General features: G+C 40.8%; 63 protein-coding genes and 1 pseudogene (1 of these 64 running past the window's edge). 59 read left to right on the top strand and 5 right to left on the bottom strand.

Annotated elements, in window-relative coordinates; translation table 11 throughout:
* The 13 genes and pseudogenes from KUA57_RS09760 to dnaJ form a co-directional block, all read left to right on the top strand.
* Positions 1-22, top strand: a pseudogene (locus KUA57_RS09760) (YSIRK-type signal peptide-containing protein); its annotated part reaches 120 nt to the left of the window's first position; the annotation flags it as partial.
* A gap of 212 nt (positions 23-234) precedes the next feature.
* Complete coding sequence (locus tag KUA57_RS07510) at positions 235-5232, top strand: endo-beta-N-acetylglucosaminidase (RefSeq protein WP_431830574.1); 4998 nt, start codon at positions 235-237, stop codon at positions 5230-5232.
* Positions 5233-5321: 89 nt separating this feature from the next.
* Entirely contained in the window at positions 5322-6518 is a 1197-nt protein-coding gene (locus KUA57_RS07505) for a phosphoglycerate kinase (RefSeq protein ID WP_001096743.1), read from the top strand.
* Between the two features lie 323 nt (positions 6519-6841).
* Positions 6842-7369, top strand: coding sequence for an FUSC family protein (locus KUA57_RS07500; RefSeq protein ID WP_218493988.1), 528 nt, complete (start codon positions 6842-6844; stop codon positions 7367-7369).
* A 76-nt stretch (positions 7370-7445) separates the two neighbouring features.
* Positions 7446-7802 (top strand): transcriptional repressor GlnR, encoded by a 357-nt coding sequence (gene glnR, locus KUA57_RS07495; RefSeq protein ID WP_000659548.1) that lies wholly within the window; start codon positions 7446-7448, stop codon positions 7800-7802.
* A gap of 36 nt (positions 7803-7838) precedes the next feature.
* Entirely contained in the window at positions 7839-9185 is a 1347-nt protein-coding gene (gene glnA, locus KUA57_RS07490) for a type I glutamate--ammonia ligase (RefSeq protein ID WP_049501990.1), read from the top strand.
* 122 nt (positions 9186-9307) lie between these two features.
* Positions 9308-9628 (top strand): PadR family transcriptional regulator, encoded by a 321-nt coding sequence (locus KUA57_RS07485; RefSeq protein WP_000423971.1) that lies wholly within the window; start codon positions 9308-9310, stop codon positions 9626-9628.
* Positions 9628-10203 carry a DUF2812 domain-containing protein gene (locus KUA57_RS09725; RefSeq protein ID WP_004238824.1) on the top strand — a complete coding sequence of 192 codons (576 nt, stop codon included), beginning with the start codon at positions 9628-9630 and terminating at the stop codon, positions 10201-10203. The genes KUA57_RS07485 and KUA57_RS09725 overlap by 1 nt, the downstream gene beginning before the upstream one ends.
* Before the next feature lie 34 nt (positions 10204-10237).
* Complete coding sequence (locus KUA57_RS07475; RefSeq protein WP_218493998.1) at positions 10238-10750, top strand: DUF2812 domain-containing protein; 513 nt, start codon at positions 10238-10240, stop codon at positions 10748-10750.
* Between the two features lie 160 nt (positions 10751-10910).
* Positions 10911-11945 (top strand): heat-inducible transcriptional repressor HrcA, encoded by a 1035-nt coding sequence (gene hrcA, locus KUA57_RS07470; protein ID WP_000255759.1) that lies wholly within the window; start codon positions 10911-10913, stop codon positions 11943-11945.
* Positions 11946-11971: 26 nt separating this feature from the next.
* Positions 11972-12496: a nucleotide exchange factor GrpE gene (gene grpE / locus KUA57_RS07465; RefSeq protein ID WP_218493987.1), complete on the top strand. Its 525-nt coding sequence runs from the start codon at positions 11972-11974 to the stop codon at positions 12494-12496.
* A 251-nt stretch (positions 12497-12747) separates the two neighbouring features.
* Entirely contained in the window at positions 12748-14571 is a 1824-nt protein-coding gene (gene dnaK, locus KUA57_RS07460; protein ID WP_000034667.1) for a molecular chaperone DnaK, read from the top strand.
* A 566-nt stretch (positions 14572-15137) separates the two neighbouring features.
* On the top strand, positions 15138-16274 hold the full coding sequence (gene dnaJ, locus KUA57_RS07455) for a molecular chaperone DnaJ (protein ID WP_218493986.1): 1137 nt from the start codon (positions 15138-15140) through the stop codon (positions 16272-16274).
* A gap of 252 nt (positions 16275-16526) precedes the next feature.
* Here dnaJ and KUA57_RS07450 read toward each other — a convergent pair whose 3' ends face one another.
* Positions 16527-16814: a hypothetical protein gene (locus KUA57_RS07450; RefSeq protein ID WP_218493985.1), complete on the bottom strand. Its 288-nt coding sequence runs from the start codon at positions 16812-16814 to the stop codon at positions 16527-16529.
* 9 nt (positions 16815-16823) lie between these two features.
* Positions 16824-17234, bottom strand: a complete 411-nt coding sequence (locus KUA57_RS07445) for an HIT family protein (RefSeq protein ID WP_001278320.1) — start codon at positions 17232-17234, stop codon at positions 16824-16826.
* A gap of 67 nt (positions 17235-17301) precedes the next feature.
* On the opposite strand from KUA57_RS07445, the gene KUA57_RS07440 reads away from it, so the two are divergent.
* The gene (locus tag KUA57_RS07440) at positions 17302-18033 is read left to right on the top strand and encodes an ABC transporter ATP-binding protein (protein WP_153220347.1); all 732 of its coding nucleotides are present in this window, start codon (positions 17302-17304) and stop codon (positions 18031-18033) included.
* Positions 18030-19079, top strand: coding sequence for an ABC transporter permease (locus tag KUA57_RS07435; protein ID WP_218493984.1), 1050 nt, complete (start codon positions 18030-18032; stop codon positions 19077-19079). Before KUA57_RS07440 ends, KUA57_RS07435 begins: the two co-directional genes overlap by 4 nt.
* A gap of 61 nt (positions 19080-19140) precedes the next feature.
* Here the strand turns inward: KUA57_RS07435 and KUA57_RS07430 are convergent, their stop codons facing one another.
* Entirely contained in the window at positions 19141-19470 is a 330-nt protein-coding gene (locus tag KUA57_RS07430; protein ID WP_218493983.1) for a helicase BlpT, read from the bottom strand.
* Positions 19471-19765: 295 nt separating this feature from the next.
* Between KUA57_RS07430 and KUA57_RS07425 the strand changes: the two genes are divergently transcribed.
* The 43 genes from KUA57_RS07425 to KUA57_RS07220 all read left to right on the top strand — a co-directional run bounded on the left by KUA57_RS07425 (position 19766) and on the right by KUA57_RS07220 (position 54703).
* Entirely contained in the window at positions 19766-20503 is a 738-nt protein-coding gene (locus KUA57_RS07425) for a response regulator transcription factor (RefSeq protein WP_218493982.1), read from the top strand.
* Positions 20504-20516: 13 nt separating this feature from the next.
* Entirely contained in the window at positions 20517-21857 is a 1341-nt protein-coding gene (locus tag KUA57_RS07420) for a sensor histidine kinase (RefSeq protein WP_218493981.1), read from the top strand.
* Positions 21858-22543: 686 nt separating this feature from the next.
* Positions 22544-22900, top strand: coding sequence for a hypothetical protein (locus KUA57_RS07415; protein WP_218493980.1), 357 nt, complete (start codon positions 22544-22546; stop codon positions 22898-22900).
* A gap of 277 nt (positions 22901-23177) precedes the next feature.
* A complete protein-coding gene (locus KUA57_RS09625) occupies positions 23178-23297 on the top strand; it encodes a PncF family bacteriocin immunity protein (RefSeq protein WP_060627126.1) in 120 nt (39 codons plus the stop codon).
* 281 nt (positions 23298-23578) lie between these two features.
* Entirely contained in the window at positions 23579-23743 is a 165-nt protein-coding gene (locus KUA57_RS07410; RefSeq protein ID WP_079114892.1) for a hypothetical protein, read from the top strand.
* Entirely contained in the window at positions 23740-24144 is a 405-nt protein-coding gene (locus tag KUA57_RS07405) for a hypothetical protein (protein ID WP_000846945.1), read from the top strand. The genes KUA57_RS07410 and KUA57_RS07405 overlap by 4 nt, the downstream gene beginning before the upstream one ends.
* A gap of 82 nt (positions 24145-24226) precedes the next feature.
* Entirely contained in the window at positions 24227-24610 is a 384-nt protein-coding gene (locus tag KUA57_RS07400; protein WP_218493979.1) for an immunity protein, read from the top strand.
* A 36-nt stretch (positions 24611-24646) separates the two neighbouring features.
* Positions 24647-24895 (top strand): immunity protein BlpZ, encoded by a 249-nt coding sequence (gene blpZ, locus KUA57_RS07395; protein ID WP_218493978.1) that lies wholly within the window; start codon positions 24647-24649, stop codon positions 24893-24895.
* Positions 24896-24924: 29 nt separating this feature from the next.
* The gene (locus tag KUA57_RS07390) at positions 24925-25539 is read left to right on the top strand and encodes a CPBP family intramembrane glutamic endopeptidase (RefSeq protein ID WP_218493977.1); all 615 of its coding nucleotides are present in this window, start codon (positions 24925-24927) and stop codon (positions 25537-25539) included.
* Positions 25540-25674: 135 nt separating this feature from the next.
* Complete coding sequence (locus KUA57_RS07385; RefSeq protein ID WP_218493976.1) at positions 25675-26286, top strand: CPBP family intramembrane glutamic endopeptidase; 612 nt, start codon at positions 25675-25677, stop codon at positions 26284-26286.
* A gap of 162 nt (positions 26287-26448) precedes the next feature.
* Positions 26449-27243 carry a cell cycle regulator CcrZ gene (gene ccrZ, locus KUA57_RS07380; RefSeq protein WP_125443379.1) on the top strand — a complete coding sequence of 265 codons (795 nt, stop codon included), beginning with the start codon at positions 26449-26451 and terminating at the stop codon, positions 27241-27243.
* Positions 27240-27875 carry a tRNA (guanosine(46)-N7)-methyltransferase TrmB gene (gene trmB, locus KUA57_RS07375; protein ID WP_218493975.1) on the top strand — a complete coding sequence of 212 codons (636 nt, stop codon included), beginning with the start codon at positions 27240-27242 and terminating at the stop codon, positions 27873-27875. The genes ccrZ and trmB overlap by 4 nt, the downstream gene beginning before the upstream one ends.
* Positions 27876-28001: 126 nt before the next feature.
* A complete protein-coding gene (gene rimP, locus KUA57_RS07370) occupies positions 28002-28481 on the top strand; it encodes a ribosome maturation factor RimP (RefSeq protein WP_000338691.1) in 480 nt (159 codons plus the stop codon).
* Between the two features lie 43 nt (positions 28482-28524).
* Positions 28525-29661 carry a transcription termination factor NusA gene (nusA, locus tag KUA57_RS07365; RefSeq protein ID WP_218493974.1) on the top strand — a complete coding sequence of 379 codons (1137 nt, stop codon included), beginning with the start codon at positions 28525-28527 and terminating at the stop codon, positions 29659-29661.
* A gap of 21 nt (positions 29662-29682) precedes the next feature.
* On the top strand, positions 29683-29976 hold the full coding sequence (rnpM, locus tag KUA57_RS07360) for an RNase P modulator RnpM (protein WP_125411458.1): 294 nt from the start codon (positions 29683-29685) through the stop codon (positions 29974-29976).
* Complete coding sequence (locus tag KUA57_RS07355) at positions 29969-30268, top strand: YlxQ-related RNA-binding protein (RefSeq protein WP_001041390.1); 300 nt, start codon at positions 29969-29971, stop codon at positions 30266-30268. Before rnpM ends, KUA57_RS07355 begins: the two co-directional genes overlap by 8 nt.
* A 16-nt stretch (positions 30269-30284) precedes the next feature.
* Entirely contained in the window at positions 30285-33083 is a 2799-nt protein-coding gene (gene infB, locus KUA57_RS07350) for a translation initiation factor IF-2 (RefSeq protein ID WP_218493973.1), read from the top strand.
* Between the two features lie 165 nt (positions 33084-33248).
* Complete coding sequence (gene rbfA, locus KUA57_RS07345; RefSeq protein WP_020903129.1) at positions 33249-33599, top strand: 30S ribosome-binding factor RbfA; 351 nt, start codon at positions 33249-33251, stop codon at positions 33597-33599.
* 171 nt (positions 33600-33770) lie between these two features.
* Entirely contained in the window at positions 33771-34274 is a 504-nt protein-coding gene (locus KUA57_RS07340; protein WP_001067003.1) for a hypothetical protein, read from the top strand.
* Between the two features lie 20 nt (positions 34275-34294).
* Positions 34295-34852, top strand: a complete 558-nt coding sequence (locus KUA57_RS07335; protein ID WP_218493972.1) for a C1 domain-containing protein — start codon at positions 34295-34297, stop codon at positions 34850-34852.
* 12 nt (positions 34853-34864) lie between these two features.
* Positions 34865-35974 (top strand): SPFH domain-containing protein, encoded by a 1110-nt coding sequence (locus tag KUA57_RS07330; protein ID WP_218493971.1) that lies wholly within the window; start codon positions 34865-34867, stop codon positions 35972-35974.
* A 260-nt stretch (positions 35975-36234) separates the two neighbouring features.
* Entirely contained in the window at positions 36235-37014 is a 780-nt protein-coding gene (locus KUA57_RS07325) for a hypothetical protein (protein WP_218493970.1), read from the top strand.
* Position 37015: 1 nt separating this feature from the next.
* Complete coding sequence (locus KUA57_RS07320; protein WP_218493969.1) at positions 37016-37198, top strand: hypothetical protein; 183 nt, start codon at positions 37016-37018, stop codon at positions 37196-37198.
* 265 nt (positions 37199-37463) lie between these two features.
* Positions 37464-37697 (top strand): DUF1858 domain-containing protein, encoded by a 234-nt coding sequence (locus tag KUA57_RS07315; protein WP_000368739.1) that lies wholly within the window; start codon positions 37464-37466, stop codon positions 37695-37697.
* Positions 37697-39031 (top strand): DUF438 domain-containing protein, encoded by a 1335-nt coding sequence (locus KUA57_RS07310; protein ID WP_218493968.1) that lies wholly within the window; start codon positions 37697-37699, stop codon positions 39029-39031. Before KUA57_RS07315 ends, KUA57_RS07310 begins: the two co-directional genes overlap by 1 nt.
* A gap of 9 nt (positions 39032-39040) precedes the next feature.
* Entirely contained in the window at positions 39041-39295 is a 255-nt protein-coding gene (locus tag KUA57_RS07305; RefSeq protein WP_000119706.1) for a DUF1912 family protein, read from the top strand.
* A 95-nt stretch (positions 39296-39390) separates the two neighbouring features.
* Positions 39391-39786 (top strand): helix-hairpin-helix domain-containing protein, encoded by a 396-nt coding sequence (locus tag KUA57_RS07300; protein ID WP_000038635.1) that lies wholly within the window; start codon positions 39391-39393, stop codon positions 39784-39786.
* 282 nt (positions 39787-40068) lie between these two features.
* Positions 40069-40647, top strand: a complete 579-nt coding sequence (locus KUA57_RS07295; RefSeq protein ID WP_218493967.1) for a flavin reductase family protein — start codon at positions 40069-40071, stop codon at positions 40645-40647.
* Entirely contained in the window at positions 40634-41194 is a 561-nt protein-coding gene (locus KUA57_RS07290) for a GNAT family N-acetyltransferase (RefSeq protein ID WP_218493966.1), read from the top strand. Before KUA57_RS07295 ends, KUA57_RS07290 begins: the two co-directional genes overlap by 14 nt.
* On the top strand, positions 41194-41772 hold the full coding sequence (locus KUA57_RS07285; RefSeq protein WP_218493965.1) for an AAA family ATPase: 579 nt from the start codon (positions 41194-41196) through the stop codon (positions 41770-41772). The genes KUA57_RS07290 and KUA57_RS07285 overlap by 1 nt, the downstream gene beginning before the upstream one ends.
* Positions 41765-44416 carry a valine--tRNA ligase gene (locus KUA57_RS07280; protein ID WP_218493964.1) on the top strand — a complete coding sequence of 884 codons (2652 nt, stop codon included), beginning with the start codon at positions 41765-41767 and terminating at the stop codon, positions 44414-44416. Before KUA57_RS07285 ends, KUA57_RS07280 begins: the two co-directional genes overlap by 8 nt.
* 70 nt (positions 44417-44486) lie before the next feature.
* A complete protein-coding gene (locus KUA57_RS07275) occupies positions 44487-45242 on the top strand; it encodes a protein NO VEIN domain-containing protein (protein WP_020903137.1) in 756 nt (251 codons plus the stop codon).
* Between the two features lie 117 nt (positions 45243-45359).
* On the top strand, positions 45360-45947 hold the full coding sequence (gene rpoE / locus KUA57_RS07270; RefSeq protein ID WP_000418409.1) for a DNA-directed RNA polymerase subunit delta: 588 nt from the start codon (positions 45360-45362) through the stop codon (positions 45945-45947).
* 236 nt (positions 45948-46183) lie between these two features.
* Positions 46184-47791, top strand: a complete 1608-nt coding sequence (gene pyrG, locus KUA57_RS07265) for a CTP synthase (RefSeq protein ID WP_057487515.1) — start codon at positions 46184-46186, stop codon at positions 47789-47791.
* 119 nt (positions 47792-47910) lie between these two features.
* Entirely contained in the window at positions 47911-48984 is a 1074-nt protein-coding gene (locus KUA57_RS07260; RefSeq protein ID WP_218493963.1) for an N-acetylmuramoyl-L-alanine amidase family protein, read from the top strand.
* 204 nt (positions 48985-49188) lie between these two features.
* Entirely contained in the window at positions 49189-49488 is a 300-nt protein-coding gene (locus KUA57_RS07255) for a DUF4651 domain-containing protein (RefSeq protein WP_001013977.1), read from the top strand.
* Positions 49485-49802 carry a thioredoxin family protein gene (locus KUA57_RS07250; RefSeq protein ID WP_000615777.1) on the top strand — a complete coding sequence of 106 codons (318 nt, stop codon included), beginning with the start codon at positions 49485-49487 and terminating at the stop codon, positions 49800-49802. The genes KUA57_RS07255 and KUA57_RS07250 overlap by 4 nt, the downstream gene beginning before the upstream one ends.
* Positions 49803-49817: 15 nt before the next feature.
* A complete protein-coding gene (gene ytpR / locus KUA57_RS07245; RefSeq protein WP_125447843.1) occupies positions 49818-50444 on the top strand; it encodes a YtpR family tRNA-binding protein in 627 nt (208 codons plus the stop codon).
* Positions 50445-50485: 41 nt separating this feature from the next.
* On the top strand, positions 50486-51247 hold the full coding sequence (locus KUA57_RS07240; RefSeq protein ID WP_125416425.1) for an SDR family NAD(P)-dependent oxidoreductase: 762 nt from the start codon (positions 50486-50488) through the stop codon (positions 51245-51247).
* Positions 51248-51324: 77 nt separating this feature from the next.
* A complete protein-coding gene (locus tag KUA57_RS07235) occupies positions 51325-51720 on the top strand; it encodes a single-stranded DNA-binding protein (protein ID WP_000282442.1) in 396 nt (131 codons plus the stop codon).
* A 155-nt stretch (positions 51721-51875) separates the two neighbouring features.
* Positions 51876-52160, top strand: coding sequence for a co-chaperone GroES (gene groES, locus KUA57_RS07230; protein ID WP_125430737.1), 285 nt, complete (start codon positions 51876-51878; stop codon positions 52158-52160).
* Between the two features lie 15 nt (positions 52161-52175).
* On the top strand, positions 52176-53798 hold the full coding sequence (gene groL, locus KUA57_RS07225) for a chaperonin GroEL (RefSeq protein WP_218493962.1): 1623 nt from the start codon (positions 52176-52178) through the stop codon (positions 53796-53798).
* A 137-nt stretch (positions 53799-53935) separates the two neighbouring features.
* On the top strand, positions 53936-54703 hold the full coding sequence (locus tag KUA57_RS07220) for an epoxyqueuosine reductase QueH (RefSeq protein WP_076984767.1): 768 nt from the start codon (positions 53936-53938) through the stop codon (positions 54701-54703).
* A 70-nt stretch (positions 54704-54773) separates the two neighbouring features.
* On the opposite strand, the gene ntdP is transcribed toward KUA57_RS07220, so the two are convergent.
* A complete protein-coding gene (gene ntdP / locus KUA57_RS07215) occupies positions 54774-55307 on the bottom strand; it encodes a nucleoside tri-diphosphate phosphatase (RefSeq protein WP_000775316.1) in 534 nt (177 codons plus the stop codon).
* Between the two features lie 88 nt (positions 55308-55395).
* A complete protein-coding gene (gene recX / locus KUA57_RS07210) occupies positions 55396-56172 on the bottom strand; it encodes a recombination regulator RecX (protein ID WP_218493961.1) in 777 nt (258 codons plus the stop codon).
* A gap of 37 nt (positions 56173-56209) precedes the next feature.
* Here recX and rlmD point away from each other — a divergent pair, with 37 nt between their 5' ends.
* Positions 56210-57565, top strand: a complete 1356-nt coding sequence (gene rlmD, locus KUA57_RS07205; RefSeq protein WP_120719195.1) for a 23S rRNA (uracil(1939)-C(5))-methyltransferase RlmD — start codon at positions 56210-56212, stop codon at positions 57563-57565.
* The last annotated feature ends 106 nt before the right edge of the window (positions 57566-57671 follow it).

The following is a 57671-nucleotide window of genomic DNA, read 5'->3' as shown; positions in this document are numbered from 1 at the left end:
GCAGTTCCTGAAAATAGCGGAGCCAATACAGAGCTTGTTTCAGGAGAGAGTGAGCATCCAACTAATGAAGCTGACAAGCAGCATGAAGGAGAACATGCTAGAGAAAATAAGCCAGAAAAGGCAGAAGGAGTAGCGACAGCATCTGAAACTGCTTCGCCAGCAAGCAATGAAGCTGCAACTACTGAAACTGCAGAGGCAGTAAGCGCAGCTAAACCAGAGGAAAAAGCAAGTGAGGTGGCTGCGGAAACACCATCTGCAGAAGCAAAACCTAAGTCTGACAAGGAAACAGAAGCAAAGCCTGAAGGAACTAGCCAAGGGGATGAGTCTAAGCCAGCAGCAGAAGCTAATAAGACTGAAAAAGAAGTCCAGCCAGATGTCCCTAAAAATACAGAAAAAACATTAAAACCAAAGGAAATCAAATTTAATTCTTGGGAGGATTTGTTGAAATGGGAACCGGGTGCGCGTGAGGATGATCCCATCAATCGTTCCTCAGTTGAACTAGCTAAGCGCCATAGAGGTCAGTTGGTGAATGAAAAAGCAAGTAGAAGAGCCAAGGTTCAGGCGCTAGCAAATACCAACTCAAAGGCTAAAGATCACGCTTCTGTTGGTGGAGAAGAATTCAAAGCCTACGCCTTTGACTACTGGCAATACTTGGATTCAATGGTCTTCTGGGAAGGTCTAGTCCCAACTCCAGATGTCATTGATGCAGGGCATCGTAACGGAGTTCCCGTTTATGGAACACTTTTCTTCAACTGGTCCAACAGTATTGCTGACCAAGAGAAATTTGTTGCTGCTTTGAAACAAGATGAGGATGGAACCTTCCCTATTGCACGAAAACTTGTCGACCTTGCTAAGTACTATGGCTTTGATGGGTATTTTATCAACCAAGAAACAACAGGTGACTTAGTAACGCCACTTGGTGAAAAAATGCGTCAATTCATGCTCTATACAAAAGAATATGCGGCAAAAGTCAACCATCCAATCAAGTATGCTTGGTACGATGCCATGACCTATAAATATGGTCGTTACCACGAAGATGGTCTAGGTGATTACAACTACCAGTTCATGCAAAAAGAAGGTGACAAGGTCCCTGCGGATCAATTCTTTGCCAATTTCAACTGGAATAAGGAAAAGAATGACCACTCTGTAGAAATGGCAAAATGGCTGGAACGTAGCCAATATGATGTCTTTGCAGGATTGGAATTGCAACAAGGTGGTTCTTATAAGACAAAAGTTAAATGGGATGCCCTCTTAGATGAAAAAGGCAAGTTACGTTTGTCACTTGGACTCTTTGCACCAGATACAATTACCAGTCTAGGAAAAACAGGTGAAGATTACCATAAAAACGAAGATATCTTCTTCACAGGTTACCAAGGAGATCCGACAGCTCAAAAACCAGCGGACAAAGAGTGGTATGGGATTGCTAATTTAGTTGCAGACCGCACACCAGCAGTAGGCCGGACCTTCACTACCTCCTTTAATACAGGCCATGGTAGAAAGTGGTTTGTAGACGGAAAGGTTTCTAAGGATTCTGAGTGGAACTACCGTTCTGTTTCAGGTGTCTTGCCAACATGGCGCTGGTGGCAGACTTCAACAGGGGAAAAACTTCGTGCAGAATATGATTTTACAGATGCCTACAATGGCGGAAATTCCCTTAAATTCTCAGGTAATGTAGCTGGTAAGACGGACCAGGATGTGAATTTGTATTCTACTAAGTTAGAAGTAACTGAGAAAACCAAACTTCGTGTTGCCCACAAGGGAGGAAAAGGCTCGAAAGTTTATATGGCCTTCTCTACAACTCCAGACTACAAATTCGATGATGCAGATGCATGGAAAGAGCTAACCCTTTCTGACAACTGGACAAATGAAGAATTTGATCTCAGCTCACTAGCAGGTAAAACCATCTATGCAGTCAAACTCTTCTTCGAGCATGAAGGAGCTGTAAAAGATTATCAGTTTAACCTAGGTCAATTAACAATTTCAGACAATCACCAAGCACCACAAGCGCCTACAGGACTTTCTGTGGTGAAACAATCTCTTAAAAATGCCCAAGAAGCTGAAGCAGTGGTCCAGTTTGCGGGTAATCAAGATGCGGATTTCTATGAAGTCTACGAAAAAGATGGGGATAACTGGCGTTTGTTGACAGGTTCATCTGCTTCAACCATCTACTTGCCAAAAGTTAGCCGCTCTGCTAATGCGACTGGTACGACGCAAGAATTGAAAGTTGTTGCAGTTGGTAAAAATGGCCTTCGTTCAGAAGCTGCGACGACATCCTTTAACTGGGGCATGACTGTTCAGGATACGACTCTCCCAAGACCTTTGGCTGAAAATATTGTTCCAGGGGCAACGGTTATCGGTAGCACTTTCCCGAATACCGAAGGTGGAGAAGGTATTGAAGGTATGTTGAACGGTACCATTACCAGTCTTTCAGACAAGTGGTCTTCAGGACAATTGAGCGGTAGTGTCGATATTCGTTTGACTCAGCCACGTACAGTTGTCAGATGGGTGATGGATCATGCGGGAGCTGGTGGAGAATCTGTAAACGACGGTTTGATGAACACCAAAGACTTTGACCTTTATTATAAAGATGCGGATGGTCAATGGAAGTTGGCTAAGGAAGTCCGTGGTAATAAAGCGCACGTTACGGATATCACTCTTGACAAACCAATTACTGCCCAAGACTGGCGTTTGCATGTCATTACATCTGATAACGGAACACCTTGGAAGGCCATTCGTATCTACAACTGGAAGATGTACGAAACCTTGGACACAGAAAGTCAAAATATTCCAATGGCTAAGGTAGCTGCTCGTTCACTTGGAAACCACCAAGTTCAACTGGGCTTCTCTGATGTTCCGGCAGGCGCAACCATCACCGTTTACGACAAGGCTGATTCACAAACACCAATTGCAACCTTGAAGACTGAAACTGGAGGTGACTTGGCAACAGCTCCATTGGGCTTTGACAAGCAACCAACTCTTCTCTACTATCGTACCCAACTACCTGGCAAAGAAATCAGTAACACCTTGGCAGTAGCGATTCCGCAGGATGAAAGAAAAATTGCTGCGGTTAGCCTGGAAAAAGAACCTAAAAAGACGGTTTACAAAGAGGGAGAAAAACTTGACCTTAGAGGCGGAACACTCCGTATTCAATACGAAGGGGGAAAAGCCGACGAGCTGATTAACCTTACTCACTCAGGTGTGACGGTATCTGGATACGACGCTCATCAAAAAGGGGAACAAAATCTAACACTGCAATACCTTGGTTTACCAGTGTCAGGTGATCTTAAGGTCCAAGTGACAGGACAGGATGAAGGAAAACCAAAAGAAGTAGCGAGCTTGTATATTACTAAGAAACCCAAAACAGACTATCTAGTAGGAGATCAACTGGATCTCTCTGAAGGTCGCTTTGGTGTTCTCTATGATGACGAGACAGAAGAGACTCACAGCTTTACTGATGAAGGTATTGAAATCACGGGCTATGATGCTCAGAAGACTGGACGCCAGACCTTGACCCTGCATTACAAGGGGCACACAGCTGAGTTTGATGTCTTGGTTTCTCCAAAGGCTGCAGTTAATGATGAATACCTTAAACAAGAAATCACTGCTGCCCAAGGCCGTCAGTCAACCCTTGCCTATACCTTCTCAAGTGAGGACAAACAAGCTGTACTAGTAGAGAAACTCAATACAGCTAAAGCTGTAGCAGAAAACCATGATGCCAGTCAAGAAGAAGTCAACCGGGCTTTGAATGAGTTGAAACAAGCAGGGACAGACTTGGATGGAAATCAACGTTATCAAACTGCTAGAGAAGAATTGGAAGGCTTGCTTGAATCTGTCCGTAAAAAAGATCCTAAAACCGAGTTGATTGAACAAGCAGAAACTTTGTTGGCTTCAGAGATGCCAACTCCACAAGCTTTTGCGGACATGAAAGAAAAGCTGAATAAGAAACTAGCTCCTGCAGAAGAAAGTCATCATGTTGGTAGCATGAATCCAAGTGAAGTAGCCCCAACAGTTGAGGTCCTCCCTGAACTAGTTGTTGAAACTGAAACAACAGCCTATGAACGTCAAGAGCGACCAAATGCGAACCTTCTTAAAGGTCAACGTCAACTTGTCCAAAAAGGAGAAGAAGGGCAGATTCGTCGTCTAGTAGAAGTAGATGCTCAAGGCAATCGTATCCTTCGTACAACAGAAGTTCTCAAGAAAGCTGTTCCAGAGATTACCGAAGTAGGTACAAAAGTTCTTTCAAGTAATCAACCAGCAGAAGGAGTAAAAGACTTAGTTTTAGAAATTCCGAAACTAGAAATTGAAGAGGATACAGTGGTCTTCGAACGTCAAGAGCGACCAAATGTGAACCTTCTTAAAGGTCAACGTCAACTTGTCCAAAAAGGAGAAGAAGGGCAAATTCGTCGTCTAGTAGAAGTAGATGCCCAAGGTAAACGCACCCTTCGTTCAACTGAAATTCTCAAGGAAGCTGTTCCAGAGATTACCGAAGTAGGTACAAAAGTTCTATCAAGCAATCAACCAGCAGAAGGAGTAAAAGACCTAGTTTTAGAAATTCCGAAACTAGAAATTGAAGAGGATACAGTGGCCTTCAAACACCAAGAACGTCCAAATCCAAATCTCCCAGTCGGTCAACGTCAACTTGTCCAAGCAGGAGTTGAGGGACAAATTCGTCGCTTGGTTGAAGTAGATAGTCAAGGCAATCGTACTCTTCGTTCAACAGAAGTTCTCAAGAAAGCTGTTCCAGAGATTACCGAAGTAGGTACAAAAGTTCTATCAAGCAATCAACCAGCAGAAGGAGTAAAAGACCTGGTTCTAGAAACTCCGAAACTAGAAGTTGAAAAAATTGCAGTATCCTTTGAACGTCAAGAACGTCCAAACTCAGAGCTTCTCAAAGGTCAACGTCGTATTGTTCAAGCTGGAGAAGAAGGACAAATTCGTCGCTTGATTGAAGTAGATAGCCAAGGCAATCGTACCCTTCGTACAACAGAAGTTCTCAAGGAAGCTCTTCCAGAAATTGTTGAAATTGGAACAAAAGTAAAAACAGAACCAGCAGTAGCGCCTACACAAGCAAAACCATCCCAAAATACAGCAGTTAAATCAGAAGAAGCAAGTAAGCAATTGCCAAATACAGGAACTGCTGATGCCAATGAAGCCCTAATAGCAGGATTGGCAAGCCTTGGTCTTGCTAGTTTAGCCTTGACATTGAAACAGAAAAAAGAAGATGAAGATTAAATATCGAAAAATCTTGTGAAATCTTTCCTTATATTTCCAAAGTGTGATATAATAGTTTCGAATAAAATAAATAAAGGGGTTTTTGTAACATGGCAAAACTTACTGTTAAAGACGTTGACTTGAAAGGTAAAAAAGTCCTCGTTCGTGTTGACTTCAACGTACCATTGAAAGATGGCGTAATCACTAACGACAACCGTATCACAGCAGCTCTTCCAACTATTAAGTACATCATCGAGCAAGGTGGACGTGCAATTCTTTTCTCTCACCTTGGACGTGTGAAAGAAGAAGCTGATAAAGCTGGTAAATCACTTGCTCCTGTAGCAGCAGACTTGGCAGCTAAATTGGGCCAAGACGTTGTTTTCCCAGGTGTAACTCGTGGTGCTGAATTGGAAGCAGCTATCAACGCTCTTGAAGATGGACAAGTTCTCTTGGTTGAAAACACTCGTTACGAAGATGTTGATGGCAAGAAAGAATCTAAAAACGATCCTGAACTTGGTAAATATTGGGCATCACTTGGAGATGGTATCTTCGTAAACGATGCATTCGGTACAGCTCACCGTGCACACGCATCTAACGTTGGTATCTCAGCAAACGTTGAAAAAGCAGTTGCTGGTTTCCTTCTTGAAAACGAAATTGCCTACATCCAAGAAGCAGTTGAAACTCCAGAACGTCCATTCGTAGCCATTCTTGGTGGTTCAAAAGTTTCAGACAAGATCGGTGTTATCGAAAACTTGCTTGAAAAAGCTGATAAAGTCCTTATCGGTGGTGGTATGACTTACACATTCTACAAAGCACAAGGTATCGAAATCGGTAACTCACTTGTAGAAGAAGACAAATTGGATGTTGCGAAAGCTCTTCTTGAAAAAGCAAACGGTAAATTGATCTTGCCAGTTGACTCAAAAGAAGCTAACGCATTTGCTGGTTACACTGAAGTGCGTGACACTGAAGGTGAAGCAGTTTCTGAAGGCTTCCTTGGCCTTGATATCGGTCCAAAATCTATCGCTAAATTTGACGAAGCTTTGACTGGTGCGAAAACAGTTGTATGGAACGGACCTATGGGTGTATTTGAAAACCCAGACTTCCAAGCTGGAACAATCGGTGTGATGGACGCTATCGTGAAACAACCAGGCGTTAAATCAATCATCGGTGGTGGTGATTCAGCTGCCGCAGCAATCAACCTTGGTCGCGCAGACAAATTCTCATGGATTAGTACGGGCGGAGGCGCTTCAATGGAGCTTCTCGAAGGTAAAGTATTGCCAGGCTTGGCTGCACTTACAGAAAAATGATTTCAGCCCGTTAGTCTCTACAAAATCCTGATTTTGTAGAAAAAGGAACAAAACTGAAACGTTAACAAAAAGGTGGCTATGTCACCTTTTTGTGCTAGTGGAGGTATTTGTGACGCGGTGGTGGGGCATCAATGGAACTTCTTGAAGGAAAAGTTCTTCCGGGACTTGCAGCTTTGACAGAAAAATAAGATTTCATAAATGAATCAAAGAAGAGAGGAGTGAAAGTTCCTCTTTTCTTTTGCTTAAAATAAAAACGCTTCCTCTCAACTATTCATCATAAAATCAGCCAATTTATGATAAAATGGAAATAGAAAGTTGAGATTATGAGTTATTTTAAAAAATATAAATTCGATAAATCCCAGTTCAAACTTGGTATGCGAACCTTTAAAACAGGTATTGCTGTTTTTCTAGTTCTCTTGATTTTTGGCTTTTTTGGTTGGAAAGGTCTTCAAATCGGTGCTTTGACAGCCGTTTTTAGCTTGAGGGAGAGTTTTGATAAGAGTGTTCATTTTGGGACTTCGCGTATTCTAGGAAATAGTATCGGTGGCCTCTATGCCTTGGTTTTCTTCCTAATAAATAGTTTTTTCCACGAAGCCTTTTGGGTAACCTTAGTTGTTGTTCCAATCTGCACCATGTTAACCATTATGACAAATGTAGCCATGAATAACAAAGCAGGGGTTATTGGTGGTGTAGCAGCTATGTTAATCATTACCTTATCAATTCCGAGTGGGGAAACGATTTTGTACGTGTTTGCGCGTGTATCAGAAACTTTCATGGGAGTTTTTGTCGCAATTCTCGTAAATTACGATATTGATCGTATTCGGCTCATTTTAGAGAAAAAAGAAAAATAATGTTACATTTTATAACATTATCAATTGACGTTTGTCTTTTTTTAGACTATAATAGACAGAAAGAAGGAAATTGTAAATGAAGGAAAAAGAATTTCGCCGAAATATGGCTGTTTTTCCTATCGGCAGTGTTATGAAGTTGACCGACCTATCGGCGCGTCAGATTCGTTATTATGAAGATCAAGAGTTGATTAAGCCTGATCGAAACGAAGGGAACCGTCGCATGTATTCCTTGAATGACATGGATCGTCTGCTTGAAATCAAAGATTATATCTCTGAAGGTTATAATATCGCTGCCATCAAGAAAAAATATGCTGAACGTGAAGCGAAATCCAAGAAAGCGGTGAGTCAGACTGAGGTGCGTCGTGCACTTCATAATGAACTCCTCCAACAGGGTCGCTTTGCTTCAGTACGGTCACCTTTTGGTCGCGGTTAGGCAACCGCAAGTAGTTATACATTAAGGAGAAAACTCATGCCAATCACAGCTGCAGATATTCGTCGTGAAGTCAAGGAAAAAAATGTTACCTTTATTCGTCTCATGTTCTCAGATATTTTGGGAACCATGAAAAACGTCGAAATTCCTGCTACAGATGAACAGTTAGATAAAGTCTTGTCAAATAAGGCTATGTTTGATGGATCTTCTATTGAAGGTTTTGTACGTATCAATGAGTCAGATATGTACTTGTACCCTGACTTGGATACATGGACAGTCTTCCCTTGGGGAGATGAAAATGGAAGTGTTGCAGGTTTGATCTGTGATGTCTATACAACAGAAGGTGAGCCATTTGCAGGTGATCCTCGTGGCAATTTGAAACGTGCTCTTCGTCACATGGAAGAAGTGGGATTCAAGTCCTTCAACCTTGGACCAGAACCAGAATTCTTCCTATTTAAACTTGATGAAAATGGAGACCCAACACTTGAAGTAAATGACAAGGGTGGCTACTTTGATTTGGCGCCTACTGACCTTGCGGACAATACACGTCGTGAGATTGTCAATGTCTTGACCAAAATGGGATTTGAAGTAGAAGCAAGTCACCATGAGGTTGCGGTTGGACAACATGAGATTGACTTTAAGTACGATGAAGTTCTCCGTGCTTGTGATAAGATTCAAATCTTTAAACTCGTTGTTAAAACCATTGCTCGCAAACATGGTCTTTACGCAACCTTTATGGCCAAACCAAAATTTGGTATTGCCGGATCAGGTATGCACTGTAATATGTCCTTGTTTGATGCAGAAGGAAACAATGCCTTCTTTGATCCAAATGATCCAAAAGGAATGCAGTTGTCAGAAACGGCCTACCATTTCCTTGGTGGTTTGATTAAGCATGCCTACAACTATACTGCCATCATGAACCCAACGGTTAACTCATACAAACGTTTGGTTCCAGGTTATGAAGCGCCTGTTTATATTGCTTGGGCTGGTCGTAACCGTTCGCCACTTGTGCGCGTGCCTGCTTCACGTGGTATGGGAACTCGTCTTGAGTTGCGTTCAGTGGATCCAATGGCGAACCCTTACATCGCTATGGCTGTGCTGTTGGAAGTTGGTTTGCATGGTATTGAGAATAAAATCGAAGCACCAGCTCCTATCGAAGAAAATATCTACATCATGACAGCAGAAGAGCGTAAGGAAGCTGGTATTACAGACCTTCCATCAACCCTTCACAACGCTTTGAAAGCTTTGACAGAAGATGAAGTTGTCATAGCGGCTCTCGGAGAACATATCTATACTAGTTTCCTTGAAGCCAAACGAATCGAATGGGCAAGTTATGCAACCTTCGTTTCACAATGGGAAATTGATAATTATTTAGACCTTTACTAATACTAATATAGAAGGAAGATTGTCCGTGAGGATAATCTTTTTTTCTTGTATTTTATATCGAGGTGTGATATATTTTATATAACGAAGTGCGATATATCGAACTGGATAGGAGGTAGCTATAAATGGAATTAACGGATAAGATTCGTCGAGTTTATCTTCCGATGACGGAAACGGGCTTTTATATCTTGTTCTGTCTGCAAAAGGAAGGTCATGGGTACAGTATTACGCAAAAGGTCAAGGAGATGACAGATTTGCAAGTTTCGATTAGTCCTGGAACTATGTATGGAACCTTGTCAAAAATGGAAAAGGATGGTTTGATTTCCTTTGTCCGAGAAGAGGAGAAGCGTAAAATCTATCAGATTACAGACTTGGGAAGAAAAGTCTTAGATATTGAATTGAAACGTATTGAACGGCTCTATAGAAACAGTCTGGAGGAAAGATGATGGAAAAGAAGGTTGTTTATAGAATTGCTACCATTGCGGATTATGATAGAGAGGCTTTATATCTTAGAAAAATGCATGCTGAGGGCTGGAAACTCAAGGAAGTGACCTACTCTAACTTAGTAGTTGCGGTTAAGTATACTTTTGAAAAGTGCCAACCGGAGCAGGTGTCTTATCAGTTGGACTTTTATCCTATGAAAAAATCAGAGAGAGCCTCCTATTTACAATTATTTAAAGACTGTGGATGGGAGCATATTACAGACTTTAATGGTTTTTCCTACTTTAGAAAGCTTCATTCTGGAATTGAGTTGGATGCCGAGTTTGAAATTTATAATGACGCGGCCGGGAAGCTAGCTATGGTCAAACGGATTTTAACGAGGCGGATGCTTCCTATTTTGCTTCTCTTTTTAGCTCTACTACCGGTTTTCTCAAAGTTTGTCACTGGAGGTAGTTCTTTCAGTTGGGAAATGTTTTTGATTGTTATAATAGATGGTGTTTTATTGATAGTTCATTCGATTCAGATGTCTTATATTTTTTGGAGATTGTTTCAAAAGTGGAAAGAATTATCTGATAAATAAAACCATGCATGTTTTCTAATTTGGAGGTGCGATGATGAAAAGCAAACTACAATTTCGGATTTTTACGATTCTTGATGAGGATAAGAAAGAAGAATATTTACATGAGATGCACTTGAAAGGTTGGAGGTATAGAACGAGTCGTTTTGGTTTTTTCTATTTTGACCAATGTCAACCAGACGATGTCATCTACCGTATCTATGATTCTAGATTTCTTAAAAAATATAAGCATGAACTGCAAGATTTTAGAAATAGAGGTTGGGAATTGATAGAAAGAGGTTTTTATTCAATTTTTCGTAAACCGGCTTCTAATATACTTCCAGAGGATCAAGTCTATATGAGTAAGGGGCTCAGATGGGAAGTTATGCGATATAGATTTCGTTCATGTGCAGCTACTTTCTTAGGTGGTTTGGTTGTTTGTATAAGTTTATTTAAAGAAGAACTTTCTATGTCTTTCTTCGTTATTTTTCTTTTATATGCCTTTATGATTTCTTATTTAATTCATGGCTATTTAAGGCTTAAAAGGGCATACCGAGTAGATAAACAGTAAGGTTCTAGGTCTTTAGACTGATTTTTAGCACTCTTGGCAAAAGAGTGCTAATTTTTTGAGTTTTTGTCTTGACATTCTCTTTTAAGGGTGTATAATAGAATCATAAGTTAGCACTTGAGTGTATCGAGTGCTAATCGATCAGACAGAGAGGAGTGATGAGGTGGTTACAGAGCGTCAGCAGGATATTTTAAATCTGATTATTGACATCTTTACCAAAACGCACGAACCTGTCGGATCCAAAGCCTTGCAAGAGTCTATTAACTCTAGCAGTGCAACCATTCGTAATGACATGGCGGCTCTAGAAAAGCAAGGGTTGCTTGAGAAGGCCCATACTTCAAGTGGTCGGATGCCAAGTGTTGCTGGTTTTCAGTACTATGTGAAACACTCACTGGATTTTGACCGACTAGCTGAAAATGAGGTATATGAGATTGTCAAAGCCTTTGATCAGGAATTCTTCAAATTGGAGGATATTCTGCAAGAGGCTGCTAACCTGCTGACAGACTTGAGTGGCTGTACGGTAGTAGCACTGGATGTTGAGCCGAGCAGGCAACGTTTGACAGCCTTTGATATCGTCGTTCTGGGGCAACATACAGCCTTGGCAGTATTCACCCTAGACGAGTCTCGAACGGTTACCAGTCAGTTTCTGATTCCAAGGAACTTTTTGCAGGAGGATTTGCTGAAGCTGAAGAGCATCATTCAGGAACGTTTCCTCGGCCACACCGTTCTAGATATTCACTACAAGATTCGGACGGAGATTCCGCAGATTATCCAGCGTTACTTTACAACAACGGACAATGTTATCGATCTCTTTGAACATATCTTTAAGGAAATGTTCAACGAAAACATTGTGGTGGCGGGCAAAGTCAATCTCTTGAATTTTGCCAATCTGGCAGCTTATCAGTTCTTTGACCAACCGCAAAAGGTGGCTCTGGAGATTCGTGAGGGTCTGCGTGAAGATCAGATGCAAAACGTTCGTGTTGCAGACAGTCAAGAGTCCTGTCTAGCCGACCTAGCGGTGATTAGTAGCAAGTTCCTCATTCCTTATCGGGGAGTTGGAATTCTAGCCATTATCGGTCCAGTTAATCTGGATTATCAGCAATTAATCAACCAAGTCAATGTAGTCAATCGTGTTTTGACCATGAAGTTGACAGATTTTTACCGCTACCTCAGCAGTAATCATTACGAAGTACATTAAGATTGAAATCATTAAAGGAGGCGAAAATGGCCCAAGATATAAAAAATGAAGAAGTAGAAGAAGTTCAACAAGAGGAAGTTGTGGAAACGGTAGAAGAAACAACTCCTGAGAAGTCTGAATTGGACTTGGCAAATGAACGTGCAGATGAGTTCGAAAATAAATATCTTCGCGCTCATGCAGAAATGCAAAATATCCAACGCCGTGCCAATGAAGAGCGTCAAAATTTGCAACGTTATCGTAGCCAGGACTTGGCAAAAGCGATTCTCCCTTCTTTGGACAACCTTGAGCGTGCACTCGCAGTTGAAGGTTTGACAGATGATGTGAAGAAGGGCTTGGAAATGGTGCAAGAAAGCTTGATTCACGCTTTGAAAGAAGAAGGAATCGAAGAAATCGCAGCTGACGGTGAATTTGACCATAACTATCATATGGCCATCCAAACTCTTCCAGCAGACGATGAACACCCAGCAGATACCATCGCTCAAGTTTTCCAAAAAGGCTACAAACTCCATGACCGCATCCTACGCCCAGCTATGGTAGTGGTGTACAACTAGGCTAGAGAACTTAAAAAACTTGTCCGAAACGACAATAAACTATGAAGAAAGATAAGAGGCAAGCCGGAGGCTTGCAAGGAAGATATTTCCCGCCGTGGTGAAAGTTTCAGTAGCTTTTGCTACTGAAACAGGGGATTTTTGAGACAATAGGCTCAAAAATAAGTGATGAAATCCCGAAGGGAGTTGCTCACGTCCCCACCACTTAAGGGAAATATAAAAAAAAGAAAATTAACTAACAAGGAGAAAAACACATGTCTAAAATTATCGGTATTGACTTAGGTACAACAAACTCAGCAGTTGCAGTTCTTGAAGGAACTGAAAGCAAAATCATCGCAAACCCAGAAGGAAACCGTACAACTCCATCTGTAGTCTCATTCAAAAACGGTGAAATCATCGTTGGTGATGCTGCAAAACGTCAAGCAGTTACAAATCCAGATACAGTTATCTCTATCAAATCTAAAATGGGAACTTCTGAAAAAGTTTCTGCTAACGGAAAAGAATACACTCCACAAGAAATCTCAGCTATGATTCTTCAATACTTGAAAGGTTATGCTGAAGACTACCTTGGTGAAAAAGTAACCAAAGCAGTTATCACAGTTCCTGCTTACTTCAACGACGCTCAACGTCAAGCCACAAAAGACGCTGGTAAAATCGCTGGTCTTGAAGTAGAACGTATCGTCAACGAACCAACTGCAGCAGCTCTTGCTTATGGTTTGGACAAGACTGACAAAGAAGAAAAAATCTTGGTATTTGACCTTGGTGGTGGTACATTCGACGTCTCTATCCTTGAATTGGGTGACGGTGTCTTCGACGTATTGTCAACTGCAGGGGACAACAAACTCGGTGGTGATGACTTTGACCAAAAAATTATCGACCACTTGGTAGCAGAATTCAAGAAAGAAAACGGTATTGACTTGTCTACTGACAAGATGGCAATGCAACGTTTGAAAGATGCAGCTGAAAAAGCTAAGAAAGACCTTTCTGGTGTAACTTCAACTCAAATCAGCTTGCCATTTATCACTGCTGGTGAAGCTGGACCTCTTCACTTGGAAATGACTTTGACTCGTGCAAAATTTGACGATTTGACTCGTGACCTTGTAGAACGTACAAAAGTTCCAGTTCGTCAAGCCCTTTCTGATGCAGGTTTGAGCTTGTCAGAAATCGACGAAGTTATCCTTGTTGGTGGTTCAACTCGTATCCCTGCCGTTGTTGAAGCTGTTAAGGCTGAAACTGGTAAAGAACCAAACAAATCAGTAAACCCTGATGAAGTAGTTGCTATGGGTGCTGCCATCCAAGGTGGTGTGATTACTGGTGATGTTAAAGACGTTGTCCTTCTTGACGTAACACCATTGTCACTTGGTATCGAAACAATGGGTGGAGTATTTACAAAACTTATCGATCGTAACACTACTATTCCAACATCTAAATCACAAGTCTTCTCAACTGCAGCAGACAACCAACCAGCCGTTGATATCCACGTTCTTCAAGGTGAACGCCCAATGGCAGCAGATAACAAGACTCTTGGACGTTTCCAATTGACAGATATCCCAGCTGCACCTCGTGGTATCCCACAAATCGAAGTAACATTTGATATCGACAAGAACGGTATCGTGTCTGTTAAGGCTAAAGATCTTGGAACTCAAAAAGAACAAACAATTGTGATCCAATCTAACTCAGGTTTGACTGACGAAGAAATCGACCGCATGATGAAAGATGCAGAAGCAAACGCTGAAGCAGATAAGAAACGTAAAGAAGAAGTTGACCTTCGTAACGAAGTAGACCAAGCTATCTTCGCGACTGAAAAGACTATCAAGGAAACTGAAGGAAAAGGTTTTGACGCAGAACGTGACGCTGCCCAAGCTGCCCTTGATGATCTTAAGAAAGCTCAAGAAGACAACAACTTGGACGAAATGAAAGCAAAACTTGAAGCATTGAATGAAAAAGCTCAAGGACTTGCTGTTAAACTCTACGAACAAGCTGCAGCAGCCCAACAAGCTCAAGCAGGAGCAGAAGGCGCACAAGCAACAGGAAACGCAGGAGATGACGTTGTAGACGGAGAGTTTACGGAAAAGTAAGGTGCAAAGCCTGTTAAAACCTCACAGTGAAAATAGGAAATCTGACGCAGAAACTTTAGTTTCTAGAAAGATTTGTCTTTTTCGCCAAGAGGTTAGGGCGTGCTCGATTCGGTAAGATGTTGAGGCGTTAAGAAAACGAAAGAAAAATAGGAAGCCATCGCCTTGTGCGATGCACAGAAGATGGCTTATCTTTTTTCCGAAGTTTTTAGCCGAAACTCAGTTAAGCCTAACTCGTCAAGAATGTTAAGAAGAAATCCAGAGGTTGCAACCCAGCCTCTGTTTTTCGATAAAAAAGGCCTAAACCTGATTTATTTGGGGTTTGTCTCATCAATATGAAATACAGGAATTGAACCCGACCTAAATCGAGGTTTGATTCACAATAACAATAGAAAGGAACAAAGGTGTTCAGGGAATTGAACACGGGTTCCAAAATTTCTGACTCAATATAAAAGAAAGGAATTGAACCCGACCTAAATTCTAGGAAAAAAGATAAATCTGTCTAGGAGCATCGCTCCAGCGTCAGATTTCCTATTTTTCAGTCGAATTTTACGGTCTTGGTATCTTGTATGAACAATACTGAATTTTATGATCGTCTGGGGGTGTCAAAAAACGCTTCGGCAGACGAAATCAAAAAGGCTTATCGTAAGCTTTCGAAAAAATACCACCCAGATATCAACAAGGAGCCTGGTGCTGAGGAAAAGTACAAGGAAGTTCAAGAAGCCTATGAGACTTTGAGTGACGACCAAAAACGTGCTGCCTATGACCAATATGGTGCTGCGGGTGCCAATGGCAGTTTTGGTGGAGCTGGTGGTTTCGGCGGTTTCGATGGGGCAGGAGGCTTCGGTGGTTTTGAAGATATCTTCTCAAGTTTCTTCGGCGGAGGCGGTGCTTCGCGCAATCCAAATGCTCCTCGTCAAGGGGATGACCTCCAGTATCGTGTGGACTTGACCTTTGAAGAAGCTATTTTTGGAACTGAAAAAGAAGTTAAGTACAATCGTGAAGCAAGCTGTCGTACATGTAATGGCTCTGGTGCTAAACCAGGGACAAGTCCAGTCACTTGTGGACGCTGTCATGGCGCTGGTGTCATTAACGTTGATACGCAGACTCCGCTTGGTATGATGCGTCGCCAAGTAACCTGTGATGTCTGTCATGGTCGCGGAAAAGAAATTAAAGATCCATGTACAACTTGTCACGGAACAGGGCATGAAAAACAAGCGCATAGCGTACATGTCAAAATTCCTGCTGGTGTGGAAACTGGTCAACAAATTCGCTTAGCTGGTCAGGGTGAAGCAGGCTTTAACGGTGGACCTTATGGTGACTTGTATGTAGTGGTTTCTGTGGAAGCCAGCGACAAGTTTGAACGTGAAGGAACCACTATCTTCTACAATCTCAACCTCAACTTTGTCCAAGCAGCTCTTGGTGACACAGTTGATATCCCAACTGTTCACGGTGATGTGGAATTGGTTATCCCAGAGGGAACTCAGACTGGTAAGAAATTCCGTCTACGTGGCAAGGGAGCTCCGAGCCTTCGTGGTGGTGCAGTTGGTGACCAATACGTTACTGTCAATGTCGTAACACCGACAGGCTTGAACGACCGCCAAAAAGCAGCCTTGAAAGAATTCGCAGCTGCTGGTGATTTAAAAGTCAATCCAAAGAAAAAAGGCTTCTTTGACCATATTAAAGATGCCTTTGAAGGAGAATAAACAAAAAGAGCCGTCGGGCTCTTTTTGTTTGTAGGTTTTTAAGACTTTCCTTAAGTAATGACGGACGGTAGCGACCTTCTTCGAAATCCTATACCTAAACTTTGAACTTAGGTCTCAAAGTTTCAGGTGTTTTCATTACGGCGGAAAGTCTTCGATTTAGTTGTGAAATGGTGAATGAGTTGCCTAAATTATGATGTATAGTTAATGGGATATAACTTGTTTACGTTTTAAAAAAGAGCCGTCGGGCTCTTTTTACTTATCTTCAGTTTCCTGCATTTCTTTTATCACAGCTAGTCTAGTCTGGATATCCTTTTCCAAGACCTTAAACTTGTAAGTCAGGTCTTCTTGGTATTCCTTGATGAGTTCTTTTTGCTGATCAATGATTTGCAGGCTGTTTTGGATAATATCCACATCGTCCTTGATTGCTTGAACGCGGTCAGTGGTATTCAAGACTTCATCTGTGATGGCTTGGCGATTTTTTGTGACCAGGTAACTTCCGACTGCAGCTCCTGCAAATAGCAGTAGGTTGGATAATTTCATAGCAACTCCTTAGGCATTTTTGATAGTTTCAGCTACTTGAGCAAGTTTGTCAAAGTCTGGTTCGTGGGCGATAAAATCAATCTTGAGGTCATCGTCCGCACTGTAGCGAGGCACGAGGTGAACGTGGGTATGAAAGACGGTTTGCCCAGCGACTTCTTCACAGTTAGCAATGATATTCATACCAGCGGCCTTAGTAGCTTTCATGACTTTTTGGGCCACTTTTGGCACTTGGGCAAAGAGTTGGCTGGCGCTAGTAGCGTCCATTTCCAAAAGATTGCGATAGTGTTCTTTTGGCACGACCAAGGTGTGTCCTGGTGTCACTTGAGAGATATCAAGAAAGGCAAGAACCTGCTCATCTTCATATACTTTTGAAGCAGGAATTTCCCCTGCGATGATTTTACAAAAAATGCAATCTGACATAAAATCTACCTCTACTGTATTGAATTTTGATATAATATAGCTACATTATACCAGATTTGGAGAAAATATGTTAGAAATTAAAAACCTGACAGGTGGCTATGTCCATGTCCCTGTCTTGAAAGATGTGTCCTTTACCGTTGAAAGTGGGCAGTTGGTCGGTTTGATTGGTCTCAATGGTGCTGGAAAATCAACGACAATCAATGAGATTATCGGTCTGTTGACACCTTATAGTGGCTCCATCAATATTAATGGCCTGACCCTGCAAGAAGATGCAACGAACTATCGCAAGCAAATTGGCTACATTCCTGAGACACCTAGTCTGTATGAGGAATTGACCCTCAGAGAGCATATCGAAACGGTTGCCATGGCTTATGGTATTGAGCAGAAAGTGGCTTTTGATCGAGTGGAGCCTTTGCTAAAAATGTTCCGTTTGGACCAGAAATTAGACTGGTTTCCTGTTCATTTTTCAAAAGGGATGAAGCAGAAGGTCATGATTATCTGTGCTTTTGTGGTGGATCCAAGTCTTTTCATCGTGGATGAGCCTTTCCTTGGTCTTGATCCGTTGGCTATTGCAGACTTGATTCAGCTTTTGGAAGTGGAAAAGCAAAAGGGTAAGTCCATTCTCATGAGTACCCACGTGCTGGATTCGGCGGAGAAGATGTGTGATGCCTTTGTCATTCTTCACAAGGGTGAGGTGCGTGCTAAGGGGAATCTCCTGCAACTGCGCGAAGCCTTTGATATGCCTGAGGCTAGTTTGAATGATATTTACTTGGCTCTGACCAAAGAGGAGGAGCTATGAAAGACTTGTTTTTAAAGAGAAAGCAGGCTTTTCGTAAGGAGTGTCTTGGTTATCTGCGCTATGTGCTCAATGACCACTTTGTCTTATTCCTGCTTGTCCTGTTGGGCTTTCTAGCCTACCAGTACAGTCAACTCTTACAAGATTTTCCTGAAAATCATTGGCCTATCCTTTTATTTGTAGGAATTACGTCTGTTTTACTTTTGCTTTGGGGTGGAATTGCCACCTATATGGAGGCACCAGATAAGCTCTTTCTCTTAGTTGGAGAAGAGGAAATCAAGCTCCATCTTAAGCGTCAAACTGGCATTTCCCTAGTCTTTTGGCTCTTTGTCCAGACCCTTTTCTTGCTTTTATTTGCGCCTTTATTTTTGGCGATGGGTTATGGCTTGCCTGTCTTCCTAATCTATGTGCTTTTATTGGGAGTTGGTAAATATTTCCTCTTTCGTCAAAAGGCCAGCAAGTTTTTTACTGAAACTGGACTGGACTGGGATTATGTCATTTCCCAAGAAAGCAAGCGCAAGCAAGTCTTGCTTCGTTTCTTTGCCCTCTTTACGCAGGTCAAGGGAATTTCAAACAGCGTCAAGCGTCGTGCCTATCTGGACTTTATCCTAAAGGCTGTTCAGAAGGTGCCTGGAAAGATTTGGCAAAATCTCTATCTGCGTTCTTATTTGCGAAATGGAGACCTCTTTGCGCTCAGTCTCCGTCTGCTCTTGCTTTCCGTTCTGGCGCAGGTCTTTATCGAGCAAGCTTGGATTGCGACAGCAGTGGTGGTTCTCTTTAACTACCTCCTGCTCTTCCAGTTACTGGCCCTCTATCATGCCTTTGACTACCAGTATTTGACCCAACTCTTTCCACTGGACAAGGGGCAAAAGGAAAAAGGCTTGCAGGCGGTAGTCCGAGGGTTGACCAGTTTGGTCTTAGTAGTGGAATTAGTTGTTGGGTTGATTACCTTCCAAGAAAAACTAGCCCTTCTAGCCTTACTAGGAGCTGGTTTGGTTTTACTAGTCTTGTATTTGCCTTATCAGGTAAAACGTCAGATGCAGGACTAATATTGCTTATATGATACTAAAAAAGAAGTTGAGTTCAGTTTGTCTCAGCTTCTTTTATTTTCTACAAGATAATGGTTGGTCCGTAGAGGCTCAACTTGGTCTTGACTTGGTCAAAGTGGAAGCGGTCATAGGCCCGCCAAGCGGCGCGAGTAGGGGCATCTGGATCAAGAGCGCTGAGTCCCATGAGAAGACTGGAAGTCTGGTAAAATTTTTCCAGTTCAATCAAGACTCGATTATCCACTGTCTCAGCCTTGGCTAGAAAGTCAAGAATAGAGTTTAATTGCTCCTGAAAGCGGACGTCGTCAGCGGTTGCCTGTTTGCATGCTTGGTAGGCTTTGTTTAAGTCAGTAATCAAAGTCTGAGCTTTTTTGATGGGGTCTATATCTGTCATGAGAATTCCTCCTTTAATCTGGTTGCCAGACTTGATTCTAGCAACTGTGTTTTGATACTGTCAGTTTATCACTTTTATCTCCTTTTTCACCAAAAAATCTTTAATTGCCCTTGAAATTTCCTGAATGGTACTGTTAAGATTTTATGATAAAATAGTTGTAAGATTATCATGCTTATTTGAGGAACAAGATACCCTTCAGGAGCGTTAAAGGCCTGTTTAGGATTTGGTGGGCTTGTATCAAAGTATTTTTGCTATTCTCTTTTTAGGAAGAAATCGAAACAAGGAGAGTAAGAAGATGAGAATATTTGTTTTAGAAGATGATTTTTCCCAACAGACTAGAATTGAAACGACGATTAAAAAACTTTTGAAAGAACATCAGATCACTCCGAGTTCTTTTGAAGTCTTTGGTAAGCCAGATCAACTGCTGGCAGAGGTGCATGAGAAGGGGGCCCATCAGCTATTCTTTTTGGATATTGAGATTCGAAATGAGGAGATGAAGGGGCTGGAAGTGGCTAGAAAAATTCGGGATCGAGATCCTTATGCCCTGATTGTTTTTGTGACAACTCACTCGGAGTTTATGCCCCTGTCCTTTCGCTACCAAGTGTCTGCTCTGGACTATATTGATAAGGCCTTGTCGGCAGAGGAGTTTGAATCTCGTATCGAGACAGCCCTCCTCTATGCCAATAGTCAAGATAGTAAAAGTCTGGCGGAAGATTGCTTTTACTTTAAATCAAAATTTGCTCAATTCCAGTATCCTTTTCAAGAGGTTTACTATCTCGAAACGTCGCCCAGAGCCCATCGTGTCATTCTCTATACCAAGACGGACAGGCTCGAGTTTACAGCGAGTTTAGAGGAGGTTTTCAAGCAGGAGCCTCGTCTCTTGCAGTGCCATCGCTCTTTTCTCATCAATCCAGCCAATGTGGTTCGTTTGGATAAGAAAGAAAAACTCCTTTTCTTTCCCAATGGAGGAAGCTGTATGATTGCGCGTTATAAGGTCAGAGAAGTGTCTGAAGCTATCAATAACTTGCACTAAGTGAGGTAATGTAATGGAAATAGTTTGGAAGACAGTATATACATTTTTGATAGTTGGATTGGAATTGTTTATATTTTTTAAGGTGGATGGAATTGTTCTAACTCTGGAGAGATTTTTTAAAGCTTTTCTTTTTAAGTTACTTTTAGCAGTCGTTTTTGTAACGATTAACTATATAGTAGGAAATACTTACCTATCTTATTTTGTGGTACCCTTGTACGGCATAGGCTTATCTTTCTTATTGTTAAGAGGTCTTCCTAAAAAACTCCTTTTCTTTTATGGTCTCTTTCCAATGATATTGGTGAATCTCTTTTATAGAGGTGTTTCTTATTTTGTGCTTCCGTTTTTAGACCAAGGGCAAATAGATGACAATTACTCATTTATTTGGTTGTTTATAATGATTTTCAATTTCTTCATTTCTCTAGCTTTTTTGAAATGGTTGAACTATGATTTCACTAGTTTGAGAAAGGAGATTCTCGATAAAGCTTTTCAAAAGTCCCTTACTAAGATTAACTGGATAATGGGGGCCTACTTTCTAGTCATGGAAAATCTGTCTTACTTTGAATATGCATACGATATCCAATCAAAGACTGTTCGTCATCTCATCCTAGTGTTTTACCTCCTCTTTTTTATGGGTATTATCAAGAAGCTGGATACCTATTTGAAGGACAAACTCCATGAGAGATTGAACCAAGAGCAGGACTTGCGCTATAGAGATATGGAACGCTATAGTCGGCATATAGAGGAACTTTATAAGGAAGTGCGGAGCTTTCGTCATGATTATACCAACCTCTTGACCAGCTTACGTCTGGGCATTGAAGAGGAGGATATGGAGCAGATAAAAGAGGTCTACGACTCCGTCTTGAAGGACTCTAGCCAAAAATTGCAGGACAATAAATATGACCTGGGCAGATTGGTGAATATTCGGGATCGTGCCCTTAAAAGTCTACTGGCAGGGAAATTTCTAAAAGCAAGAGATAAGAAGATTATCTTTAATGTCGAAGTTCCTGAGGAGATTCAGGTCGAGGGGATGAGCCTGCTTGACTTTCTAACCATTGTGTCTATTCTTTGTGACAATGCCATTGAAGCCAGTGTAGAGGCCAGTCAACCTCACGTTTCAATTGCCTTTTTAAAAAATGGAGAACAAGAGACCTTTATCATTGAAAACTCCATCAAAGAAGAGAGCATCGATATTTCTGAAATCTTCTCCTTTGGAGCCAGTTCTAAAGGGGAGGAGAGAGGAGTTGGTCTCTATACTGTTATGAAGATTGTGGAAAGTTATCCCAATGCTAGTCTCAATACCACCTGTCAAAATCAAGTTTTTCGTCAGGTACTTACTGTGATACATGCAGAATGATAAAAAATAAGACCGAGAGTTCTTGTTTCTCGGTCTGTATGGCTGAATAGTTAATCAAAGTAGTTTTGAGTTACAGTTAATTGCTTGTATGAAATAATTTTCTTCATCATCAACTATCGGGAGGGGGTTCTAATTTTTGAAATCTAATTCTGCTATATCTACTTTTTATTTTTAGTTTTTAACAATCCTATTATAGATAGAGTTATTAAAGTTATGGACATTAAACTGCTAAAAATAAATACTTTTGATGTTAATCCAATAGAAAATAGTAATATTCCATAAAAAATATTGGATATATAATAAATCTTACTCTTCATGATTACTTGCCTCCGAATATAGATTTTTGCCGTGTTACAAATGTGACAAGTTTAGTATAGCACTGTTTTTAAAAAAATTTCATCCAAATCTTGAATGGTTATTGAAATATCTTGAATTGAACAAAGAACTTTCTCCTTACCAAAATAACGAATATCATTCATAAACCGAAAAATAATATATGTTATCATTATTTTTTGCTATAATGGTTAATGAGCTTACCATTCTTGTCTTCAATAAAAAATCAGTATTTGAAGAAAACTAGGAAACTAGTTATAGACAGTACTGCTTTACGGCGAGATGGTTTGCAGTAGTTTGAAGAATATTTCTTAGGTTTGAAATAAAATACTATAGTATGTGAGGGATATTAAATGAATAAGAAATCCTTTTTTATCATCTGCTCTACGTTGATCATAGCATCAAATCTTCTCATGATTTCCGTGGTGAACAAGGGAGAAGAAACAGGGAGCAACCTGTTTGTGATTGCTATAGCCTGTGTTATGCTACCAGTCTTTTTATATGCAGTTGAAAACCAACTGACTTCATTAATAAGAGGAGAATCCATACTCCTGATTCAGTTGACAGTTATATCCCTACTCCGTCTTATCAACAGAATAGGGAGTACGCCTGAAATCCTAAACATTATCATTACCCTTATCGCTTTGGCAAGTGGGACAGCTGCTATTCTTGTTGCAATCATGAGAATATATGAGAACATACGGAAGTGAGGGTGAGTAGTTTTCTATTTTGTATTTTCACATTGTCAAGTTTCCCAGGGCAAGTATGTTTTTCATGCTTGCTTTTTAAATTTTTTAACAATTCAAGATGTTTTGATGACCATTTATGATTTGGATGGAAAATTTTAAAAAATAGTAGTATACTAACCTTATTAAGGTTGTAATAGGACGAAAGTAAAAAGGGGTATTCCTCGTGAATGCAAAAACAATGTTACAATTGGCTATTATGGTTGCTTAAAGACTTGAGCTTGTGTACTTGGAGGTAATTATGGATTTCAAAAGTTTTCTTATTGCTTTTGTTGTTGGCATGTTTGTTTCTTATATTACTTCTTTAATTAGGGAAAAATTTTTAAAATCTCCAAAGAAGAATAAAGATAGATCTAATTAGATAAAAAGATTTTTTATCGCTAGTTTAATCTACAGTGGAGTTTCTTTAATATTGTTTCGCCTGTCAAAATGATATGTGATAGCAGGATAAAAAATCTACAAATTAAGTTGGTATCAATATGGTGTAAAGGGCAAGTATGTTTTTCATGCTTGCTTTTTAAATTTTTTAACAATTCAAGATGTTTTGATGACCATTTATGATTTGAGTGATCCAAGGATAAAATGAGTGCTATACTGGCAGTGTAAAGGTTCTTGCTCAACAAACATTCAGGAGGAAATCTTATGAAGAAAAAAATATTTGTCATTTTCATCTTGTATCTGATTATGTCCATCTTTCTATATCCGCTTAGGGAGAGTGCTTGGTATCATCTATTCTATACCATAGCCTATGTGATTGCAGTGATGATTTATTTTGCTTTAATGAAAAAGAAAGGAGCAAAGAAATGAAAACTTTTCTTGCTAAAAAACGGAACATCTTCCTTGCGAGATTGTTCCTAGGTCAGTTGCCCTTGCTTGTCTCCACTTATCTATTTCTATCTCGTCAGTTTTTAAATTTTTCCGTAGTTCTCCAATTTCTTTTAGTGGTTATTAACTTGGCTTCTATTTTGGTTACTGTTTACCTCACTAGGGAAATGAGAATAAGAGAGTTTGAAGATGATGATTTGGTTAGTCCTAGAACCAATCAACTCATGTTTATCGGCTTGACAGGTTTTATGTCTATTATTTGTTTGTATAGAGGTGTCACAGCAGGAGAATCTTACCAACAACTAATTGCCTATATTGGCGCTATTCTCTGCTTGATTATTATGCTTCTACTCATTTGGGGCTTGAAGTATTATAAAAAGTAGTTTGCCTTCCTCTTCTAATAGAATTTTTGATTAGAAGGTTCTATTAAAACGTTCGTGAAATAAATGAATGGAGGTATTTAATATGAAATACAGATTATTTCTTGTTATTTTCTTGAGTAGTATGTTGAATATTCTTTTAGGGACATTTTTACAAATCTCTAATGTATCGATTGGGTGGCTTGTTCTCTACAGTGGATTGTTTGAAGCAGGAATTTTCCTTCTTGCTAATAAAGGGGTGGCGGTAAAAATCAAGGAAGTAGACATCCAAAACCGCTTTAAATTTATTTTTGGAAAAACCTTATGGTTTCAAATTCTTTTGCTCATCTTTTTAATGGTCAAACTTTATCTTGGTTTGGATGCGAAGCTGATTTTATTCTATGGACATATTTTCATTGTCTTTAATTCCTTAATGTATCTATTATCTAGTAGTCAGGTCAGTCTTAAAAAGAACAAACTGTCTTCTTAATCTTGCAGTAGTAGAGCTTGACAAGAGGAGGTCATCATGTATAAACACTTATTTTTCCTAGATTCAAAAACCTTAGACTGGTTGACACCCTACATTCTAGATTGGGCTTCTGACACCATTGCCTTCAATGTTTTTGTGCTAACCTTTGTATCTGTGGTGGTCTTTTATTTCTTAAATCCCATGCTATCTTTAATAGCTATATTCTTAGGGGCTGGTTATGTGGTCGGATTTTGGTTACTCAAATGGTTTGTTTTAGAAAGGCTAGAACTAAAGGATGACGAGTAGGAAGTCTGTTTGGTGAGGAGGATAGTTTTATGAGAATTTTTAATAAATGTCATGCCTTGTTTTTGGGATTTTTAGTCTTTGCAATCGTTGGTGCAGCAGGTTATTCCATTAATCAAGGAGATCATTTTCAACACCAGTACATATTCATTGCTGTAAAGAGTCTCTTGCTTTTCCTTAGTTTTGGCTATGCGAAATGGTTTGATATGATTTCTTTGGGGATGTTAAGCAGGAAACAACTCTTGCTGTTCATTGGAATTTTTCTTCTCACTGTGCTGGTAAGTATTAGCTATCATGCTTTTTTCTCAGTTGTTTCTGGTGCTTCGGCTCAACACCTTGAGGAAGCTAGTAAAGGACTTTCGCTTTCCTTTATTGTTAGTGCTACAGTTTTGGCACCTATCCAGGAGGAATTCATGTTTAGAGGGCTTCTTCAAGGTGCAGTTTTTGATAATTCTTGGCTGGGGCTTGTGCTGACATCCTCTCTCTTTTCTTTCATGCATGAACCTTATGATATTCCTTCGTTTTGCTATTATCTTTTCGGGGGCTTGTTGCTGGGCTTTGCTTATAAAAAGAGCCAAAACCTCTGGGTTTCTACTCTAGTCCACATGTTTTACAACAGTTTGCCACTTTTAACTTATATTCAATGAAAATCAAAGGGAAAACTAGTAGCAGGCTGTACTGGAGTACAACAAGGCAACGTTAGTATAAAATGGTTTGTATTGGAAAGACTAGCACTAAAGGATGACTTGTAGGGAAGTCTGTTTGGTGAGGAGGATAATTTGATGGAGTTTTTTGATAAATTTCATGCCTTGTGTTTTGGATTTTTAGTATTAATAATCGTCATTACAGTTCCTTATACGATTAACCATGGGGATTTTTTTCAAAATGAATCTGCATTGATTATTGTAAGTCTTCTAGTAACCTCGCTGAGTGTTGCTTATGCTAGAAAGTTTGAAATGATTTCTTTTGGGATGTTAAGCAAGAAAGAACTTTTGCTTTTTATTGCAATCTTTCTTCTAAGCGTTCTTGAGACGCTGGTTTATATTCATTTCTTTGCTGTTTCTTCTGGCGCAGGAGTTCAACACTTGTCGGAAGTTAGCAGAGGAATTTCTCTGTCTTTGATTTTGACTTCCTCAGTTTTTGGACCCATCCAGGAGGAACTCATTTTCAGAGGACTTCTTCAAGGTGCGATTTTTGACAATTCTTGGTTAGGGATTGTGCTAACTTCCTCTCTCTTTTCTTTCATGCATGGACCTTCTAATGTCCCTTCGTTTATTTTTTATCTACTTGGGGGCTTGTTACTGGGCTTTGCTTATAAAAAGAGCCAAAACCTATGGGTTTCTACTCTAGTTCACATGTTTTACAATGCTTGGCCACTCTTATATTATTTATAAACATCATGAAAAGGTAAGCAGAAGACGGTGCTTGCCTTTTTCTTTCTAGAATGATAGCCCAAACTACCCCAGAGGCTTTTCTTTTAGAATCGGGTGTGGAGCGGTTGACGAATAGCCCAAAAACTAGTAGAATAGTAAGGAAACTTTATACGGAGGAAAGAAATGGATTTGGGTGATAATGAGCTAACACTGACTCCCATACCTGGGAAAAGTGGCAAGGCTTATATGGGTAGCTATCCTGATGGGAAGCGCATCTTTGTAAAAATGAACACCTCTCCAATCCTACCTGGTCTAGCTAGAGAACAAATTGCTCCACAGTTATTATGGAGTCGCCGTTTGGCAGATGGGCGTGATATGTGTGCTCAAGAATGGTTGACAGGCAAGATATTGACCCCCTATGATATGAATCGTAAGCAAATCGTCAATATTTTAACCCGCCTACATCGCTCACGTCCTTTGATGACACAGTTGAGTCGTTTGGGCTATGCCATGGAAACACCTGTAGATTTACTACAGTCTTGGCAGGAAACGGTTCCAGATGCTTTACGTAAAAATCATTTTATCAGTGAAGTGATGGCTGATTTACGTCAGACTATTCCAGGATTTAGAGAGGACTATGCGACCATTGTCCATGGAGATGTACGACATAGTAATTGGATTGAGACAGATAGTGGCTTGATTTATTTGGTGGATTGGGATTCGGTTCGCTTGACCGACCGCATGTTTGATGTGGCCCATATGCTCTGCCATTATATTCCAGAACATGAGTGGAAGGAATGGTTGACCTACTACGGATACAAGTACAATCAAACGGTATTAAATAAATTGTATTGGTATGGTCAATTGTCTTATTTGAGCCAGATTTCCAAGTATTATATGAACCAAGATTTAGAAAATGTCAATCGGGAGATTCATGGCTTGCGTCACTTCCGAGACAAGTATGGAAAGAGAAGATGAGAGTTAGAAATCGTAAAGGGGCGACAGAATTACTAGAGGCAAATCCCCAGTATGTGGTCCTCAATCCCTTAGAAGCTAAGGGAAAATGGCGGGACTTGTTTGGAAATGATAATCCCATTCATGTGGAAGTTGGAAGTGGAAAGGGTGCCTTTGTTTCAGGTATGGCCAAGCAAAACCCTGACATCAATTATATAGGGATTGACATTCAAAAGTCTGTTTTGAGTTACGCTTTAGACAAGGTTCTTGAAGTTGGAGTGCCTAACATCAAGCTCTTGTGGGTGGATGGTTCTGATTTGACAGACTACTTTAAAGATGGTGAGATTGATCGTTTGTATCTGAACTTTTCAGATCCATGGCCTAAAAAACGCCATGAAAAGCGTCGTTTGACCTACAAGACCTTCTTGGATACCTTCAAGCGCATCTTGCCTGAAAATGGGGAAATTCATTTCAAGACGGATAACCGTGGCTTGTTTGAGTACAGCCTAGTGAGTTTTTCTCAGTATGGTATGAAACTCAATGGTGTCTGGCTAGATTTGCATGCCAGTGATTTTGAAGGCAATGTCATGACAGAATACGAGCAAAAATTCTCAAACAAGGGGCAAGTTATCTACCGAGTTGAGGCAGAATTTTAAGAAATAGCCTGAAATCAGGTTGTACAAGTGCTTTTGCTTTACATAAGTTGGCAAACGTGCTATACTAATAGTAAGAATATGAGAAAGAGAGGCGGGGAAATATCTTCGCCTCTTGCTTATGAGGAGGTGGACGCAATCGCAACAATCGTAGAATTAGTCAGAGAAGTTGTAGAACCTGTCATCCAAGCACCTTTCGAACTCGTGGATATCGAGTATGGAAAGATTGGCAGTGACATGATTCTCAGTATTTTTGTAGATAAACCTGAAGGAATTACCTTGAATGACACGGCGGACTTGACAGAAATTATCAGTCCTGTCCTAGATACCATCAAGCCAGATCCCTTCCCAGAACAATATTTCCTAGAAATCACCAGTCCAGGCTTGGAACGTCCTTTGAAAACCAAGGATGCCGTTGCTGGAGCGGTTGGGAAATACATCCATGTCGGGCTCTACCAAGCCATCGATAAGCAAAAGGTCTTTGAAGGAACCTTGTTGGCCTTCGAAGAGGACGAGTTGACCATGGAATATATGGACAAGACGCGTAAGAAAACTGTCCAAATTCCATACAGTTTAGTATCAAAAGCACGTTTAGCAGTTAAATTATAGAAAAAGAAAGGATAGCTTTTGAGGATTCAAAAGTGAAGAAAACATGAGTAAAGAAATGCTAGAGGCCTTCCGCATTTTGGAAGAAGACAAGGGAATCAAAAAAGAAGATATCATCGACGCAGTAGTAGAGTCGCTTCGTTCCGCTTATCGCAGACGTTATGGTCAGTCGGACAGTGTAGCTATTGACTTTAACGAGAAAACAGGTGACTTTACAGTCTATACTGTCCGTGAAGTGGTTGATGAAGTATTTGATAGCCGTTTGGAAATCAGCTTAAAAGATGCTCTTGCCATTAATTCAGCCTATGAGCTTGGGGATAAAATCAAGTTTGAAGAAGCACCTGCTGAGTTTGGTCGTGTAGCAGCCCAATCTGCCAAACAAACCATCATGGAAAAAATGCGCAAGCAAACACGTGCCATCACTTACAATACTTACAAAGAACATGAGCAAGAAATCATGTCTGGTACTGTAGAACGCTTTGACAATCGCTTTATTTATGTCAACCTTGGTAGCATTGAAGCCCAATTGTCAAAACAAGACCAAATCCCTGGGGAAGTCTTTGCTTCTCATGATCGTATCGAAGTATATGTTTACAAGGTTGAAGACAACCCTCGTGGTGTCAACGTCTTTGTTAGCCGTAGCCATCCAGAAATGATCAAACGTTTGATGGAGCAAGAAATTCCAGAAGTTTATGATGGAACTGTTGAAATTATGAGCGTGGCTCGTGAAGCTGGTGACCGTACGAAGGTTGCTGTTCGTAGCTACAATCCAAACGTGGATGCGATCGGGACAATCGTCGGACGTGGTGGTGCTAACATCAAGAAAATTACCAGCAAATTCCACCCAGCTCGCTACGATGCTAAGAGCGACCGTATGGTACCAATCGAAGAAAATATCGACGTTATCGAATGGGTAGCTGATCCAGCTGAATTTATCTACAATGCTATCGCTCCTGCTGAAGTTGACCAAGTTATCTTTGACGAAAACGACAGCAAACGTGCCTTGGTGGTTGTTCCTGATAACAAGCTTTCTCTTGCTATCGGTCGTCGTGGACAAAACGTTCGCTTGGCAGCTCACTTGACTGGTTACCGTATCGATATCAAGTCTGCTAGCGAATTTGAAGCCATGGAAGAGGTTGCTTCAGTAGATTTGGAAGCAGAAAACGATACTGTAGAAGAATAAAAGCTGCTAGAGGAGGGAAAGATGAAAACGAGAAAAATCCCTTTGCGCAAGTCTGTTGTGTCCAATGAAGTGATTGATAAGCGTGATTTGCTCCGCATTGTCAAAAACAAGGAAGGACAAGTCTTTATAGATCCGACAGGCAAGGCCAATGGCCGCGGCGCTTATATCAAGCTAGACAATGCAGAAGCCTTAGAGGCGAAAAAGAAGAAGGTCTTTAACCGCAGCTTTAGCATGGAAGTGGATGAAAGCTTTTATGAAGAGTTGATCGCTTATGTGGATCACAAAGTGAAAAGAAGAGAGTTAGGACTTGAATAAGCAAAAGATAAGCAATCTCTTGGGGCTTGCTCAGCGAGCAGGTCGGATTATATCGGGTGAAGAATTGGTGGTCAAGGCCATTCAAGATGGCAAGGCCAAGTTGGTCTTTCTAGCCCATGATGCTGGGCCCAATCTAACCAAGAAGATTCAAGATAAAAGTCATTATTATCAAGTAGAAATTGTAACCGTGTTTTCAACACTGGAATTAAGCATAGCAGTCGGAAAATCGAGAAAGGTTTTGGCTGTGACAGATGCTGGATTTACAAAGAAAATGAGGTCTCTTATGGAATAGAAGAGGAGGACATGATTTGTCTAAGAAAAGATTGTACGAAATCGCAAAAGAACTTGGAAAAGAAAGTAAAGAAGTTGTAGCGCGTGCAAAAGAGTTGGGCTTGGATGTGAAAAGCCACTCATCAAGTGTGGAAGAAGCTGTCGCTGCAAAAATCGTTGCCAGCTTTAAGCCTGCAGCTGCTCCGAAAGCAGAAGCAAAACCTGCAACACCAAAAGCAAGTGCAGAAAAGAAAGCCGAGAAATCTGAGCCAGCTAAACCAGCTGTAGCCAAGGAAGAGGCAAAACCAGCTGAGCCAGTTGCTCCTAAAACAGAAAAAGTAGCAGCTAAACCGCAAAGTCGTAATTTCAAGGCTGAGCGTGAAGCTCGTGCCAAAGAACAGGCAGAACGACGCAAGCAAAATAAGGGCAATAACCGTGACCAACAAAAGGGAAATCATCAAAAGAATGATAACCGTAATGGTGGAAAACAAGGTCAAGGCAACCGCGACAATCGTCGTTTTAATGACCAGGCTAAGAAACAGCAAGGTCAGCAAAATCGTGGCAATGAGCGCCGTCAACAAGAGGATAAACGTCCAAATCAAGTAGCTCCACGTATTGACTTTAAAGCCCGTGCAGCAGCCCTAAAAGCAGAACAAAATGCAGAGTACGCACGTTCAAGTGAGGAACGCTTCAAGCAGTATCAGGCTGCTAAAGAAGCCTTAGCTCAAGCTAACAAACGCAAGGAACCAGAGGAAATCTTTGAAGAAGCAGCTAAGTTAGCTGAGCAAGCGCAACAAGCACAGCAAGTTCAAGCAGTGGTTGAAGTCGTCCCTGAGAAAAAAGAACCTGCAGTGGATACACGTCGTAAGAAGCAAGCCCGACCAGACAAAGAACGTGATGATTATGATCACGAAGAAGATGGTCCTAGAAAACAACAAAAGAATCGAAGTAGTCAAAATCAAGTGAGAAATCAAAGAAATAGTAACTGGAATAACAATAAGAAGAACAAAAAAGGCAATAACAAGAACAACCGTAATCAGACTCCAAAACCTGTTACAGAACGTAAATTCCATGAATTGCCAACAGAATTTGAATATACAGATGGTATGACCGTTGCGGAAATCGCAAAACGTATCAAACGTGAACCAGCTGAAATCGTTAAGAAACTTTTCATGATGGGTGTCATGGCCACACAAAACCAATCTTTGGATGGGGAAACAATTGAACTCCTCATGGTGGATTACGGTATCGAAGCCAAACAAAAGGTTGAAGTGGATAATGCCGACATCGAACGTTTCTTTGTCGAAGATGGTTATCTCAATGAAGATGAATTGGTTGAGCGTCCACCAGTTGTAACTATCATGGGACACGTTGACCACGGTAAAACAACACTCCTAGATACCCTTCGTAACTCTCGTGTTGCGACAGGTGAAGCAGGTGGTATCACTCAGCATATCGGTGCCTACCAAATCGTGGAAAATGGTAAGAAGATTACCTTCCTTGATACACCAGGACACGCGGCCTTTACATCTATGCGTGCGCGTGGTGCTTCTGTTACCGATATTACGATCTTGGTCGTAGCGGCAGATGACGGGGTTATGCCTCAGACTATCGAAGCCATTAACCACTCAAAAGCGGCCAACGTTCCAATCATCGTAGCCATTAACAAGATTGATAAACCAGGTGCCAACCCAGAACGCGTTATCGGTGAATTGGCAGAGCATGGAGTTATGTCAACCGCTTGGGGTGGAGATTCTGAATTTGTTGAAATCTCGGCTAAATTTAACCAAAACATCGAAGAATTATTGGAAACAGTCCTTCTTGTGGCTGAAATCCAAGAACTCAAGGCAGACCCAACAGTTCGTGCTATCGGTACAGTTATCGAAGCGCGCTTGGATAAAGGAAAAGGAGCGGTCGCAACCCTTCTTGTTCAACAAGGTACCTTGAATGTTCAAGACCCAATCGTTGTCGGAAATACCTTCGGTCGTGTTCGTGCTATGACCAATGATCTTGGTCGTCGTGTTAAGGTTGCTGGACCATCAACACCAGTCTCAATCACAGGTTTGAACGAAGCTCCAATGGCGGGTGACCACTTTGCCGTTTACGAAGATGAAAAATCTGCGCGTGCAGCAGGTGAAGAACGTGCCAAACGTGCCCTTATGAAACAACGTCAAGCTACCCAACGTGTCAGCCTTGAAAACCTCTTTGATACACTTAAAGCTGGTGAACTCAAGTCAGTTAACGTTATCATCAAGGCCGACGTACAAGGTTCTGTTGAAGCACTTTCTGCCTCACTTCAGAAAATCGATGTAGAAGGTGTTAAAGTTACCATTGTTCACTCAGCGGTCGGTGCCATCAACGAATCTGACGTGACTCTTGCCGAAGCTTCAAATGCCTTTATCGTTGGTTTCAACGTACGTCCTACACCACAAGCTCGTCAACAAGCTGAAGCTGACGATGTGGAAATCCGTCTCCACAGCATTATCTACAAGGTTATCGAAGAGATGGAAGAAGCCATGAAAGGGATGCTTGATCCAGAATTTGAAGAAAAAGTTATCGGTGAAGCAGTTATTCGTGAAACCTTCAAGGTGTCTAAAGTGGGAACTATCGGTGGATTCATGGTTATCAACGGTAAGGTTACCCGTGACTCTAAAGTCCGTGTTATCCGTGACGGTGTTGTTATCTATGACGGTGAACTCGCAAGCTTGAAACACTACAAAGACGACGTCAAAGAAGTTACAAACGGTCGTGAAGGTGGATTGATGATTGATGGCTACAATGATATCAAGATGGATGATGTGATTGAGGCTTATGTCATGGAAGAAATCAAGAGATAATAGAGAAACGATAGCTCATTTGACTCGTCGTCAACAGCGCCTTGATGAACTTCAGTTCTATCTAAGGCTTGTTTCCTAGATTCAAATGGCTCTAGTTCCTCTATCTAATAGAAATAGCTAGGTCTGCTGGCCTAGCTTTTGGTTCAAAGTAGAGAAAGGAATATCATGGCAAATCATTTCCGTATGGATCGTGTGGGCATGGAAATCAAGCGTGAAGTCAATGAGATTTTGCAAAAGAAAGTCCGTGATCCGCGTGTCCAAGGCGTGACCATCACAGATGTTCAGATGCTAGGTGACTTGTCTGTTGCCAAAGTTTACTACACCATTTTGAGTAACCTTGCTTCGGATAACCAAAAAGCTCAAATCGGGCTTGAAAAAGCAACTGGTACCATCAAACGTGAACTTGGTCGCAATTTGAAATTGTACAAAATCCCAGATTTGACCTTCGTCAAAGACGAGTCCATCGAGTATGGAAACAAGATTGACGAAATGCTACGCAATCTGGATAAGAACTAAGAAGAGGGGTAACCCTCTTTTTTGGTGGGTGAAAATAGGTGGAATTTGAAATGGAAAAATATTCTTTTAAAAAAGGGATTCTGTATTTTTAAATGTTAACTAATCAGAAAATACTTTTTTTTTTTAGCAAATATGATATGATGATTTCATAAATAAAAGGAGATTCTATCAATGAATAATGTAAAAAAAGTTTGTCGTTTAGCTTTGCTATGTCTTTCCGTCTCTACTCTAGTTGCTTGTAGTTCTCTTTCTGAAAAAACAAGCAGCTCTTCTAGTGAGAATCAAACAGAAGCTTCATCTAGTAGTTCTGAGAAGAAAGGGTTGTTTGCTAAAGCAAAAGAAAAACTCAGTTCAAGCGATTTTAACCCACAAGATGTTAGCGATACGACAATTGAGTCTATAAAAACCTATGAAGATTACTTGATTATGAATGAGAAAATAATCGATAATTACTATACAGAAGCAGATGAAGCCTTTAAAGGGACTGTTTTAGAAGATAGCGCTGCTATCCAAGAACTAAAAGATAGCACTAAAAAAGAAATGGAAGATTTAAAAAAACAATATGGTCCATTAAAGAAAGCACCGATTCAAGGGAAAGAAGAAGTGATTAAGACTCTAAAAGATTATCGTGATAATCTACATGAACAAGTGGAGCAGTGGAAAGCTAGTCTTTAATAGGAAGAGTGGAGTTCAATATGGATTATCAATTATTGCCACATGAATATATGGTTATGAATAGTGACCATGTGAGTTTTGGGAAAAATGGTTTGTCTACAGATGAATTAATTTTAACGAATCTACACTTAATACATATCAAAAAAGGTTTTTGGGGAGGGAAAAAAGACCAAGTTACAATACCCATTAACCAGATTAAAATTTTTGAAGGGAAGCCTCAAGTTTCAGTAACCAAAACCAATGGTGTGAAACTGTTGGAAATTTATTATAATGGCGGGCAAGCTATCTTTTCATTTAATAATACTAAGGATACTGACAAGTGGGCTAGAAACATTATTAAATTGATTTCAGGTGATACAAGTAATTTTGAAACCTTGGGAGATAGTAGCTTGTTTGGAGCAGATGTTTTGGCAGAAACATTTAAGGATACATTTGACACTTTTAAAGCAGGGCTTGGGATTAAGGATGCAGAGCCAGAAAAGATTTCAACCAAGTGTAGCTTTTGTGGAGCACCTTTGTCAGGTCAAGTGAAGCAAACAGTGAGATGTGCCTATTGTGATATGGAGCAAAGTTTATAAGGGGGCAATTAAATGGGGTTGATAAAAGCAATCACAGATTCTATTGGTGGGACATTTGCAGATCAGTGGAAAGAAATTATCACAGTTCATGCTTTTGATGAACATACAGCTGTAAGTCCAGGTATTGTTCAAGAAAGTAATAATGGTAGGGGTGTCAATACGAAGGGATCTGTAGGTGTTATTTCGAACGGATCCAAGATTTTTATTCCAGAAAATACTGCTGCCTTTATCTTTAGTCAGTCTGGTATAGAGGAAATTATTACAGAACCAGGTGGATATGAATACCAAAATGGTGAGAGCAGTGTTTTTAACGGTGATGGATTGAAAAAGTCACTGTTTGACAATGTTGTTAATCGTGTTGGATTCGGAGGTCAAAGTGATCAGCAAAAACAGATTTGTTTTGTTAATTTGAGAGAAATTCGTGATATTAAATTTGGAACTCGCGGTCCAGTCATGTATAATGATTTGTTTCATGGGACAGATTTAGAAGTACGTGCTTTTGGAACATTTTCTATCCAAATTACAGATGCTAAGCAATTTATCACAAACTTTCTTCCTGCCAATGTGACTTATTATACCTTTGATAGCGCTCAAGCTAGATCACAAATAGTAACAGAGTTTCTTCAATCTTTTATTGTTGCACTTAATTCTTTGTCAACAACTTATCGTATTTCACAATTACCCTCACAAGCTGCAGTTCTTGCGGAACAAGTATCAAATGATGGACAGTATGCAGGGACTTGGAAAGAACGTTTTGGATTTGAGATTGTAAAAGTTGCCATTGCTAATATTGAGTTCTCACCAGAATCTAAGGAACTGGTTAAACAATTTTCATCAAATAAGATGAATTTAAAAGCTTATGATGATGTATCGCAGAAATCTTCTAATATTGCAGCACAACAAAAAATTGCATCAGGAGTAGAGCAACATGGTCTAGGTGATAGTGCTGGCATGATATTTGGAATGAATATGGCTCAAAGTTTAGATGGAAAAGCCATGAAACCAAGTCTATCATTAGATGAGCAAATCGAAGCACTTACAAAACTAAAATCTCTTTTAGATGCAGGTATATTATCTCAGGAAGAATTTGATCGAAAGAAAAAAGAAATTATGGATTTATAAGATGAAGCTCGAAAGTTCATAGTTAGTGTGTATTCAAGGAACATTTTAGGTGAGACAATAATAGACTATCATTCACAGATAGAATATCATGTTGTAAAGGTAGGGGTTGAATATTCGAGCTGTCTCTACAAAGACTATTAAAAATCTTTAACAAATAAGTTGCTAAGGATTTTTTGAAAATTTTTGAGGGGAATTTGAAAATACTTTAAAAGAGTATGCTATCATAGAATATAACTTACAGAAGTAAAAGGAGTTTGTATATGGCTGAACAAGAGTTGGCTATGCAAGTATTGCAACAAGTGGTGAAACTACCTGTTGTTAAGGTTGATCGTTCGAAATTTTTAGTGGATAAGTTTTCCAAAGAATTGGATCCACAGGACATTCCTACTTTATTAGAACAAGGCCCAACGTCTCTCTTATCTCAAGAAATCATAGATCGAGTGGCTAATGCCTGCATTAGGGATAATGTTTTATTGGCGAGTGGAACTTCTGTTTTGGCAGGATTACCTGGAGGGATTGCTATGGCAATTACCATTCCAGCTGATGTGGCTCAATTTTATGGTTTCTCTCTGAAATTGGCTCAAGAATTAGGTTATATTTATGGTTATGAGGATCTTTGGGCTTCTCGCGAGGAGTTGAGTGAAGATGCTCAAAATACCCTCTTGCTTTATCTAGGAGTCATGCTGGGGGTGAATGGAACCGCTGCTTTACTACGTGCTGGTGGTATAACAATTGCCAAACAGGTAATGAAAACAGTACCTAATAAAGCTTTAACAAAGACGCTTTGGTACCCTATTTTGAAAAAAGTCTTAAGAATATTTGGTGTGAATCTGACCAAGGGAGGGTTGGCCAAAGGAATGGGGAAATTCATACCTATCTTGGGAGGTATCATTTCAGGTGGTTTAACCTTTGCAACTATGAAACCGATGGGTGAAAGTTTGCAGAAAGAATTGTCTAAACTAGTCAATTATACTGAAGTTCAATATCAAGAAGATGTTGAAACAATCAGAAAAGAAGCTGAAATCATCGAAGGAGAGTAAAATGGGCCTTATAAAAACTCTAGCTAAAACTTACGGGAATTACTTTTTGACCATGCAAGGTGTAAAAGTCATGAAAACGATAAAGAAAGATGATAATGCCGTTGTCGGTTTTGGGAAACTCTTTATTGCAGACAAGCTAATGGATACGGCTCGGTGGCTCATCAAGCCAGAGGAGAGAGAATGAAATTTTTTTTGGGTCTTCTTGCTATTATTTTTATCAAACCAATTTTTGGGATTATGAAATTCCTGTGGATGATCATCTCTTTTGCAGTCCAATTGCTGTTTTACAAGCTATTATTTAAAATATTGGATTGGCTCTTTAAACTTTTTTAGGTCGTAATTCAAGTCGCAGAGAACTAGCAGGAACTCCACTGCTAGTTTTTTAATCTCTCTCCATATGGTATAATATAAGCAGTAAAATCATTTTAGAACATACAATGGAGGTCATCATGGACAATATCATCGATGTGTCAATTCCTGTTGCAGAAGTAGTGGACAAGCATCCAGAAGTCTTGGAAATCCTAGTGGAGCTTGGTTTTAAACCCCTTGCCAATCCCTTGATGCGCAATACTGTTGGTCGTAAAGTATCACTCAAACAAGGTTCTAAGCTGGAAGGAACTCCTATGGACAAGATTGTCCGCACGCTGGAAGCAAACGGCTACGAAGTGATTGGGTTAGACTAATGGCAGATGAACGGATTCATGTCCTGCGGGATATTTTGTTAGAATTGCACAATGGTGCCTCTCCTGAGTCGGTTCAGGAGCGTTTTGATGCGACCTTTGCGGGTGTCTCAGCCATCGAGATTTCCCTCATGGAGCATGAGCTGATGAACTCAGACTCAGGTGTCACCTTTGAAGATGTCATGGAACTCTGTGATGTCCATGCCAATCTTTTTAAAAATGCTATTAAAGGTGTCGAAGTAGAGGATACCGAGCATCCAGGTCACCCAGTTCGGGTCTTTAAGGAAGAAAATCTGGCCCTCCGTGCGGCCTTGATTCGCATTCGGAGATTGTTAGATACTTATGAATCTATGGAAGACGAGGAAATGCTGGCGGAGATGCGCAAGGGCTTGGTGCGTCAGATGGGACTTGTAGGTCAATTTGACATCCACTACCAGCGCAAGGAAGAGCTCTTTTTCCCCATCATGGAGCGCTATGGTCACGATTCACCTCCTAAAGTTATGTGGGGAGTGGATGATCAGATCAGGGAACTCTTTCAAACAGCTTTAGCGACAGCCAAGTCACTACCAGAAGTGCCGATTAGCACTGTAAAGGAAGATTTTGAAGCCTTTGCGACAGAGTTTGAAAGTATGATTTTCAAGGAAGAGTCCATCCTTCTTATGATTCTCCTTGAATCCTTTACTCAGGATGACTGGCTTCAGATTGCGGAGGAGAGCGATGCCTATGGTTATGCCATCATCCGTCCGTCAGAGAAATGGGTGCCAGAAAGACAGAGCTTTGTTGAGGAAAAGGGTGCAGAGGAACCTGTACAGCTAGACACTGCTGAAGGCCAAGTTCAACAAGTCATAGATACGCCAGAAGGTCAGTTTACCATTACCTTTACTCCTAAGGAAAAGGAAGCAGTGTTGGATCGCCATAGTCAGCAGTCTTTTGGGAATGGCTATCTATCGGTCGAGCAGGCCAATCTCATCCTCAATCACCTCCCTATGGAGATTACCTTTGTCAATAAAGACGATATTTTCCAGTATTACAATGACAATACGCCGGCTGATGAGATGATTTTCAAACGGACGCTGTCCCAAGTTGGGCGCAATGTTGAACTCTGTCATCCACCTAAATACTTGGACAAGGTCAAGACCATCATGAAGGGGCTTCGTGAGGGAAGCAAAGACAAGTATGAAATGTGGTTCAAGTCTGAATCGCGAGGCAAGTTTGTCCACATCACCTACGCAGCAGTGCACGATGAAAACGGAGAATTCCAAGGTGTGTTGGAGTATGTTCAGGATATTCAACCCTACCGTGAGATTGATACGGACTATTTCCGTGGATTAGAATAAGGAGAAAAGATGAGTTACGAACAAGAATTTATGAAGGAATTTGAAGCTTGGGTCAATACCCAAATCATGATTAACGACATGGCGCACAAGGAAAGCCAAAAAGTCTACGAAGAAGACCAAGACGAGCGTGCCAAAGATGCCATGATTCGCTACGAAAGCCGTTTGGATGCCTATCAGTTCTTACTTGGTAAGTTTGAAAACTTCAAGGCAGGTAAGGGATTCCATGATTTGCCAGATGGCTTGTTTGGTGAGCGAAATTATTAAACGAGATAGATTCTTGATTTTTTACTAAAATCTTGATAGAATATTTATATTAAATCCTTGTCAGAGCAGGGGTTTTTTATTGAAAGGATTTTATCATGTCAAAGAAACTCAATCGTAAAAAACAATTACGAAATAGCCTCCGTCGCGCAGGTGCCTTTTCAAGTACTGTTACTAAGGTTGTAGAAGAGACAAAAAAAGTCGTGAAACGTGCAGAACAGTCAGCAAGCCAAGCTGGTAAGGCTGTTTCTAAAAAAGTTGAACAAGCAGTAGAAGCTACCAAAGAGCAAGCTCAAAAAGTAGCCAATTCTGTAGAAGATTTTGCAGCAAACTTGGGTGGACTTCCACTTGATCGTGCCAAAACTTTCTATGATGAAGGCATCAAGTCTGCGTCAGATTTTAAAAACTGGACTGAAAAAGAACTCCTTGCCTTGAAAGGAATCGGCCCAGCTACCATCAAGAAATTGAAAGAAAATGGTATCAAATTCAAGTAATCTTTCTTGTCCCTTGCATTTCCGAAAGAATCTTGCTACAATAGAGCCATTAGAGGTGTTTTGAATCTCGCATTTTACAGAAAGTGGCGGCGCTGAGAAGTCCACAAATGTGTCAAAACTGGTTGCTAATGACTGAAAAATTGAAATAAAAGTGTCTTTTTGTTTTAAAGACGAGAGTTGCGGGCGTTGCCCGAATTTGGGTGGTACCGCGGATAAACACATTCGTCCCTGTCATGGATATGGCAGGGCTTTTCTTTTGTGTCTTAGGCAAAGGAGGTTGTCATGAAGCAATCTTTTAACACAAGTAAACTCTATTATGGTTTTCCTATCTTCATTTTGGGGTATCAGGATCAGAATTTTGGACACAATATTACGACCTGTAGCTCCTCTTATAGCCTGGGAGATTGGCTGGTCATCGGTGTTGGCACTGAGGAAAATGCGGCTGACCAGATTAAGTACTATCAGAAGTTCACCGTAAATATTCCTGATGAAAATCTCATGCTCGATATGGAGCAGGCTGGTTTTATCAGTCATCGGGAGAAACTGAAACACCTGGGGCTAGACTACGAGATTTCTGAACGGACTCAGGCACCGATTTTAGAGGATTGTCCAGTCGTATTGGACTGTCAGGTAGATCGGATTATCGAGGAAGATGGAATCTGTCATATTTTCGCTAAGATTGTTGAGCGACTTGCTGATCCAGATCTCTTGAATGAGAAAGGGCATTTTAAAAATGACCGTTTTTCACCGACTTACTTTATGGGGGACGGTCACCAGCGCGTTTATCGCTATTTAGATAACCGTGTTGACCCTATGGGGAGCTTCATAAAGAAAGCGAGGAAGAAGGATGTCAAGAGCTGAATTACCAGAACGCTTGGAAACAGAACGTCTCGTTTTACGAGTCCGTACTGTGGCGGATGCTGAGGATATCCATGCTTATGCAAGTCTCCCAGAAGTCTCTTACCCAGCTGGCTTTCTACCCGTCAAGACCTTGGAAGATGAGATTTATTATCTGGAGCTTATCCTTCCTGAGCGCAATGAGAAGGATAATCTTCCAGCTGGCTATGGGATCGTCGTCAAAGGAACCAATAAAGTCATTGGTTCTGTTGACTTCAATCACTGTCACGAAGATGATGTTCTCGAGCTCGGCTATACCTTGCACCCCGACTATTGGGGTCGAGGCTATGTACCAGAAGCAGCTCGTGCATTGATTGATCTAGCTTTTAGAGAACTAGGTCTTCATAAGATTGAGCTGACTTGTTTTGGTTATAATGTCCAAAGTCAACGAGTCGCAGAAAAACTTGGATTTACCCTCGAAGCTCGAATCCGAGACCGTAAAGATGCCCAAGGCAAGCGCTGTGATGATTTGAGATATGGCTTGCTGAGGAGTGAGTGGGAGGTGATTTGATGCATCTTTTCATTATTGGTGCTCCAGCCTCAGGAAAAATGACGATTGGTCAAGAACTATCTCGACTGACGGATGCTACCCTCTTTTATAACCATCAAGCCATCGATTTTGCACTAGAAATCTATCAGGATTATACAGAGGAGATGTGGGAATTTGTTCGTGGAATTACCTTTTCTTTCCTTGGAGTAAGTGCAAGAAATCAGCGATCAGTAATTTTAACTGACGTAATTGATTTTTCAAATCAGTACCAGCTGATGTATTTAAAGCAAATTCAGGATTTATTGGATAACTTTCATCAAGAGATTCTGTTTGTTGAGTTGGAAACAAGTCTTGAAGAGCGTTTACGTCGAAATCAAACGGAGAACCGGTTGAAGCACAAGCCCTTGAAACGGCATATTGAGATATCTGAAAGAGAAATTTTAGAGACCGCTGAAACACTTCAATTAAATTCCCAACATCAACCGAATGAGTTGCACCACTACTTTAAAATAAATAATACGAATTTGTCTGCAGAAGAAGCTGCTAAGCAAATTCAAAATAAAATGAATTCAATAGAGAAAGGACAAACATATGTCTAAAGAACTTTCACCTAAATACAATCCAGCCGAAGTTGAGGCTGGTCGTTACCAAAAATGGCTTGACGCTGATGTTTTCAAGCCTTCAGGAGATCAAAAGGCTAAGCCTTATTCTATCGTTATTCCACCACCAAACGTAACTGGGAAGCTTCACCTTGGTCACGCTTGGGATACAACTTTGCAGGATATCATTATCCGTCAAAAACGTATGCAAGGTTTTGATACCCTTTGGCTTCCAGGGATGGACCACGCTGGGATTGCCACTCAGGCTAAGGTTGAGGAGCGTTTGCGTGGAGAGGGCATTACGCGTTATGACTTGGGTCGTGAAAAATTCCTAGAGAAAGTCTGGGAATGGAAAGACGAATATGCCACTACTATCAAGGAACAATGGGGCAAGATGGGGCTCTCTGTAGACTACTCTCGTGAGCGTTTCACTCTTGACGAAGGTTTGTCAAAAGCTGTTCGTAAGGTCTTTGTGGACCTTTACAAGAAAGGTTGGATCTACCGTGGTGAGTTTATCATCAACTGGGACCCAGCTGCTCGCACAGCCCTTTCTGATATCGAAGTTATCCACAAGGACGTAGAAGGTGCCTTCTATCACATGAACTACATGCTAGAAGACGGCTCACGCGCCCTTGAAGTGGCAACAACTCGTCCTGAGACTATGTTTGGGGATGTTGCCGTTGCGGTCAATCCAGAAGATCCACGCTACAAGGACCTGATTGGCAAAAACGTCATCCTTCCAATCGCTAATAAATTGATTCCAATCGTTGGGGACGAACACGCAGACCCTGAGTTTGGTACGGGTGTCGTGAAAATCACACCTGCCCACGATCCAAACGACTTCTTGGTTGGTCAACGTCATAATTTGCCACAAGTTAACGTCATGAACGACGACGGAACTATGAACGAGCTTGCCTTCGAATTTGCAGGCATGGACCGTTTTGAAGCTCGTAAGGCAGTCGTTGCTAAACTGGAAGAAATCGGTGCCCTTGTTAAAATCGAAAAACGTGTCCACAGTGTTGGTCACTCAGAACGTACCGGTGTTGTAGTTGAACCACGCTTGTCTACTCAATGGTTTGTTAAGATGGATCAATTGGCCAAAAATGCTATTGCTAACCAAGATACAGAAGACAAGGTAGAATTCTACCCACCTCGTTTCAACGATACCTTCCTCCAATGGATGGAAAATGTCCACGACTGGGTAATCTCTCGTCAGCTCTGGTGGGGTCACCAAATCCCTGCTTGGTACAATGCTGAGGGTGAAATATATGTCGGCGAAGAAGCTCCAGAAGGTGACGGATGGACTCAGGACGAAGATGTCTTGGATACTTGGTTCAGTTCTGCCCTTTGGCCATTCTCAACTATGGGCTGGCCTGATGTCGACTCAGAAGACTTCAAACGTTACTTCCCAACTTCAACCTTGGTTACTGGTTACGACATCATCTTCTTCTGGGTATCTCGTATGATCTTCCAATCCTTGGAGTTCACTGGCCGTCAACCATTCCAAAACGTCCTTATCCACGGTCTCATCCGTGACGAGCAAGGACGCAAGATGTCGAAATCTCTCGGTAACGGGATTGACCCGATGGATGTCATCGAGAAATATGGTGCCGATGCCCTTCGTTGGTTCCTTTCAAACGGTTCTGCACCAGGTCAAGACGTGCGCTTCTCTTACGAGAAAATGGATGCTTCATGGAACTTCATCAACAAGATCTGGAACATCTCTCGCTACATCCTCATGAATAATGAAGGATTGACCCTTGAGCAAGCAACTGCCAATGTGGAAAAAGTTGTCAACAAGGAAGCTGGAAATGTCACTGACCGCTGGATTCTCCACAACCTCAATGAAACGATCGGAAAAGCAACTGCCAACTTTGATAAGTTTGAGTTTGGTGTCGCTGGACACATCTTCTACAACTTCATCTGGGATGAGTTTGCGGACTGGTATGTTGAGTTGACTAAGGAAGTCCTTTATAGTGATAATGAAGAAGAGAAAGTCATCACACGCTCTGTTCTCCTTTATACTTTGGACAAGATTCTTCGTCTCCTTCACCCAATCATGCCATTCGTGACAGAGGAAATCTTTGGACAAATCTCAGAAGGTTCTATCGTTACAGCAGAATACCCAACTGTCAACTCAGCCTTTGAAGACCTTGCTGCCCACACTGGTGTGGAAAGTCTTAAAGACTTGATTCGTGCAGTTCGTAATGCGCGTGCAGAAGTAAACGTAGCTCCAAGCAAGCCAATCACCATCCTTGTTAAGACAAGCGATAGTGACTTGGAAGCCTTCTTTAACAGCAATGTCAACTACATCAAACGCTTCACAAATCCAGAACACCTGGAAATCGCATCAACTATTCCTGCACCTGAACTCGCTATGTCAAGCGTCATCACAGGAGCAGAAATCTACCTGCCACTCGCTGACCTCCTCAATGTCGAAGAAGAACTCGCTCGTCTCGACAAGGAACTGGCTAAATGGCAAAAAGAACTGGATATGGTCGGTAAGAAGCTCTCTAACGAACGCTTCGTAGCCAACGCCAAACCAGAAGTCGTCCAAAAAGAACGCGACAAACAAGCCGACTACCAAGCCAAATACGACGCGACCGTAGCACGTATTAATGAGATGAAGAAGTTGGTGAAATAAACACAGAAACACGGTGATGATCCGTGTTTTTTTGGTATAATAAAATCAATATCTATTGATGGAGAAAGTGATGTCTAAGCACCCGCATTATGAATTGTTAAATTTAATTGGCTACGGTCTTGCCAAGTTTGACAAGCTTTTTATAAAAGAATTTCAATGTTCTAGCAAGTCGGAGTTTTATCGCTATGTGGTTTCTCTGGGAATTGCTGAAACAACTGGAGTTGTAAAAAATAGAATGGATTTATTTGATCCTTATTTTGACAATAATCGAAAAGGTTGGTGGCAGAAAGCTGAAGTTTACCGTTTTCGTAAAGATTTAATTGATATGATGTTTGGAAATGAAGATGTTCATAGTTATGCTGAAATAGTTAAAATGTTACTTGCCAGTGAAGGGAAGCAAATGGGTATTACAACTATTGAAAAGCCAATTATTCGAACTAAATTCAAACGTCTACAAGAAACTGGAATGGAAGCAGAGAATTATTTTATCCTTCATTTTGATAAAGAAGAAAAATTTCAAGGTGGACTATTGACCGATGCCCGTCTTTATGGTGATGGATATGACTTTCAAGTAGATGTGCAAGATCATTCCTATCTTGCCGAAGTTAAAGGAATTCGAAAATCTAAGGGTCGCATTCGATTGACTGCCAGAGAATATGAAAAAGCCAAAGAGTTTAAATCAGATTTTATTTTATCCTTAGTTACTAACCTAGATGATATTCCCAAGCTAGTGTTAATTGATAATCCTTTGAATCATTTTGAATTCCAAAAGAGCATCATAAAAAATGAAGTCATAGAATATAGAAGCTTAGAAGATTTGTATTAGTTCTCCCCCTTAACCTTTGACTATTCTGCAAAATTATCGTAAAATAAAGAGTAAATGATAAAATGAGGTCAGAGTCTGTTCGCTCTGGCGATAGTAGTATAAATGAGGAGAAACGCTTTGGAATTAGAAGTATTTGCTGGGCAAGAAAAAAGTGAACTATCTATGATTGAGGTAGCGCGTGCTATCTTGGAACTTCGTGGTCGCGATCATGAGATGCATTTTAGCGATCTTGTAAACGAAATTCAAAATTACCTTGGAACATCAAACAGCGATATCCGTGAAGCCTTGCCTTTGTTCTACACAGAGTTGAACTTTGACGGTAGCTTCATCTCACTTGGAGACAACAAATGGGGGCTTCGTTCATGGTATGGTGTGGACGAAATCGACGAAGAAATCATTGCTCTTGAAGAAAATGATGACGATGAAGTAGCACCAAAAGCTAAGAAAAAACGCGTCAATGCCTTCATGGATGGTGATTCAGATGCTATTGACTACAATGCAGATGATCCAGAAGACGAAGATGCATACGAAGCAGATCCAGCTCTTTCATATGATGATGAAAATCCAGATGATGAGAAAAATGAAGTTGAAGCTTACGACGCAGAAATCAACGAAATCGCCCCTGATGACTTGGGTGAAGACGTGGATCTCAACGAAGAAGACGATGAGTTTTCAGATGATGATACTGAAAACATCGAGGAATAAAAGTTAGCTATTGACAATTGTCCTATTTTTAGGTATCATATTGTTCGGGCACCTCTTTTAGAGGTCGGGGCTCCCTAGTTCTTAGGGAGCTATTTTTGTTTTTTCAAGAAGTTATCTTCTTGTATTTTAGTTGTGAATCTGGTGCAGTCGTCCCAGATTATTCTTATTAGTAGGGTCTTGTTTTCTATGTCCCCTCGTAGTGAACAAGGCCATGAGCATTTTAGAAAGAGGAATCTATGTCTACGAAATATATTTTTGTAACTGGTGGTGTGGTATCGTCTATTGGGAAAGGGATTGTCGCAGCGAGTCTGGGCCGTCTCTTGAAAAATCGTGGTCTCAAAGTAACCATTCAAAAATTTGACCCTTATATCAATATCGATCCGGGAACTATGAGTCCTTATCAGCACGGGGAAGTTTTTGTGACAGATGACGGAGCTGAGACTGATTTGGACTTGGGTCACTATGAACGCTTCATCGATATCAATCTGAACAAATATTCTAACGTGACAACTGGTAAAATTTACAGTGAAGTTCTTCGTAAAGAACGCCGTGGAGAATATCTTGGGGCAACTGTTCAGGTCATTCCTCATATCACAGATGCTTTGAAAGAAAAAATCAAGCGTGCCGCTCTAACGACAGACTCTGATGTCATTATCACAGAGGTCGGTGGAACCGTTGGAGATATCGAGTCCTTGCCATTCCTAGAGGCCCTTCGTCAGATGAAGGCAGATGTGGGGGCAGATAATGTCATGTATATCCATACAACCTTGCTTCCCTACCTCAAGGCTGCTGGTGAAATGAAAACCAAACCAACCCAACACTCTGTCAAAGAATTGCGTGGCTTGGGAATCCAACCAAATATGTTGGTTATTCGTACAGAAGAGCCAGCTGGTCAAGGAATTAAAAACAAACTGGCCCAGTTCTGTGATGTGGCACCAGAAGCCGTTATCGAATCGTTGGATGTTGAACACCTTTACCAAATTCCACTGAACTTGCAGGCGCAAGGTATGGACCAAATTGTCTGTGATCATTTGAAATTAGACGCACCAGTAGCGGATATGACAGAGTGGTCAGCTATGGTGGACAAGGTCATGAACCTCAAGAAACAAGTCAAGATTTCCCTTGTTGGTAAGTATGTTGAGTTGCAAGATGCCTACATTTCTGTGGTTGAAGCCTTGAAACACTCTGGTTATGCCAACGACGCAGAAGTGAAAATCAATTGGATCAATGCAAATGATGTGACAGCAGAGAATGTGGCAGAGCTTTTGTCTGATGCGGACGGAATCATCGTACCAGGAGGTTTTGGCCAACGTGGTACGGAAGGGAAAATACAAGCCATCCGTTATGCGCGTGAGAATGATGTTCCAATGTTGGGTGTCTGCTTGGGAATGCAGTTGACTTGTATCGAGTTTGCACGTCACGTTTTGGGTCTTGAAGGGGCGAATTCTGCAGAACTTGCACCAGAAACAAAATACCCTATCATTGATATCATGCGTGATCAGATTGATGTTGAGGATATGGGGGGAACCCTTCGTTTGGGACTTTATCCGTCTAAGTTGAAACGTGGATCTAAGGCTGCAGCTGCTTATCACAATCAAGAAGTGGTGCAACGCCGCCACCGTCACCGTTATGAGTTTAACAACGCCTTCCGTGAGCAGTTTGAGGCAGCAGGCTTTGTCTTCTCAGGAGTTTCTCCAGACAATCGTTTGGTCGAAATCGTGGAAATTCCTGAAAATAAATTCTTTGTAGCGTGTCAGTATCACCCTGAACTGTCAAGCCGTCCAAATCGTCCAGAAGAACTCTACACTGCCTTTATTACTGCAGCTGTTGAGAATAGTAATTAGCTAAATCAAAACCTTTGAGAAGAATCTCAGAGGTTTTTTGCTTGCATATTTAGGATAATATTTGCAAAATAAAAACATAGTGATATAATTAACATAACAAAAGTTAAGGAGGATTTACAATGAAAAAAATCACACTATTTGGTTTGTCTCTAGCAGGCCTAGCTTTACTGACTTTTCCTCATTCAGGTCAGGCATTCGAGCTAAAAGAAGAATGGGTTGTTAAATGTGGAGTTCAGTATCAAGATGGCAACATTCTCCGATTTAATAATGGCCATGAAGTGGATATTAAAGTATTGGATTTGCCAAAAACCGAGAAAATCGAGTGGACGGTTAGTCTCAATGGTCAAGATCAGACTGTCAATTTCCTAGGTCAAGAAAAGGACAAGTCTATGATCGGGGAAGAAGGGCGTTACCTGAATTTCTATGTTCCATATGGCTATAGAGGAGATATCAAGGTCGAGGCTAAGAGCGGAAACGAAGTAAAGACCTGGTCAACGAAAGTTGTGGATGATATTCATAATGATAGTGGAAAGAGAGGCTACTACCATATTAAAGAATCAAATGATCAATACACCTACCTCGATGCTAAATGGGATTATCAAACCAAGACTTACACTGCTACTTTACCAGAGACTGTTAATGGTCAAAAAGTTTTTGCTTGGGCAAATTATGATAATGACGAGTTGAAACTAGAAAAACTAAAATCTATCAGTCATAAATATGATGGAGGAGCTTTCAAAGAACTTTATCCGATTGTAAAAGCAGAAAGCTGGTTAAAATCAAACCAAAACTGGTACTATCAAAAACAAGGTCAATTAGTGCAGAAGGATTGGGTTTATGACAAGGGAACTTGGTACTTTATGAATGATAAAGGAGTCATGTTCAATCAAACTTGGCTTTATCAAGGTAACAACTGGTATGCCTTTAAATCATCAGGAGCCATGATTGCGAGTGACTGGCTTTACGATCAAGGCAAGTGGTACTATTTATCAACTTCAGGAACCATGAAAGCAAGCGCTTGGGTTTATGACAAGGGAGAATGGTATTATGTAAGTTCTTCTGGTGCCATGCTAGCGAATGATTGGGTCAAAGATAATGGCAAGTGGTATTATCTGGCTTCATCAGGTAAGATGCTTCGCAATACCTACACGCCTGATGGTTACTACGTTGGCAACTCAGGTGCCTGGCAATAAGAATAATACTCTTCGAAAATCTCTTCAAACCACGTCAGCTTTATCCACAACCTCAAAACGCTGCTTTGAGCAATCTGCGGCTAGCTTCCTAGTTTGCTCTTTGATTTTCATTGAGTATAAGAAGTCCTTTTCCTTAAAGGAAGGGGCTTTTTACTTGCTTTTTTTCTGTTTCCTCATTTGTCCTAAAGCCTTTTTTGTGTTAAAATGAATGGTATGAAAGCTAAAAAAATGTGGATGGCAGGCTTGGCTCTGCTAGGTATTGGAAGCCTTGCCCTTGCTACGAAAAAAGTTGCAGATGACCGTAAGCTCAGGAAGACTCAGGAAGAGTTGACAGCGATTGTGCGAGACCATTTTTCAGACATGGGGGAAATTGCGACCCTCTATGTTCAAGTCTATGAAAGCAGTCTAGAGAGCTTGGTTGGTGGCGTCATTTTTGAGGATGGCCGTCATTATACCTTTGTCTATGAACATGAAGACCTAGTCTATGAGGAGGAAGTCTTATGATACAACCAGCAAGTTTAGAAGAATTAGCATCCTTAGTAGAAAAAGATGGCAAGAAGGTCTTTCTTTTTGTAGCAGACTGGTGTGGTGATTGTCGTTATATCTATCCTGCCTTGCCAGAAATTGAGGAGACCAATCCAGAGTTCACCTTTATTCGAGTGGACCGAGACCAGTATATGGATTTGGCTAAACTCTGGGATGTTTACGGAATTCCTAGCCTTGTTGTTCTAGAAAAGGACAAGGAAATTGGCCGTTTTGTTAATCGAGACCGTAAAAGCAAGCAACAAATTAACGACTTTTTAGCAGGACTAAAATAGGAGAAAAAGGAAACAATGATTTTTACATATAATAAAGAACATGTCGGTGATGTCCTTATGATCATCGTGAAAAACAGCGGAGATGCCAAGTTGGACGTGGAGCGCAAAGGCAAGGTAGCTCGTGTTTTCCGCAAAGATAATGGGGAAACAGTGGCGTGGAATATTTTCGAAGTTTCAAGTTTGTTTGAAATTGCAGAGCGCGGTCAAGTCTTTTTGACAGATGAGCAAGTCGATCGTTTGAACCAAGAATTACAAACGGAAGCTTTTGAAGAAGAAATTGTCAATGACAAGGAGCCTAAGTTTGTTGTTGGTGAAATTGTCGAGATGGTAGCCCATCCAGATAGTGACCACCTCAACATCTGCCAAGTTGCAGTCGCTAGTGATAAGACTGTACAAATCGTTGCAGGAGCTCCCAATGCGCGTGTCGGGTTGAAAACCATTGTGGCTCTTCCTGGAGCAATGATGCCAAAAGGCAACCTCATTTTCCCAGGTGAACTTCGTGGTGAAAAGAGTTTTGGCATGATGTGTAGTCCTCGTGAATTGCATTTGCCAAATGCTCCGCAAAAACGTGGTATTATTGAATTATCAGAAGACCAAGTTGTCGGAACACCATTTGACCCAGCTAAACACTGGACTGCCTAAGAAGTTGTTAATATCTGATAGACTAGATAGAAGGAAATAAGATGGCAAAAAATGTTGTGATTACAGGGGCGACATCAGGAATCGGTGAAGCGATTGCGCGTGCTTATCTGGAGCAGGGTGAGAATGTTGTTTTAACAGGACGACGGATAGACAGACTAGAAACCCTCAAGTCGGAGTTTGCAGAAACTTTTCCAAATCAAACAGTTTGGACTTTTCCACTAGATGTCACGGATATGATCATGGTCAAGACTGTCTGCTCCGATATTCTAGAAACGATAGCTCAAATTGATATCTTGGTCAATAATGCTGGACTAGCTCTTGGCTTGGCTCCCTATCAAGACTATGAGGAGCTGGATATGTTGACAATGTTGGATACCAATGTCAAGGGTTTGATGGCAGTCACTCGCTGTTTCTTGCCAGCAATGGCAAAAGCCAATCAAGGGCATATCATCAATATGGGCTCAACCGCAGGAATTTATGCTTATGCAGGTGCAGCAGTTTATTCAGCTACCAAGGCAGCAGTTAAGACTTTTTCAGATGGACTGCGAATTGATACCATCGCAACGGATATCAAGGTGACAACTATTCAGCCTGGAATTGTCGAAACAGATTTTTCGACGGTACGTTTTCACGGTGATAAAGAACGAGCTGCGTCCGTTTACCAAGGAATCGAAGCCTTGCAGGCACAAGATATCGCTGATACAGTTATCTATGTGACCAGTCAACCTCGTCGTGTGCAGATTACAGATATGACCATTATGGCCAATCAACAGGCGACAGGTTTCATGATTCATAAAAAATAAGAAATTTCCTCGAAAAGTTACAAATTTCTGTAACTTTTTTTGATTTCTTACGAATAGATAAGTAGGAGGAAGAAAATATGTATAATAAAGTTATCTTGATTGGGCGTTTGACGTCCACACCAGAATTGCACAAAACCAACAATGACAAGTCAGTAGCGCGCGCAACTATCGCTGTGAACCGTCGTTACAAAGACCAAAACGGTGAACGTGAAGCTGACTTTGTCAATATGGTTCTATGGGGCAGACTAGCAGAAACCTTGGCAAGCTACGCAACTAAAGGAAGTCTCATTTCCGTTGATGGGGAATTACGTACTCGTCGTTTTGAGAAAAATGGCCAGATGAACTATGTGACCGAAGTACTTGTTACAGGATTCCAACTTTTGGAAAGTCGTGCCCAACGAGCCATGCGTGAAAATAATGCCGGACAGGATTTGGCAGATTTGGTCTTGGAAGAGGAAGAATTGCCATTTTAAGCATTAAAAAGTCTGAGTTACTCTCAGGCTTTTTATCTTGAGAAAGTCAGACTTTTTTCTTGACTATTTCTGACCAAGTGATACAATAGAACTATAAATTAGCACTCATATATAAAGAGTGCTAATAATATGTAGTTCATCATGGAGGAAAACAGATGTTGAAACCATTAGGAGACCGTGTGGTCTTGAAAATCGAAGAAAAAGAACAAACTGTTGGAGGTTTTGTCCTTGCAGGCTCAGCCCAAGAAAAAACAAAAACAGCCAAAGTTGTAGCTACTGGACAAGGTGTTCGTACCTTGAACGGTGACTTGGTTGCTCCAAGTGTTAAAGCTGGAGACCGTGTCTTAGTTGAAGCCCACGCAGGTATTGATGTCAAAGACGGCGATGAAAAGTACATCATCGTAGGCGAAGCTAACATCTTGGCTATCATTGAAAAATAGAAGGAGAAAGTAAGTATGTCAAAAGAAATTAAATTTTCATCAGATGCCCGTTCAGCTATGGTTCGTGGTGTCGATATCCTTGCAGATACTGTTAAAGTAACCTTGGGACCAAAAGGTCGTAACGTTGTGTTGGAAAAATCATTTGGTTCACCACTCATCACAAATGACGGTGTAACTATTGCCAAAGAAATCGAATTGGAAGACCATTTTGAAAATATGGGTGCCAAATTGGTATCAGAAGTAGCTTCAAAAACCAACGATATCGCAGGTGACGGAACGACAACTGCAACAGTCTTGACCCAAGCAATTGTCCGCGAAGGAATCAAAAACGTCACAGCAGGTGCCAATCCAATCGGTATTCGTCGAGGGATTGAAACAGCAGTTACTGCAGCAGTTGAAGCTTTGAAAAACAACGCTATCCCTGTTGCCAACAAAGAAGCTATCGCTCAGGTTGCTGCCGTCTCTTCTCGTTCCGAAAAAGTAGGTGAATACATCTCTGAAGCCATGGAAAAAGTTGGTAAAGACGGAGTCATTACCATCGAAGAGTCACGTGGTATGGAAACAGAGCTTGAAGTCGTAGAAGGAATGCAGTTCGACCGTGGTTATCTTTCACAGTACATGGTGACAGATAGTGAAAAAATGGTGGCTGACCTTGAAAATCCATATATTTTGATTACTGATAAGAAGATTTCAAATATCCAAGAAATCTTGCCACTCCTAGAAAGTATTCTCCAAAGCAATCGTCCACTCTTGATTATTGCGGATGATGTTGATGGCGAAGCTCTTCCAACTCTTGTTTTGAACAAGATTCGTGGAACCTTCAACGTAGTAGCCGTTAAGGCACCTGGTTTTGGTGACCGTCGCAAAGCTATGCTCGAAGATATCGCCATCTTAACAGGCGGAACAGTTATCACAGAAGACCTAGGTCTTGAGTTGAAAGATGCGACAATTGAAGCTCTTGGTCAAGCAGCGAGAGTAACTGTGGACAAAGATAGCACGGTTATCGTAGAAGGTGCTGGAAATCCTGAAGCGATTTCTCACCGTGTTGCAGTTATCAAGTCTCAAATCGAAACCACAACTTCTGAATTTGATCGTGAAAAATTGCAAGAACGCTTGGCAAAATTGTCAGGTGGTGTAGCGGTTATTAAGGTTGGAGCCGCAACTGAAACTGAGTTGAAAGAAATAAAACTCCGCATTGAAGATGCCCTCAACGCTACTCGTGCAGCTGTTGAAGAAGGAATCGTTGCAGGTGGTGGAACAGCCCTTGTAAATGTTATCCCAGCCGTGGCTGATTTGGAATTAACAGGAGACGAAGCAACAGGCCGCAATATTGTTCTCCGTGCATTGGAAGAACCAGTCCGTCAAATTGCCCACAATGCAGGATTTGAAGGATCTATCGTTATCGATCGTTTGAAGAATGCTGAGCTTGGTACAGGCTTCAACGCAGCAACTGGCGAGTGGGTCAACATGATTGAACAAGGGATTATCGACCCAGTTAAAGTGAGCCGTTCAGCCCTACAAAATGCAGCATCTGTAGCCAGCTTGATTTTGACAACAGAAGCAGTCGTAGCTAATAAACCAGAACCAGCAGCTCCGGCTCCAGCCATGGATCCAAGCATGATGGGTGGCATGATGTAAGCTTTCTATAGAAAACAACTTATAAAAAACACAAAAGGAGGGAATGTCTATTCCTCCTTTTTATGATATTCACTTCTAAATTGATTTGAGCTCTCCTAACTTATATGATAAAATAAGACTAGAAAAAGGAGAAGAACATGATCGATGTAGAAGAAATTCTGAGCAAGATGAACCCCAATCAGAAGATTAATTATGACCGTGTCATGCAGAAGATGGTACAAATATGGGAGAAAAATGAGCAACGGCCAACCATTCTCATGCATGTTTGCTGTGCCCCTTGTAGTACCTATACACTAGAATATTTGACCAAGTATGCAGATGTGACTATCTATTTTGCTAATTCCAATATCCATCCCAAGGCAGAATACCATAAGCGGGCTTACGTCACCAAGAAATTTGTCAGTGATTTCAATGAGAGGACAGGAAATACGGTCCAGTATCTAGAAGCTCCCTACGAACCAAATGAATATCGTAAGTTAGTCAGAGGACTGGAAGAAGAGCCTGAAGGTGGCGACCGTTGCAAGGTTTGCTTTGACTACCGCCTGGATAAGACAGCACAAGTGGCTATGGACTTGGGATTTGACTACTTTGGCTCAGCCTTGACCATCAGTCCTCATAAGAATTCCCAAACCATTAACAGCATAGGAATCGATGTGCAAAAGATTTATACCACTCACTATCTTCCCAGTGATTTCAAGAAAAATCAAGGCTACAAACGTTCAGTAGAGATGTGTGAGGAGTATGATATCTATCGTCAATGTTATTGTGGATGCGTCTATGCAGCCCAGGCTCAGAATATTGATTTGGTTCAGGTTAAGAAAGATGCCACAGCTTTCTTGCTGGATAAGGATGTTGAAAAAGACTATTCCCATATCAAATTTACAGTTACAAAATTAGATATATAAGGATAAGCCCAGCTGTAAAGCTGGGTTTTTAAAATAAAAAAACCGGGGTCTTAACCCCAGTTTGACAACTTTACCGATTCTTTAGTTCTACATAGCGCTTGTACCAAATGTTTACATAGGCTTCCGAGAAAGGACCTCGTCCATTGTTAATCCAATCAACAAGAATTTTGACATGTTCTTTTAAAATATAGTCCAAGTCATCAGAATAATTCATTTTGCGTTTGTGACGCTCATACTCCTCAACGTCCAAGAGACGTTTCTCTCCATCTGTAAAAATTTTAACATCCAAATCGTAATCAATATACTTCAGTGCTTCTTCATCCAGATAGTAGGGGCTAGCCATATTGCAATAGTAGGAAATTCCATTATCGCGAATCATGGCAATGATATTAAACCAATATTTCTTGTGAAAGTAAACAATAGCCGGTTCTCGAGTGACCCAACGACGACCATCACTTTCGGTAACCAGTGTATGATCGTTGACACCAATAATGGCGTTTTCTGTTGTTTTTAGTACCATGGTGTCCCGCCAAGTTCGGTGGAGACTCCCATCATGCTTATAACTTTGAATTGTAATAAAGTCGCCTTCTTTTGGAAGCTTCATAACTAACCAACTTTCTACAATTTATAAGTTTATCGTTTACTATTGTACCATAAAATTACCTAAAATCTGTGAATTTTACATGAAAATATTAAAGATATTCTCTGAGAGCGCTTGCTATATCCGAAAAATCGTAGCCTTTTCGTGCTAAAACTTGGGTTAAACGCTGTTTAAGTTCGTATCCTTCATATTTTCGTGCATACTTGGCATATTGCTTATCAAGTTCCTTGAAGATGAGTTCCTGAGTCGTTTCTTGGTCAACTTGACTGTCCAACTCGTCAAAGGCACTTTTAGCATCAGAGTAAGAAAATCCCTTGTTAGTCAAGTTCTGGATAATCTTATCTTGCAAGGCACGAGCTGGAAGTTTTCCCTCATATTTTTTCAATAGTTTATTAGCTACACGTTGAGCAACTTCAGAAAAATCAAATTCTTTCAGTATCTCTTCTATAGTGGATTTTGAAATCCCTTTTTGTGTTAGTTTCTGAGTCAGTACATAAGGCCCCTTGTCTCCTGAAAGTTGATTGGCATTGATGATAGCATAAGCGTACTGAGCATCATTAATCCACTTATCTTTTTTAAGATTAATAATGACTTGAGAAAGGATGTTTTCATCAATATCGTATTTTTTCAGATATTCTCTGACTTCTTTTTCAGTGCGCGCTTTAAAGGATAGGTGGTAGAGAGCTAGATTCTTACCGTAAGAAAATTGAGCAAAGTCCTGTATCTCTTTCAATTCTTCTTGGCTTATAACCTTATCTCTTGATAACATAAAACGAACAATAGTATCTTCAGTAATGTAGCATTTGTCGTTATTATCAAGCTCCATCAGATAGAGTCTTTTTTTCTTTTCAAGTTTTGTGATTTTCATAGTTCTATTATAACTCAAAATGTGATAAGATAGGGGTATGAATCTGAAAGTGAAACAAAAAATACCATTAAAAATCAAGCGCATGGGAATTAATGGTGAGGGAATCGGCTTTTATCAAAAAACCTTAGTCTTTGTGCCTGGTGCTCTCAAAGGAGAAGATATCTATTGTCAGATTACTTCTATTAAACGTAACTTTGTTGAAGCAAAATTACTAAAGGTTAACAAGAAGTCTAAATTCCGTGTTGTACCAGCTTGTACTATTTACAATGAATGCGGAGGCTGCCAAATCATGCATCTGCATTATGATAAGCAGCTGGAGTTCAAGACGGACTTACTTCACCAAGCGCTAAAAAAATTTGCCCCTGCAGGATATGAAAATTATGAAATCCGCCCGACGATTGGAATGCAGGAACCCAAGTACTATCGTGCTAAGTTACAGTTTCAGACTCGAAAATTTAAAAATCAGGTCAAGGCGGGCTTATATGCACAAAACTCTCACTATTTAGTAGAGTTGAAAGACTGCCTGGTACAAGACAAGGAAACCCAAGTGATTGCTAATCGTCTAGCAGAATTACTTACTTATCACCAGATTCCAATTACGGATGAGAGAAAAGTTCTAGGTGTTAGAACTATAATGGTCCGACGAGCAAGAAAGACTGGACAGGTTCAGATTATTATTGTTACAAACCGTCAGCTTAATTTAACCCAACTAGTAAAAGATTTAGTTAAAGATTTTCCAGAAGTTGTGACAGTAGCTGTGAATACAAATACGGCTAAAACCAGTGAGATTTATGGTGAGAAGACAGAGATTATCTGGGGAGAAGAGAGTATTCAAGAAGGTGTTCTTGATTATGAATTTTCACTATCCCCTCGAGCATTCTATCAACTAAATCCTGAACAAACAGAAGTCCTCTATAGCGAGGCGGTAAAAGCGCTGGATGTTGATAAAGAAGACAATTTGATTGACGCTTATTGTGGAGTTGGAACGATTGGACTTGCCTTCGCAAAGAAAGTTAAAACACTCAGAGGTATGGATATTATTCCAGAAGCCATTGAAGATGCTAAGCGAAATGCTAAAAGAATGGGATTTGACAACACACATTACGAAGCAGGAACAGCGGAAGAGATTATTCCTCGCTGGTATAAGGAAGGCTACCGAGCAGATGCTTTGATTGTAGATCCACCACGTACAGGTCTGGATGACAAGTTATTAGATACAATTCTTACCTATGTACCAGAAAAAATGGTCTATATTTCTTGCAATGTTTCGACCTTGGCCCGTGATTTAGTAAGGTTAGTAGAAGTCTATGATATCCATTATATTCAGTCGGTCGATATGTTCCCACACACCGCTCGAACTGAAGCAGTGGTAAAATTAATTAAGAAAATTTAAAAAAGTAGTTGACAAAGTTTAAAAAGTGGGTATAATAGTAAGAGTTGAAAACAACTCTGGTCCGTTGGTCAAGGGGTTAAGACACCGCCTTTTCACGGCGGTAACA

The organism is Streptococcus vulneris (assembly GCF_019218685.1).
Taxonomy (GTDB): domain Bacteria; phylum Bacillota; class Bacilli; order Lactobacillales; family Streptococcaceae; genus Streptococcus; species Streptococcus vulneris.
The sequence above is the reverse complement of the archived record's forward strand: the minus strand, read 5'-3'. Positions and strand labels throughout refer to the sequence as shown.

Excerpts from the sequence above, each read along its gene's own strand:
- KUA57_RS07425 (WP_218493982.1), top strand. The coding sequence starts at position 19,766 with ATGAGAATATTTGTTTTAGAAGATGATTTTTCCCAACAGACTAGAATT.
- KUA57_RS07300 (WP_000038635.1), top strand. The coding sequence starts at position 39,391 with ATGTCAAAGAAACTCAATCGTAAAAAACAATTACGAAATAGCCTCCGT.
- ccrZ (WP_125443379.1), top strand. The coding sequence starts at position 26,449 with ATGGATTTGGGTGATAATGAGCTAACACTGACTCCCATACCTGGGAAA.
- dnaJ (WP_218493986.1), top strand. The coding sequence starts at position 15,138 with ATGAACAATACTGAATTTTATGATCGTCTGGGGGTGTCAAAAAACGCT.
- glnA (WP_049501990.1), top strand. The coding sequence starts at position 7,839 with ATGCCAATCACAGCTGCAGATATTCGTCGTGAAGTCAAGGAAAAAAAT.
- KUA57_RS07390 (WP_218493977.1), top strand. The coding sequence starts at position 24,925 with ATGAGAATTTTTAATAAATGTCATGCCTTGTTTTTGGGATTTTTAGTC.
- KUA57_RS07240 (WP_125416425.1), top strand. The coding sequence starts at position 50,486 with ATGGCAAAAAATGTTGTGATTACAGGGGCGACATCAGGAATCGGTGAA.
- KUA57_RS07285 (WP_218493965.1), top strand. The coding sequence starts at position 41,194 with ATGCATCTTTTCATTATTGGTGCTCCAGCCTCAGGAAAAATGACGATT.
- groL (WP_218493962.1), top strand. The coding sequence starts at position 52,176 with ATGTCAAAAGAAATTAAATTTTCATCAGATGCCCGTTCAGCTATGGTT.
- glnR (WP_000659548.1), top strand. The coding sequence starts at position 7,446 with ATGAAGGAAAAAGAATTTCGCCGAAATATGGCTGTTTTTCCTATCGGC.
- ytpR (WP_125447843.1), top strand. The coding sequence starts at position 49,818 with ATGATTTTTACATATAATAAAGAACATGTCGGTGATGTCCTTATGATC.
- KUA57_RS07440 (WP_153220347.1), top strand. The coding sequence starts at position 17,302 with ATGTTAGAAATTAAAAACCTGACAGGTGGCTATGTCCATGTCCCTGTC.
- KUA57_RS07410 (WP_079114892.1), top strand. The coding sequence starts at position 23,579 with ATGAAGAAAAAAATATTTGTCATTTTCATCTTGTATCTGATTATGTCC.
- rnpM (WP_125411458.1), top strand. The coding sequence starts at position 29,683 with ATGAAAACGAGAAAAATCCCTTTGCGCAAGTCTGTTGTGTCCAATGAA.
- dnaK (WP_000034667.1), top strand. The coding sequence starts at position 12,748 with ATGTCTAAAATTATCGGTATTGACTTAGGTACAACAAACTCAGCAGTT.
- KUA57_RS07500 (WP_218493988.1), top strand. The coding sequence starts at position 6,842 with ATGAGTTATTTTAAAAAATATAAATTCGATAAATCCCAGTTCAAACTT.
- KUA57_RS07475 (WP_218493998.1), top strand. The coding sequence starts at position 10,238 with ATGAAAAGCAAACTACAATTTCGGATTTTTACGATTCTTGATGAGGAT.
- rlmD (WP_120719195.1), top strand. The coding sequence starts at position 56,210 with ATGAATCTGAAAGTGAAACAAAAAATACCATTAAAAATCAAGCGCATG.
- KUA57_RS09725 (WP_004238824.1), top strand. The coding sequence starts at position 9,628 with ATGGAAAAGAAGGTTGTTTATAGAATTGCTACCATTGCGGATTATGAT.
- nusA (WP_218493974.1), top strand. The coding sequence starts at position 28,525 with ATGAGTAAAGAAATGCTAGAGGCCTTCCGCATTTTGGAAGAAGACAAG.
- KUA57_RS07250 (WP_000615777.1), top strand. The coding sequence starts at position 49,485 with ATGATACAACCAGCAAGTTTAGAAGAATTAGCATCCTTAGTAGAAAAA.
- rbfA (WP_020903129.1), top strand. The coding sequence starts at position 33,249 with ATGGCAAATCATTTCCGTATGGATCGTGTGGGCATGGAAATCAAGCGT.
- KUA57_RS07435 (WP_218493984.1), top strand. The coding sequence starts at position 18,030 with ATGAAAGACTTGTTTTTAAAGAGAAAGCAGGCTTTTCGTAAGGAGTGT.
- KUA57_RS07325 (WP_218493970.1), top strand. The coding sequence starts at position 36,235 with ATGGCTGAACAAGAGTTGGCTATGCAAGTATTGCAACAAGTGGTGAAA.
- KUA57_RS07315 (WP_000368739.1), top strand. The coding sequence starts at position 37,464 with ATGGACAATATCATCGATGTGTCAATTCCTGTTGCAGAAGTAGTGGAC.
- KUA57_RS07415 (WP_218493980.1), top strand. The coding sequence starts at position 22,544 with ATGAATAAGAAATCCTTTTTTATCATCTGCTCTACGTTGATCATAGCA.
- KUA57_RS07255 (WP_001013977.1), top strand. The coding sequence starts at position 49,189 with ATGAATGGTATGAAAGCTAAAAAAATGTGGATGGCAGGCTTGGCTCTG.
- KUA57_RS07275 (WP_020903137.1), top strand. The coding sequence starts at position 44,487 with ATGTCTAAGCACCCGCATTATGAATTGTTAAATTTAATTGGCTACGGT.
- KUA57_RS07340 (WP_001067003.1), top strand. The coding sequence starts at position 33,771 with ATGAATAATGTAAAAAAAGTTTGTCGTTTAGCTTTGCTATGTCTTTCC.
- KUA57_RS07260 (WP_218493963.1), top strand. The coding sequence starts at position 47,911 with ATGAAAAAAATCACACTATTTGGTTTGTCTCTAGCAGGCCTAGCTTTA.
- KUA57_RS07335 (WP_218493972.1), top strand. The coding sequence starts at position 34,295 with ATGGATTATCAATTATTGCCACATGAATATATGGTTATGAATAGTGAC.
- KUA57_RS07485 (WP_000423971.1), top strand. The coding sequence starts at position 9,308 with ATGGAATTAACGGATAAGATTCGTCGAGTTTATCTTCCGATGACGGAA.
- KUA57_RS09625 (WP_060627126.1), top strand. The coding sequence starts at position 23,178 with ATGGATTTCAAAAGTTTTCTTATTGCTTTTGTTGTTGGCATGTTTGTT.
- KUA57_RS07305 (WP_000119706.1), top strand. The coding sequence starts at position 39,041 with ATGAGTTACGAACAAGAATTTATGAAGGAATTTGAAGCTTGGGTCAAT.
- ntdP (WP_000775316.1), bottom strand. The coding sequence starts at position 55,307 with ATGAAGCTTCCAAAAGAAGGCGACTTTATTACAATTCAAAGTTATAAG.
- KUA57_RS07505 (WP_001096743.1), top strand. The coding sequence starts at position 5,322 with ATGGCAAAACTTACTGTTAAAGACGTTGACTTGAAAGGTAAAAAAGTC.
- KUA57_RS07420 (WP_218493981.1), top strand. The coding sequence starts at position 20,517 with ATGGAAATAGTTTGGAAGACAGTATATACATTTTTGATAGTTGGATTG.
- KUA57_RS07220 (WP_076984767.1), top strand. The coding sequence starts at position 53,936 with ATGATCGATGTAGAAGAAATTCTGAGCAAGATGAACCCCAATCAGAAG.
- KUA57_RS07445 (WP_001278320.1), bottom strand. The coding sequence starts at position 17,234 with ATGTCAGATTGCATTTTTTGTAAAATCATCGCAGGGGAAATTCCTGCT.
- trmB (WP_218493975.1), top strand. The coding sequence starts at position 27,240 with ATGAGAGTTAGAAATCGTAAAGGGGCGACAGAATTACTAGAGGCAAAT.
- KUA57_RS07320 (WP_218493969.1), top strand. The coding sequence starts at position 37,016 with ATGGGCCTTATAAAAACTCTAGCTAAAACTTACGGGAATTACTTTTTG.
- groES (WP_125430737.1), top strand. The coding sequence starts at position 51,876 with ATGTTGAAACCATTAGGAGACCGTGTGGTCTTGAAAATCGAAGAAAAA.
- KUA57_RS07450 (WP_218493985.1), bottom strand. The coding sequence starts at position 16,814 with ATGAAATTATCCAACCTACTGCTATTTGCAGGAGCTGCAGTCGGAAGT.
- recX (WP_218493961.1), bottom strand. The coding sequence starts at position 56,172 with ATGAAAATCACAAAACTTGAAAAGAAAAAAAGACTCTATCTGATGGAG.
- KUA57_RS07310 (WP_218493968.1), top strand. The coding sequence starts at position 37,697 with ATGGCAGATGAACGGATTCATGTCCTGCGGGATATTTTGTTAGAATTG.
- KUA57_RS07400 (WP_218493979.1), top strand. The coding sequence starts at position 24,227 with ATGAAATACAGATTATTTCTTGTTATTTTCTTGAGTAGTATGTTGAAT.
- KUA57_RS07330 (WP_218493971.1), top strand. The coding sequence starts at position 34,865 with ATGGGGTTGATAAAAGCAATCACAGATTCTATTGGTGGGACATTTGCA.
- grpE (WP_218493987.1), top strand. The coding sequence starts at position 11,972 with ATGGCCCAAGATATAAAAAATGAAGAAGTAGAAGAAGTTCAACAAGAG.
- KUA57_RS07235 (WP_000282442.1), top strand. The coding sequence starts at position 51,325 with ATGTATAATAAAGTTATCTTGATTGGGCGTTTGACGTCCACACCAGAA.
- pyrG (WP_057487515.1), top strand. The coding sequence starts at position 46,184 with ATGTCTACGAAATATATTTTTGTAACTGGTGGTGTGGTATCGTCTATT.
- KUA57_RS07405 (WP_000846945.1), top strand. The coding sequence starts at position 23,740 with ATGAAAACTTTTCTTGCTAAAAAACGGAACATCTTCCTTGCGAGATTG.
- KUA57_RS07295 (WP_218493967.1), top strand. The coding sequence starts at position 40,069 with ATGAAGCAATCTTTTAACACAAGTAAACTCTATTATGGTTTTCCTATC.
- KUA57_RS07385 (WP_218493976.1), top strand. The coding sequence starts at position 25,675 with ATGGAGTTTTTTGATAAATTTCATGCCTTGTGTTTTGGATTTTTAGTA.
- KUA57_RS07430 (WP_218493983.1), bottom strand. The coding sequence starts at position 19,470 with ATGACAGATATAGACCCCATCAAAAAAGCTCAGACTTTGATTACTGAC.
- blpZ (WP_218493978.1), top strand. The coding sequence starts at position 24,647 with ATGTATAAACACTTATTTTTCCTAGATTCAAAAACCTTAGACTGGTTG.
- KUA57_RS07280 (WP_218493964.1), top strand. The coding sequence starts at position 41,765 with ATGTCTAAAGAACTTTCACCTAAATACAATCCAGCCGAAGTTGAGGCT.
- KUA57_RS07290 (WP_218493966.1), top strand. The coding sequence starts at position 40,634 with ATGTCAAGAGCTGAATTACCAGAACGCTTGGAAACAGAACGTCTCGTT.